The organism is Ruegeria haliotis, assembly GCF_013377785.1.
GTDB lineage: Bacteria > Pseudomonadota > Alphaproteobacteria > Rhodobacterales > Rhodobacteraceae > Ruegeria > Ruegeria haliotis.
Genome location: NZ_JABXWT010000003.1, coordinates 54,958 through 111,349, shown reverse-complemented (window position 1 = coordinate 111,349; position 56,392 = coordinate 54,958). Strand labels below are relative to the sequence as shown.

Annotated in this window: 57 protein-coding genes and 1 pseudogene (1 of these 58 cut by a window edge); 25 read left to right on the top strand and 33 right to left on the bottom strand. The window is 57.4% G+C overall.

The window, feature by feature from the left end; all coding sequences use genetic code 11:
- Window positions 1-190, top strand: the end of a protein-coding gene (gene msrA / locus HW561_RS09060; RefSeq protein ID WP_176863889.1) for a peptide-methionine (S)-S-oxide reductase MsrA. The gene continues 482 nt to the left of window position 1, outside the view; 190 of the gene's 672 nt are visible here — the last part of the coding sequence; its start codon lies beyond the left edge, outside the window; the stop codon is at window positions 188-190.
- Here the strand turns inward: msrA and HW561_RS09055 are convergent.
- Window positions 187-1,059: a ribokinase gene (locus HW561_RS09055; protein ID WP_176863887.1), complete on the bottom strand. Its 873-nt coding sequence runs from the start codon at window positions 1,057-1,059 to the stop codon at window positions 187-189. The genes msrA and HW561_RS09055 overlap by 4 nt on opposite strands.
- Before the next feature lie 3 nt (window positions 1,060-1,062).
- A complete protein-coding gene (locus HW561_RS09050; RefSeq protein ID WP_176863885.1) occupies window positions 1,063-3,318 on the bottom strand; it encodes an NADP-dependent malic enzyme in 2,256 nt (751 codons plus the stop codon).
- Between the two features lie 160 nt (window positions 3,319-3,478).
- Between HW561_RS09050 and mutS the strand changes: the two genes are divergently transcribed.
- Window positions 3,479-6,103: a DNA mismatch repair protein MutS gene (gene mutS, locus HW561_RS09045; protein WP_176864455.1), complete on the top strand. Its 2,625-nt coding sequence runs from the start codon at window positions 3,479-3,481 to the stop codon at window positions 6,101-6,103.
- A gap of 58 nt (window positions 6,104-6,161) precedes the next feature.
- On the opposite strand, the gene HW561_RS09040 is transcribed toward mutS, so the two are convergent.
- Window positions 6,162-6,725: a nucleotide exchange factor GrpE gene (locus HW561_RS09040; RefSeq protein ID WP_176863883.1), complete on the bottom strand. Its 564-nt coding sequence runs from the start codon at window positions 6,723-6,725 to the stop codon at window positions 6,162-6,164.
- A 10-nt stretch (window positions 6,726-6,735) separates the two neighbouring features.
- Window positions 6,736-7,800 carry a heat-inducible transcriptional repressor HrcA gene (gene hrcA / locus HW561_RS09035; RefSeq protein ID WP_176863881.1) on the bottom strand — a complete coding sequence of 355 codons (1,065 nt, stop codon included), beginning with the start codon at window positions 7,798-7,800 and terminating at the stop codon, window positions 6,736-6,738.
- A gap of 112 nt (window positions 7,801-7,912) precedes the next feature.
- On the opposite strand from hrcA, the gene rph reads away from it, so the two are divergent.
- Genes rph through HW561_RS09015 form a run of 4 tightly spaced genes read left to right on the top strand, consistent with a single transcriptional unit; the run spans window position 7,913 to window position 10,738 of the window.
- Window positions 7,913-8,626, top strand: coding sequence for a ribonuclease PH (gene rph, locus HW561_RS09030; protein WP_176863879.1), 714 nt, complete (start codon window positions 7,913-7,915; stop codon window positions 8,624-8,626).
- A complete protein-coding gene (gene rdgB, locus HW561_RS09025) occupies window positions 8,623-9,237 on the top strand; it encodes an RdgB/HAM1 family non-canonical purine NTP pyrophosphatase (RefSeq protein WP_176863877.1) in 615 nt (204 codons plus the stop codon). The genes rph and rdgB overlap by 4 nt, the downstream gene beginning before the upstream one ends.
- On the top strand, window positions 9,227-10,381 hold the full coding sequence (gene hemW, locus HW561_RS09020) for a radical SAM family heme chaperone HemW (protein WP_176863874.1): 1,155 nt from the start codon (window positions 9,227-9,229) through the stop codon (window positions 10,379-10,381). Before rdgB ends, hemW begins: the two co-directional genes overlap by 11 nt.
- Window positions 10,382-10,384: 3 nt before the next feature.
- Window positions 10,385-10,738 (top strand): YbaN family protein, encoded by a 354-nt coding sequence (locus tag HW561_RS09015; RefSeq protein ID WP_176863872.1) that lies wholly within the window; start codon window positions 10,385-10,387, stop codon window positions 10,736-10,738.
- On the opposite strand, the gene HW561_RS09010 is transcribed toward HW561_RS09015, so the two are convergent.
- The 7 genes from HW561_RS09010 to HW561_RS08980 form a co-directional block, all read right to left on the bottom strand.
- Window positions 10,728-11,624, bottom strand: coding sequence for a ParB/RepB/Spo0J family partition protein (locus tag HW561_RS09010; RefSeq protein ID WP_176863870.1), 897 nt, complete (start codon window positions 11,622-11,624; stop codon window positions 10,728-10,730). The genes HW561_RS09015 and HW561_RS09010 overlap by 11 nt on opposite strands.
- Window positions 11,625-11,645: 21 nt before the next feature.
- Complete coding sequence (locus tag HW561_RS09005) at window positions 11,646-12,449, bottom strand: ParA family protein (protein ID WP_176863868.1); 804 nt, start codon at window positions 12,447-12,449, stop codon at window positions 11,646-11,648.
- Window positions 12,442-13,062 (bottom strand): 16S rRNA (guanine(527)-N(7))-methyltransferase RsmG, encoded by a 621-nt coding sequence (gene rsmG, locus HW561_RS09000; RefSeq protein ID WP_176863866.1) that lies wholly within the window; start codon window positions 13,060-13,062, stop codon window positions 12,442-12,444. Before rsmG ends, HW561_RS09005 begins: the two co-directional genes overlap by 8 nt.
- The gene (gene mnmG / locus HW561_RS08995; RefSeq protein ID WP_176863864.1) at window positions 13,059-14,927 is read right to left on the bottom strand and encodes a tRNA uridine-5-carboxymethylaminomethyl(34) synthesis enzyme MnmG; all 1,869 of its coding nucleotides are present in this window, start codon (window positions 14,925-14,927) and stop codon (window positions 13,059-13,061) included. Before mnmG ends, rsmG begins: the two co-directional genes overlap by 4 nt.
- Before the next feature lie 12 nt (window positions 14,928-14,939).
- Window positions 14,940-16,226 carry a tRNA uridine-5-carboxymethylaminomethyl(34) synthesis GTPase MnmE gene (mnmE, locus tag HW561_RS08990; protein WP_176863862.1) on the bottom strand — a complete coding sequence of 429 codons (1,287 nt, stop codon included), beginning with the start codon at window positions 16,224-16,226 and terminating at the stop codon, window positions 14,940-14,942.
- Between the two features lie 31 nt (window positions 16,227-16,257).
- Window positions 16,258-17,529, bottom strand: coding sequence for a transcription termination factor Rho (rho, locus tag HW561_RS08985; protein ID WP_176863861.1), 1,272 nt, complete (start codon window positions 17,527-17,529; stop codon window positions 16,258-16,260).
- Window positions 17,530-17,653: 124 nt separating this feature from the next.
- Window positions 17,654-18,103 carry a CopD family protein gene (locus HW561_RS08980; RefSeq protein WP_176863859.1) on the bottom strand — a complete coding sequence of 150 codons (450 nt, stop codon included), beginning with the start codon at window positions 18,101-18,103 and terminating at the stop codon, window positions 17,654-17,656.
- Window positions 18,104-18,506: 403 nt separating this feature from the next.
- Here HW561_RS08980 and HW561_RS08975 point away from each other — a divergent pair, with 403 nt between their 5' ends.
- From HW561_RS08975 to dnaQ, 4 genes are read left to right on the top strand one after another with little or no spacing between them, the layout of a single operon-like run.
- Complete coding sequence (locus HW561_RS08975) at window positions 18,507-19,106, top strand: Maf family protein (RefSeq protein WP_176863857.1); 600 nt, start codon at window positions 18,507-18,509, stop codon at window positions 19,104-19,106.
- Window positions 19,103-19,936 (top strand): shikimate dehydrogenase, encoded by an 834-nt coding sequence (locus tag HW561_RS08970; protein ID WP_176863856.1) that lies wholly within the window; start codon window positions 19,103-19,105, stop codon window positions 19,934-19,936. Before HW561_RS08975 ends, HW561_RS08970 begins: the two co-directional genes overlap by 4 nt.
- Window positions 19,933-20,526, top strand: a complete 594-nt coding sequence (gene coaE / locus HW561_RS08965) for a dephospho-CoA kinase (protein WP_176863854.1) — start codon at window positions 19,933-19,935, stop codon at window positions 20,524-20,526. Before HW561_RS08970 ends, coaE begins: the two co-directional genes overlap by 4 nt.
- On the top strand, window positions 20,519-21,241 hold the full coding sequence (gene dnaQ / locus HW561_RS08960) for a DNA polymerase III subunit epsilon (protein WP_176863852.1): 723 nt from the start codon (window positions 20,519-20,521) through the stop codon (window positions 21,239-21,241). The genes coaE and dnaQ overlap by 8 nt, the downstream gene beginning before the upstream one ends.
- 25 nt (window positions 21,242-21,266) lie before the next feature.
- On the opposite strand, the gene secB is transcribed toward dnaQ, so the two are convergent.
- Together secB and HW561_RS08950 are read right to left on the bottom strand one after the other, a co-directional pair.
- On the bottom strand, window positions 21,267-21,767 hold the full coding sequence (secB, locus tag HW561_RS08955; protein WP_176863850.1) for a protein-export chaperone SecB: 501 nt from the start codon (window positions 21,765-21,767) through the stop codon (window positions 21,267-21,269).
- Between the two features lie 54 nt (window positions 21,768-21,821).
- Complete coding sequence (locus HW561_RS08950) at window positions 21,822-22,322, bottom strand: FxsA family protein (RefSeq protein ID WP_176863848.1); 501 nt, start codon at window positions 22,320-22,322, stop codon at window positions 21,822-21,824.
- Between the two features lie 108 nt (window positions 22,323-22,430).
- Here HW561_RS08950 and HW561_RS08945 point away from each other — a divergent pair, with 108 nt between their 5' ends.
- The 3 genes from HW561_RS08945 to HW561_RS08935 are packed head-to-tail and all read left to right on the top strand — an operon-like array spanning window position 22,431 to window position 24,714.
- Window positions 22,431-23,090 carry a Tim44/TimA family putative adaptor protein gene (locus HW561_RS08945; RefSeq protein WP_176863846.1) on the top strand — a complete coding sequence of 220 codons (660 nt, stop codon included), beginning with the start codon at window positions 22,431-22,433 and terminating at the stop codon, window positions 23,088-23,090.
- Window positions 23,087-24,127: a murein transglycosylase A gene (mltA, locus tag HW561_RS08940; protein WP_176863844.1), complete on the top strand. Its 1,041-nt coding sequence runs from the start codon at window positions 23,087-23,089 to the stop codon at window positions 24,125-24,127. Before HW561_RS08945 ends, mltA begins: the two co-directional genes overlap by 4 nt.
- On the top strand, window positions 24,127-24,714 hold the full coding sequence (locus tag HW561_RS08935; protein ID WP_176863842.1) for a Smr/MutS family protein: 588 nt from the start codon (window positions 24,127-24,129) through the stop codon (window positions 24,712-24,714). The genes mltA and HW561_RS08935 overlap by 1 nt, the downstream gene beginning before the upstream one ends.
- On the opposite strand, the gene HW561_RS08930 is transcribed toward HW561_RS08935, so the two are convergent.
- From HW561_RS08930 to hslU, 3 genes are all read right to left on the bottom strand, one after another.
- Window positions 24,711-25,931: an MFS transporter gene (locus HW561_RS08930; RefSeq protein WP_176863840.1), complete on the bottom strand. Its 1,221-nt coding sequence runs from the start codon at window positions 25,929-25,931 to the stop codon at window positions 24,711-24,713. The two genes, HW561_RS08935 and HW561_RS08930, sit on opposite strands and share 4 nt — an antisense overlap.
- Window positions 25,928-27,025 (bottom strand): alpha/beta hydrolase, encoded by a 1,098-nt coding sequence (locus HW561_RS08925; RefSeq protein ID WP_176863838.1) that lies wholly within the window; start codon window positions 27,023-27,025, stop codon window positions 25,928-25,930. Before HW561_RS08925 ends, HW561_RS08930 begins: the two co-directional genes overlap by 4 nt.
- A 107-nt stretch (window positions 27,026-27,132) precedes the next feature.
- Window positions 27,133-28,440 carry an ATP-dependent protease ATPase subunit HslU gene (gene hslU / locus HW561_RS08920; RefSeq protein WP_176863836.1) on the bottom strand — a complete coding sequence of 436 codons (1,308 nt, stop codon included), beginning with the start codon at window positions 28,438-28,440 and terminating at the stop codon, window positions 27,133-27,135.
- Window positions 28,441-28,638: 198 nt separating this feature from the next.
- On the opposite strand from hslU, the gene HW561_RS08915 reads away from it, so the two are divergent.
- Both HW561_RS08915 and HW561_RS08910 read left to right on the top strand, forming a co-directional pair.
- Complete coding sequence (locus HW561_RS08915) at window positions 28,639-29,037, top strand: DM13 domain-containing protein (protein ID WP_176863833.1); 399 nt, start codon at window positions 28,639-28,641, stop codon at window positions 29,035-29,037.
- 114 nt (window positions 29,038-29,151) lie between these two features.
- Window positions 29,152-30,393, top strand: coding sequence for an MFS transporter (locus tag HW561_RS08910; RefSeq protein ID WP_176863831.1), 1,242 nt, complete (start codon window positions 29,152-29,154; stop codon window positions 30,391-30,393).
- Window positions 30,394-30,953: 560 nt separating this feature from the next.
- On the opposite strand, the gene hslV is transcribed toward HW561_RS08910, so the two are convergent.
- Window positions 30,954-31,511 carry an ATP-dependent protease subunit HslV gene (hslV, locus tag HW561_RS08905; RefSeq protein WP_176863828.1) on the bottom strand — a complete coding sequence of 186 codons (558 nt, stop codon included), beginning with the start codon at window positions 31,509-31,511 and terminating at the stop codon, window positions 30,954-30,956.
- Window positions 31,512-31,708: 197 nt separating this feature from the next.
- On the opposite strand from hslV, the gene HW561_RS08900 reads away from it, so the two are divergent.
- A complete protein-coding gene (locus tag HW561_RS08900; RefSeq protein WP_176863826.1) occupies window positions 31,709-31,903 on the top strand; it encodes a DUF1127 domain-containing protein in 195 nt (64 codons plus the stop codon).
- Window positions 31,904-31,963: 60 nt separating this feature from the next.
- Here HW561_RS08900 and HW561_RS08895 read toward each other — a convergent pair whose 3' ends face one another.
- The 10 genes from HW561_RS08895 to regB all read right to left on the bottom strand — a co-directional run bounded on the left by HW561_RS08895 (window position 31,964) and on the right by regB (window position 44,632).
- Window positions 31,964-32,326 (bottom strand): Lin0512 family protein, encoded by a 363-nt coding sequence (locus tag HW561_RS08895; RefSeq protein WP_176863824.1) that lies wholly within the window; start codon window positions 32,324-32,326, stop codon window positions 31,964-31,966.
- Entirely contained in the window at window positions 32,323-32,673 is a 351-nt protein-coding gene (locus HW561_RS08890; protein ID WP_176863822.1) for a Lin0512 family protein, read from the bottom strand. The genes HW561_RS08895 and HW561_RS08890 overlap by 4 nt, the downstream gene beginning before the upstream one ends.
- A gap of 123 nt (window positions 32,674-32,796) precedes the next feature.
- Entirely contained in the window at window positions 32,797-33,117 is a 321-nt protein-coding gene (gene trxA / locus HW561_RS08885; protein ID WP_176863821.1) for a thioredoxin, read from the bottom strand.
- Between the two features lie 60 nt (window positions 33,118-33,177).
- Entirely contained in the window at window positions 33,178-36,537 is a 3,360-nt protein-coding gene (addA, locus tag HW561_RS08880; RefSeq protein ID WP_176863818.1) for a double-strand break repair helicase AddA, read from the bottom strand.
- On the bottom strand, window positions 36,534-39,458 hold the full coding sequence (gene addB / locus HW561_RS08875) for a double-strand break repair protein AddB (protein ID WP_176863816.1): 2,925 nt from the start codon (window positions 39,456-39,458) through the stop codon (window positions 36,534-36,536). The genes addA and addB overlap by 4 nt, the downstream gene beginning before the upstream one ends.
- A complete protein-coding gene (locus tag HW561_RS08870; RefSeq protein WP_176863814.1) occupies window positions 39,451-40,137 on the bottom strand; it encodes a nucleotidyltransferase family protein in 687 nt (228 codons plus the stop codon). The genes addB and HW561_RS08870 overlap by 8 nt, the downstream gene beginning before the upstream one ends.
- Window positions 40,134-41,138 carry an aminoglycoside phosphotransferase family protein gene (locus HW561_RS08865; protein WP_176863812.1) on the bottom strand — a complete coding sequence of 335 codons (1,005 nt, stop codon included), beginning with the start codon at window positions 41,136-41,138 and terminating at the stop codon, window positions 40,134-40,136. Before HW561_RS08865 ends, HW561_RS08870 begins: the two co-directional genes overlap by 4 nt.
- The gene (gene tsaE / locus HW561_RS08860; protein ID WP_176864453.1) at window positions 41,135-41,605 is read right to left on the bottom strand and encodes a tRNA (adenosine(37)-N6)-threonylcarbamoyltransferase complex ATPase subunit type 1 TsaE; all 471 of its coding nucleotides are present in this window, start codon (window positions 41,603-41,605) and stop codon (window positions 41,135-41,137) included. The genes HW561_RS08865 and tsaE overlap by 4 nt, the downstream gene beginning before the upstream one ends.
- Window positions 41,606-41,648: 43 nt before the next feature.
- Window positions 41,649-43,157, bottom strand: a complete 1,509-nt coding sequence (locus HW561_RS08855; protein WP_176863810.1) for a PAS-domain containing protein — start codon at window positions 43,155-43,157, stop codon at window positions 41,649-41,651.
- A gap of 77 nt (window positions 43,158-43,234) precedes the next feature.
- Window positions 43,235-44,632: a sensor histidine kinase RegB gene (regB, locus tag HW561_RS08850; RefSeq protein ID WP_176863808.1), complete on the bottom strand. Its 1,398-nt coding sequence runs from the start codon at window positions 44,630-44,632 to the stop codon at window positions 43,235-43,237.
- Between the two features lie 90 nt (window positions 44,633-44,722).
- Here regB and HW561_RS08845 point away from each other — a divergent pair, with 90 nt between their 5' ends.
- From HW561_RS08845 to HW561_RS08835, 3 genes are all read left to right on the top strand, one after another.
- Window positions 44,723-45,340 carry an SCO family protein gene (locus tag HW561_RS08845; RefSeq protein ID WP_176863806.1) on the top strand — a complete coding sequence of 206 codons (618 nt, stop codon included), beginning with the start codon at window positions 44,723-44,725 and terminating at the stop codon, window positions 45,338-45,340.
- Window positions 45,341-45,429: 89 nt separating this feature from the next.
- On the top strand, window positions 45,430-45,984 hold the full coding sequence (locus tag HW561_RS08840) for an ActR/PrrA/RegA family redox response regulator transcription factor (RefSeq protein WP_050604676.1): 555 nt from the start codon (window positions 45,430-45,432) through the stop codon (window positions 45,982-45,984).
- Between the two features lie 179 nt (window positions 45,985-46,163).
- Window positions 46,164-47,453, top strand: coding sequence for an MFS transporter (locus HW561_RS08835; RefSeq protein WP_176863804.1), 1,290 nt, complete (start codon window positions 46,164-46,166; stop codon window positions 47,451-47,453).
- 70 nt (window positions 47,454-47,523) lie between these two features.
- On the opposite strand, the gene HW561_RS08830 is transcribed toward HW561_RS08835, so the two are convergent.
- Window positions 47,524-48,117, bottom strand: a complete 594-nt coding sequence (locus tag HW561_RS08830; RefSeq protein WP_176863802.1) for an HD domain-containing protein — start codon at window positions 48,115-48,117, stop codon at window positions 47,524-47,526.
- Between the two features lie 205 nt (window positions 48,118-48,322).
- Between HW561_RS08830 and HW561_RS08825 the strand changes: the two genes are divergently transcribed.
- Both HW561_RS08825 and ahcY read left to right on the top strand, forming a co-directional pair.
- A complete protein-coding gene (locus tag HW561_RS08825; protein WP_176863800.1) occupies window positions 48,323-48,637 on the top strand; it encodes a hypothetical protein in 315 nt (104 codons plus the stop codon).
- A gap of 102 nt (window positions 48,638-48,739) precedes the next feature.
- On the top strand, window positions 48,740-50,128 hold the full coding sequence (gene ahcY, locus HW561_RS08820; protein WP_176863798.1) for an adenosylhomocysteinase: 1,389 nt from the start codon (window positions 48,740-48,742) through the stop codon (window positions 50,126-50,128).
- A 59-nt stretch (window positions 50,129-50,187) separates the two neighbouring features.
- Here the strand turns inward: ahcY and HW561_RS08815 are convergent, their stop codons facing one another.
- Window positions 50,188-50,835, bottom strand: coding sequence for a DUF899 family protein (locus HW561_RS08815; protein WP_176863796.1), 648 nt, complete (start codon window positions 50,833-50,835; stop codon window positions 50,188-50,190).
- 189 nt (window positions 50,836-51,024) lie between these two features.
- Between HW561_RS08815 and HW561_RS08810 the strand changes: the two genes are divergently transcribed.
- Together HW561_RS08810 and HW561_RS08805 are read left to right on the top strand one after the other, a co-directional pair.
- On the top strand, window positions 51,025-51,366 hold the full coding sequence (locus HW561_RS08810) for a DUF2853 family protein (protein ID WP_176863794.1): 342 nt from the start codon (window positions 51,025-51,027) through the stop codon (window positions 51,364-51,366).
- A 320-nt stretch (window positions 51,367-51,686) separates the two neighbouring features.
- Window positions 51,687-52,544, top strand: a complete 858-nt coding sequence (locus tag HW561_RS08805; RefSeq protein WP_176863792.1) for a hypothetical protein — start codon at window positions 51,687-51,689, stop codon at window positions 52,542-52,544.
- 10 nt (window positions 52,545-52,554) lie between these two features.
- Here the strand turns inward: HW561_RS08805 and HW561_RS08800 are convergent, their stop codons facing one another.
- Genes HW561_RS08800 through tsaD form a run of 4 tightly spaced genes read right to left on the bottom strand, consistent with a single transcriptional unit; the run spans window position 52,555 to window position 55,301 of the window.
- Complete coding sequence (locus HW561_RS08800) at window positions 52,555-52,977, bottom strand: EVE domain-containing protein (protein ID WP_176863789.1); 423 nt, start codon at window positions 52,975-52,977, stop codon at window positions 52,555-52,557.
- Window positions 52,977-53,246: a YciI family protein gene (locus HW561_RS08795; protein WP_176863787.1), complete on the bottom strand. Its 270-nt coding sequence runs from the start codon at window positions 53,244-53,246 to the stop codon at window positions 52,977-52,979. Before HW561_RS08795 ends, HW561_RS08800 begins: the two co-directional genes overlap by 1 nt.
- Before the next feature lies 1 nt (window position 53,247).
- Window positions 53,248-54,207, bottom strand: a complete 960-nt coding sequence (locus HW561_RS08790) for an NAD(P)H-dependent glycerol-3-phosphate dehydrogenase (protein WP_176863785.1) — start codon at window positions 54,205-54,207, stop codon at window positions 53,248-53,250.
- On the bottom strand, window positions 54,204-55,301 hold the full coding sequence (gene tsaD / locus HW561_RS08785; protein WP_176863783.1) for a tRNA (adenosine(37)-N6)-threonylcarbamoyltransferase complex transferase subunit TsaD: 1,098 nt from the start codon (window positions 55,299-55,301) through the stop codon (window positions 54,204-54,206). The genes HW561_RS08790 and tsaD overlap by 4 nt, the downstream gene beginning before the upstream one ends.
- A 98-nt stretch (window positions 55,302-55,399) precedes the next feature.
- Here tsaD and HW561_RS08780 point away from each other — a divergent pair, with 98 nt between their 5' ends.
- Window positions 55,400-56,113 carry a uroporphyrinogen-III synthase gene (locus HW561_RS08780; protein ID WP_176863781.1) on the top strand — a complete coding sequence of 238 codons (714 nt, stop codon included), beginning with the start codon at window positions 55,400-55,402 and terminating at the stop codon, window positions 56,111-56,113.
- A 54-nt stretch (window positions 56,114-56,167) separates the two neighbouring features.
- Window positions 56,168-56,392, top strand: a pseudogene (locus HW561_RS23895) (hypothetical protein); the annotation flags it as partial.

The window sequence follows — 56,392 nt, the reverse complement described above, 5'->3', positions numbered from 1 at the left end:
TCTGCAGCAATCAACCTTTTATCCAGCCGAGGCCTACCATCAGGATTACTACAAAGGCGACAAGCTGGTGTTCACCCGCTTTGGCCCCAAACGTCAGAAAAACGCCTATAAAGCGTATCGCAAGGCCTGCGGACGAGATGCGCGCGTCAAACAGCTTTGGGGAAAAGACGCGCCCTTTGCCGGATCCTAATCGAACTGCGCGTCGCGCACTTCTCTGAGATCGGGAATGACATCTGCTGTACCGTGCCGCGTGACCATCAGGGCCGCGGCGCGGTTCGCTTGTAAGATTGCCTGTTCCATCGGCATGCCACGGTCCATACCGGCCAGCACGTAACCGGTAAAGGTATCTCCCGCGCCCGTCGTATCGATCGCCTGTACCTTGTGCGCTGCAAAATCGACCGGCTCACAGCCCTGCTGCAGATACCGCGCGCCTTTGGAGCCGAGAGTCACGATCACGTGCCGAACCGGGATGTCGGCGGCACTCAGCCCGGTTTCTTGTTGCAGCTGCTCGGCCTCAACTTCATTCAGGATCAGGAAATCCAGATACGGCAGCACAGCCTGCACCGCCTGGGCCTGAAACGGCGCGGCGGCATAACAGACCGTCAGGCCCAGCTCGTGCCCCAAACGCGCGGCTTCGACCTGTGCGTTGGTTTCGTTCTGCATGACCAGCAGGTCGCCGGTATTGGCCGACGCCAGAGCCTGTCCCAATTGCCGCACATCCAATGCATGGTTGGCACCCGGGTAGAGGACAATCAGGTTCTCTCCTTGCGCATCCACAGCGATAATCGCGTGGCCGGTGGGCACCTCGACCTCGGCAATGTAACGTGTATCCACGCCGTATTCCGTCAGCCGATCCCGCGCCCAGCGCCCATCTGACCCCACGGCCCCGATATGGTTGACGCGCGCACCGGCGCGGGCAACGGCCACAGACATATTGGCCCCTTTGCCGCCCAGAAAACGGTCCAACCCATTGGCCGCAAGGGTTTCCCCCGGCGCGGGCAAATGCGGCAGGGCGTAGACCATATCCGCGTTGATCGAGCCGAGGTTCCAGATCGCCATGGCCTACCCGATATCGCAGGAGGCGAGGATCGCCATGTTCAGGATGTCATTCGCCGTCGAAACGGTCGAGCAGATCTGGATCGGTTTATCGATGCCAGACAGGATCGGACCGATGACTGTCGCGCCACCCATTTCCTGCATAAGTTTGGTCGAGATCGACGCCGAGTGACGGGCGGGAACGATCAGGATGTTCGCAGGACCGGTCAGGCGCGAGAATGGGTAGGCCTCTTGCTGATGGGCGTTCAGGGCCACATCCACGGTCATCTCACCTTCGTATTCGAAATCGACACCCCGGGCATCCAGAACCGTCGGCGCGACGTGCATCTTTTCCGCCCGCTCTGAGACAGGGTACCCAAAGGTCGAAAAGCTGACAAAGGCCACGCGGGGTTCAAGACCCATGTGGCGGGCAATCGCCGCGGCGCGTTCAGCGATATTGGCCAGGTCATTCTCATCCGGCCATTCATGCACCAGCGTATCGCCGATCAAAACGATCCGCCCCTTATGAAGCAAAGCGGTAACGCCCGCAGCTCCGCGCGCGGCGTCTGCGTCAAAGACATGATTGATCCGGTCCAGCACATGCGCCGATTTTCGGGTTGCGCCCGTGACTAGTCCGTCCGCATGGCCATGGGCCAGCATCAAGGACGAAAATACGTGCCGATCCCGCGCGGCCAGCCGGTGGATGTCCTTGGTGTCAAACCCTTTGCGCTGCAGCCGTTTGTACAGAAATTCCTTGTAGGTATCGAGATGCGCGGTGTTGGCGGCATTCACCACCTCCAGTTCACGCACGGCATCGCTGAGGCCGGCCTCCTCCAGCCTTTGTTTGACCTCATCAGGTCGCCCGACAACCAGCGCTTTGCCGAAGCCCGAGCGTTGATACATGACCGCGGCACGCAACACACGGGGATCATCGCCCTCGGCAAAGATCATCCGGCTTTGTGCGGCACGGGCGCGGGCGTTCAGGCCACGCAGAATGCTGGCGGTTGGGTCCATACGCGATTTCAGGCTCAGTTCATACGCGTCCATGTCGATGATCGGGCGTCGGGCAGCACCAGTATCCATCCCGGCCTTGGCAACCGCCGTCGGAATGCGATGGATCAGACGCGGGTCAAATGGGGTCGGAATAATGTAGTCGCGGCCAAAGGTCAGCGTTTTGCCGTAAGCCAGCGCAACCTCATCGGGTACATCCTCGCGCGCCAAGCGGGCCAGCGCGTGGGCGCAGGCAATCTTCATTTCGTCATTGATGGCGCGGGCGTGGATATCCAGCGCACCGCGGAACAGATAGGGGAAACCAAGCACGTTATTGACCTGGTTCGGATAGTCGCTGCGCCCGGTGGCAACGATGGCATCCACGCGAACCTCATGTGCCTCTTCCGGGGTGATTTCGGGATCGGGATTCGCCATCGCAAAGATCACCGGGTTATCCGCCATACTGGCAACCATATCCTGCGTCACGGCCCCCTTGACCGACACGCCCAGAAACACGTCCGCGCCATTCATGGCGTCTTCCAGCGTGCGCAGGTCGGTTGTGATCGCGTGGGCCGATTTCCACTGGTTCATACCCTCAGTCCGACCCTGATAGATCACACCTTTGGTATCACAGACGATGCAGTTCTCATGCCGCGCGCCCATCGCCTTGAGCAATTCGATACATGCAATCCCCGCAGCACCCGCGCCGTTCAGAACGATCTTCACATCTTCGATCTTCTTGCCCGAGATATGCAGCGCGTTCAGCAGGCCTGCCGCACAAATCACCGCTGTCCCGTGCTGGTCATCGTGGAAGACCGGGATATCCATCTCTTCCTTCAGGCGCTGTTCGATGATGAAACACTCGGGCGCCTTGATGTCTTCAAGGTTGATGCCACCAAAGGTCGGGCCCATCAGGCGCACAGCGCGACAGAACTCATCCGGATCTTCGGTGTCCAGTTCGATATCGATCGAGTTCACGTCAGCGAACCGTTTGAACAGGACCGATTTTCCCTCCATCACCGGTTTCGATCCCAGCGCGCCAAGGTTGCCAAGGCCCAAAACGGCGGTCCCGTTTGAGATCACGGCCACCAGATTGCCCTTGTTGGTATAGTCATAGGCCGTTTCGGGATTTTCCGCGATTGCTTCACATGGAACAGCCACACCGGGACTGTAGGCTAGCGACAGATCGCGCTGCGTGGTCATGGGAACGGTGGCTTGCACTTCCCATTTGCCGGGGGTGGGGTCCAGGTGAAAGGCCAGCGCCTCTTCTTTGGTGATCTTCGCTTTGGGCATTTGATACGTCGTTTCTTTGCAACTGCGGGCTTCCGCCTCATACCGCAGCTGCGGTCCCGCCTCAACGAGAATACTTTTCACCTTTCGCAGCAGAGGGGGGATTTGTAAGGTCGCGACCGGAAGACGCCAGAAGGGATCAGCCTTGTCCACAGTCACGCCGATGATGGCGCAATATCTCGAAATCAAAGAGGCTCACGCCGACGCCCTGCTGTTTTATCGCATGGGCGATTTCTACGAGATGTTCTTTAAAGACGCCGTGAACGCCTCGGAGGCGCTGGATATCGCCCTGACTAAGCGCGGCAAGCACAATGACAACGACATTCCGATGTGCGGCGTACCTGTGCATTCTGCCGAAGGTTACTTGTTATCTCTGATCCGCAAAGGGTTCCGTGTTGCCGTCTGCGAGCAGATGGAAAGCCCGGCTGAAGCCAAAAAAAGAGGCTCTAAATCGGTCGTAAAGCGCGATGTCGTGCGTTTGGTCACCCCCGGCACTCTGACCGAGGACGCGCTGCTCGAGGCGCGTCGACACAATTTTCTGGCCGCCTATGGCGAAGTACGGGATGAGGCGGCATTGGCCTGGGCCGATATCTCAACCGGTGCGTTTCACGTGATGCCGCTGACCTCGGTCCGACTGAGCCCCGAACTGGCGCGTCTGGCGCCATCCGAGCTGATCATCCCGGAGGGTCTAGAACAAAAATTGCATGATCCCGTTCAGGATCTTGGAATCTCGCTGACACCAGTCGGCCGGGCCAGTTTCGACAGCACTGCGGCAGAAAAACGCATCTGCGGCTTGTTTCACGTGGGCGCATTGGACGCGTTTGGAAATTTCGGGCGCGCCGAAGTGGCCGCCATGGGTGCGCTGATCGATTATCTTGAGATCACACAAAAGGGCAAACTGCCCCTGTTGCAAACCCCGTTGAAGGAAACCGAGGATCGTGTTGTTCAGATAGATGCTGCCACCCGCCGCAACTTGGAGCTGACCCGGTCCTTGTCGGGCGGTCGCGCCGGATCGCTTTTGTCGGTGGTGGATCGCACCGTTACGCCGGGCGGCGCACGATTGTTGGAACAGAGGTTGTCCAGCCCGTCACGCAATCTGGATGTCATCCACGCCCGCCTGGATGCGATATCGTTTGCCGCCGGCGATAGCCTGCTCGCTTCGGACATGCGGGACGCATTGCGCAAAACACCCGATCTGGACCGCTCTCTGTCACGTCTGTCACTGGATCGCGGCGGACCCCGCGATCTGACGGCCATTCGCAACGGGCTGACTCAGGCCGCCGCCATTGCAGAGCTGTGCACTGGCCAAGATCTGCCGGTTTTGCTGGCAACAGCCATGCAGAACCTGACCGGATTCGACGACCTGCTGAACCTGCTGGATGAGGCCCTTGTGGCAGAACCGCCGTTGCTGGCCCGCGACGGGGGGTTCATTGCACCGGGCTTTGACAGTGAGTTGGACGAAGCCCGGACCCTGCGCGACGAGGGACGCTCGGTCATTGCCGGGTTTCAACAGAAATACGTCGAACACACCGGCATCACCTCATTGAAGATTAAGCACAACAACGTGCTGGGCTATTTTATCGAAACCACGGCGACCCATGCCCAAAAGATGCTGAATCCACCTTTCAGCGAAACCTATATCCACCGCCAGACCACTGCCAACCAAGTGCGGTTCACGACCATCGAACTCAGCGAGATTGAAACCCGCATTCTGAACGCGGGAAACTTAGCGCTGGAAGTCGAAAAACGACTCTATCAAAGGTTATCTGGCGCAATTCTGGACCTGGCCGCACACCTGAATCAGGCCGCCCGGGGGCTGGCAGAGCTGGACCTGACCACAGCACTTGCAGATCTCGCACGCGGTGAAAACTGGTGTCGCCCGCAGGTTGACACCTCACGCGCATTCAATATTCAGGGCGGGCGCCACCCCGTCGTCGAACACGCGCTGAAACAGCAAAGCGGCGATACCTTCATCGCCAATGACTGCGATCTCAGCGCCGATGCGGGCGCAGCCATCTGGCTGCTGACCGGCCCGAACATGGCCGGTAAATCGACCTTTCTACGGCAGAACGCTTTGATTGCACTGCTGGCTCAGATGGGCAGTTATGTCCCGGCAGAGCAGGCGCATGTAGGTCTTGTCAGCCAGCTGTTCAGCCGCGTGGGCGCATCCGATGATCTGGCGCGTGGGCGCTCGACTTTTATGGTTGAAATGGTCGAAACCGCCGCCATCCTGAACCAGGCCGATGACCGGGCACTGGTCATATTGGATGAAATCGGTCGCGGTACCGCCACGTATGATGGGTTGTCCATCGCCTGGGCCACACTTGAACACCTGCATGCTGCCAACCAATGCCGGGCTCTGTTCGCCACCCATTACCATGAGCTCACAGCGCTTGCCGGGAAGCTTGCCGGGGTGGAGAATGCCACCGTTACCGTCAAGGAATGGGAGGGCGAAGTGATCTTCCTGCATGAGGTCCACAAGGGTGCCGCCGACCGCTCCTATGGTGTTCAGGTCGCCCAGCTTGCCGGCCTGCCCGCCTCGGTGGTCGAGCGCGCCCGTATTGTCTTGGATCAACTGGAGAAAACAGAACGTGAAGGCGGAAAGCAAAAAAACCTGATCGACGATCTGCCGCTCTTCTCTGCTGCTCCACCACCGCCGCCAGCACCGCCGCCCGCACCGAAATCATCCCCGCTGACAGAGATGATGGCGAGCGTTCTGCCAGACGAGCTAACCCCACGCGAAGCGCTTGACCTGATCTACAAACTGAAAGAGGCGGTCAAATCCTGACCGCCTCTTCATCTTTTCAAAAATACTCACGCCGAAGGCACGCGCCCTCAGGCGCGTTTCAGCTCGCAGGTGTCGACGACACACCCACTTGCGCCGGGCGCAGCAGACGGTCGTGCAGCATAAAGCCTTCGGCGGACACCTGAATGATGTCGCCTGCACGGGTGCCGGGCAGCGGCGCTTCGAACATGGCTTCGTGGACATTCGGGTCAAACCGGTCACCCACTTCGGGCGTGATCACCTCGATCCCATGCTTCTGGAACACGTCCTTCAGCACCCGCATGGTCAGCTCGACACCTTCCAGCAACGCGCCGGCCACTTCTCTCTGCTCTTCTGTCGCCGCCTCAAGTGCGCGCTTCATGCTGTCATAAACCGGCAACATATCCCGCGCCAGCTTCGAGCCACCGTATTGCTCGGCATCGCGCCGCGCCTTGTCACCGCGTTTGCGCGAATTCTCAGCATCTGCCAGCGCGCGCATGAATCTGTCTTTATACTCGTCCCGTTCGGCACGCAACGCATCCAGCTCCAGCTCTTCATCGCTGAAGTCCGCCAATTCGTCGGCCAGCTCTTCCGCCTCAGCGGTTGCGATATCATCCAGAAAATCTTCGTTCTTCGGCTCTGCCATTTCTTACCCTCTAGCTCCGGTCGGATATCAGCTTGCCGACCAGTTGCGCCGTATAATCCACGATCGGCACGATTCGCCCGTAATTCAGACGTGTGGGCCCAATGACCCCAACCGCACCAATTATCTTACGATCAGCGTTCATATATGGAGACACCACCAAAGAGGAACCCGAAAGTGAGAAAAGTTTGTTCTCTGACCCAATAAAAATGCGCACACCCTCGCCTTCTTCGGTCAATTCAAGGAATTCCGCGATGTCACGTTTGCGTTCAAGGTCATCAAACAAGGTGCGAATGCGGTCCAATTCCTCTGCCTCACCCGGCTCACCCAGCAGATTCGCCCGCCCACGCACGATCAAGCGGGCTGAGTCGGACCCGTCCCCATCCCAGGCAGCCATGCCACTTTCCACCATTTCACGGGCCAACGCATCGATTTCCTGCCGCCGCGCCGCGATCTGGGTTTGCATCTGACGCCGTACTTCGCTGAGCGTCCGCCCCTCGATCAGCGCATTCAGGAAATTCGCAGCCTCGCGCATCGAACTGGGCGTCTGCCCCGGCGGCGGTGTGAACAGGCGGTTTTCGACCTGCCCGTCCGAGAACACCAAAACCACCAAAGCGCGATCATGGGCCAGTGATACGAACTCGATATGCTTGATCTCGGACTCGTGCTTGGGCGTCAGAACCAGCGAGGCGCCATGTGTCACGTGTGACAAAGCCGACCCAACCCGGTCCAGCATTCCCCCAACATCACCCGCATTAGAGCCTAATGTGTCGTCCAGTTTCTGACGGTCAGCCGCGCCCAGATCGCCGACCTCCAGCAACCCATCAACAAACATCCGCAGACCCTGCTGGGTCGGAATCCGACCTGCACTGATATGAGGGCTATCCAGCAAACCCAGAAACTCCAGATCCTGCATGACATTACGCACCGTCGCGGCACTGACTTTTTCCGACAATGTGCGTGTCAGGGTACGGCTGCCAACCGGCTCACCACTGTCCAGATAGCTCTCGACAATCAGCCGGAACACCTCGCGTGACCGGTCATTCATCTCGTCCAGAATTTTGCTTGCTTCGCTCATCTGCATTCCCCTGCTGGGTCGCCATTAAATAGCAGGCATTGGAAAGGTCAATCGGGGTTGCATCGTAACGCTGCGGGGCGTTATCCCCAACCCAGCAAACAAAGGATTTCCGATGCGACCCTCTGGACGAGATTTAAGCGAAATGCGCGCCGTTTCAATCGAAACGGGGTTCACCAAACATGCCGAAGGTTCCTGCCTGATCAAAATAGGCGACACCCATGTGCTGTGCACCGCCACGATCGAGGATCGCGTGCCGCCATTTATCAAAGGCTCGGGCTTGGGTTGGGTCACCGCCGAATACGGCATGCTGCCCCGCGCAACCAACACGCGGATGCGGCGTGAGGCTGCCAGCGGCAAACAAGGCGGTCGCACGGTTGAAATCCAGCGCCTGATCGGCCGTTCGCTGCGTGCAGGCGTTGACCGGGTTGCATTGGGCGAACGCCAGATCACCGTGGATTGTGATGTGATCCAGGCCGATGGCGGCACCCGCTGCGCTTCGATCACCGGTGGTTGGGTTGCACTGCGGCTGGCAGTCAACAAGCTGATGAAAGCGGGTGATGTAATCTCAGACCCGCTGGTTGATCCTGTGGCGGCTGTGTCCTGCGGCATCTATGCGGGTCAGCCGGTTCTGGATCTCGACTACCCAGAAGACAGCGAAGCCGGAGTAGACGGCAATTTCATCATGACCGGTTCCGGAAAACTGATCGAAGTGCAGATGTCTGCGGAAGGCTCGGTCTTCAGCCGCGACCAGATGAACCAGTTGATGGATCTGGCCGAAAAAGGCGTCGGTGAACTGGTCGCAGCGCAAAAGGCCGCCACTGCATGACCCGTAAGTTCGACGGTGACAGGCTGCTAGTAGCCACCCACAACAAAGGCAAGCTTGAGGAGATGGTACATCTGCTTGAGCCCTTTGGCGTGAGCGTCGTGGGCGCAGGTGAGATGAACCTGCCCGAACCGGAAGAAACCGAAGACACGTTCGTCGGTAACGCCCGGATCAAGGCCCATGCCGCCGCCAAGGCCACTGGCCTGCCTGCCCTGTCGGACGATTCCGGTATCACCATCGATGCGCTTGACGGGGCGCCGGGTGTTTACACTGCCGATTGGGCCGAAACTGGCGAAGGTCGTGATTTCCTGATGGCGATGACCCGCGCGCACGAGGAATTGGAGTCAAAAGACGCCGCACACCCCCGCACAGCGCAGTTCCGTTGCACGCTGGTTCTGGCCTGGCCTGACGGGCATGACGAAGTGTTCGAGGGCGTCTCGCCCGGTCATCTGGTCTGGCCGATCCGTGGTAAGGACGGGTTTGGATACGACCCGATGTTTGTCCCGGACGGGCATGACATTACCTTTGCCGAGATGGATCGTTGGGAAAAGAACAAGATCAGCCATCGCGGTCGCGCGGTGGAGATGTTCGTGAAAGGCTGTTTTGACGGATGATTGGCGCAACGGGGGCTTTGGCCTGTATGTGCACTGGCCCTTTTGCGAGGCCAAGTGCCCCTATTGCGACTTCAACAGCCATGTTTCAAAAAGTATCAATCAAAAACAATGGCTTGAATCGTATCTCAGTGAACTTCGCCGCTCGGCTTCCGAAACACCTGATCGGGTATTGAACACGATCTTCTTTGGCGGTGGAACGCCCTCGCTAATGAATCCTGAAACCGTCGCTGCGGTGATCGATGAGGCCCGCGCGCTGTGGCGACCAGCCAACGACATGGAAATCACACTCGAGGCTAATCCCGGTTCGGTCGAAGCTGGTCGCTTTGCCGCCTATCGCGATGCGGGCGTGAACCGAATATCGATGGGTGTTCAAGCCCTGAATGACGATGATCTGCGGCGACTTGGGCGGATTCACACGGTTGCCGAAGCCCGCGCAGCATTCGACATCGCGCGCGCCTGTTTTGACCGTGTCAGCTTTGACCTGATCTATGCTCGACAGCATCAAACACTGGGTGCGTGGCGCGCGGAACTGTCCGAGGCTCTGTCCATGGCTGTTGATCACATGTCACTGTACCAGTTGACGATCGAAGACGGCACCGCCTTTGGCGACCGATATGCCATCGGCAAGCTGCGCGGCCTGCCCCAGGATGACAGCGCTGCAGATATGTATCTGGCCACGCAAGAAATTTGCGAAGCGCATGGGCTGCCCGCCTATGAAGTGTCAAACCACGCACGACCCGGGTCGGAATCGCAGCACAACCTGATTTATTGGCGATATGGGGATTACGTGGGTATCGGGCCCGGCGCACATGGGCGGATCACCTTGAACGGACGAAAATACGCGACCGAGACCTATCTCTCTCCCAATGGATGGCTCAAAGCAGCCGCTGAAGGATGCGGTGACAAGGATCGTGTCGAGCTATCTGCTCAGGATCAGGCAATTGAACACATGATGATGGGTATGCGGGTTAAGGAAGGACTAAATGTAGACAGATATGAGGCACTGTCTGGCTCTGCACTATCTCAGGAAAAAATCAACGATCTTACCGAACTTGGCATGATCACGCGTCAGGACAACCGTCTCGCCGCAACCAAAGACGGTCGCGCAGTGCTGAACGCCGTCATAAACGAACTGCTGGGGTAGCGCATGCATTACATCTGGAGCGGATTGGGGCTGCTTTGCGTTGCCCTCGCCATGGTCGGGGTCGTACTGCCGCTGTTGCCTACGGTTCCCTTTCTGTTGCTTGCCGCATTCTTTTTTGCCCGATCTTCATCTCGCCTGCACAACTGGCTCATCACTCACCGCACTTTTGGCCCGCTGATTCTGGATTGGCAAAGATCCGGTGCCATACGTCCAGTCGCAAAAAAGGCGGCCACCTTGTCGGTCGCCGCCGTGTTCGGCTTTTCGGTTTTTGTCTCTGTCCCGTCACATGTCCTGATGATTCAGGCGGTTGTTCTGGGTGGTGTCCTGCTGTTTATCTGGACCCGTCCTAACGGCTGAGTTTGGCGCAAAGATCATCCAGCTGGTCCAGGTTTTCGTAGGTCAGCATCACCTGCCCTGTCTCCGTCCCCGCTTTGTGGTTGATCGACACCTTCATTGCCAAAATTGCTGACAAGTCCTTTTCCAAAGCCCGCGTATCTGCATCCTTGCCCGCATCCAGATTTCTGGATCGCGGCGCAGGGCGATCCGCATCACCTTGTTGCTGCTTTTTTACCAAAGCCTCAGTCGCACGCACCGACAGGCCATCACGGACGATGACTTTCGCCAGTTCAGACGGGTTTTCTGCTGTGATCAGCGCCCGTGCATGGCCAGCAGATAGCTTGCCTTCGATCACCAGTGTCTGCACATCCATCGGCAGCGACAGAAGACGCAGTAGATTGGCAATATGGCTGCGGCTTTTACCCAAAGCTTCGGCCAGTTTTTCCTGTGTATGGCCAAAACGATCCATCAGCTGCTTGTATCCCGCAGCCTCTTCCACAGCGTTCAGATCGGCCCGCTGGATGTTTTCAATGATCGCAACTTCGAGAACTTCGGTGTCATCGAATTCGCGCACTATCACTGGAATTTCATGCAGTTGCGCCATCTGCGCAGCACGCCAGCGTCGCTCACCAGCGACGATCTCATACTCATTTTCGCCCACTGCGCGGACGATCAAGGGCTGAATAATGCCCTTTTCCTTGACCGACGCGGCCAGCTCATCCAACTGCTCGGGCATAAAGGTCCGGCGAGGTTGGTTGGGATTGGCGTGCAGCTTCTCGATTGGCACATTCAGATCCGGCCGCCGAGAATGCGTTGGCGCGCGGCCCTCGGCCTCGGGCGTGACATCGGCCATCAACGCGGACAGTCCGCGTCCCAGGCCCCTTGGTTTTGCTTTTTTGGCGCTCACGTCGCCCTCCTCACTTGCCGCTCAGGCGGCGACTTTGTCATTCTTGTGCATGATCTCACGGGCCAAATGCCGATAGGCCATCGCGCCTAGCGAGCCCGAGTCATATTGCAAAACCGGCAACGCATAGGATGGCGCTTCGCTGACCCGCACGTTTCTGGGTATTTTGGTCTTAAAAACCATCTCACCCAGATTGTCACGCGCATCCTTTTCAACCTGACGGGACAAGTTGTTGCGGTTGTCATACATGGTCAACACAACACCTTCGATTCTGAGTTCCGGATTTGCCGTTTGCCGCACCTCTCGAATTGTCAGCATCAGTTGTGACAATCCTTCCAGCGCGAAAAATTCACTTTGCAATGGCACCAGAACCGAATGCGCCGCGACCATGGCGTTTACGGTAAGCAAGTTCAGTGAAGGTGGGCAGTCGATCAGGACGAAATCGAGGTTGTATTGATCAATAGCCGTCTGTCGCAATGCGTCATGCAGCAAATAGCTGCGTTTTTCATTTGAAATCAACTCGATATCTGCCGAACTCAGATCAACCGTCGCTGGAACAACAAAAAGCCCGTCGATTTCGGATTCCTGCACGACAGCCTCAAGCGGCGCGTCATCCAGGATCAGATCATAGGTGGTCCAATCCCTGTCCTCTACCCCAAGACCTGTTGACGCATTCCCCTGTGGATCCAAATCCACGACCAGCACCTTGCAACCGGCTTCCGCCAGTCCCGCTGCCAGATTGATCGCCGTTGTGGTCTTTCCAACCCCGCCCTTTTGATTGGCTACCGCAATTATCCGGGGCCCTGAGGGACGAGACAGATCAACCACGTGATACTCCTTTGATCTTAAGGATTACGGCCTGGGGTTCCGTTAGACTTGTAATCGGCTCAGCATCAAACTTCCATTCCTGGCGCGCATCCGCCAGTTCTTTTTTCCAGCTTGCGCCTTTCAGCAACAAAGCCGTGCCATCCTTGGCCAAATGCCTGTCACAGAAGGACAATAACAGGCTTAAATCTGCCAAAGCCCGAGCTGAAAGAACGTCCGCGCCCATTGGATCAACGGCTTCGATTCGCTTTGGTAAAACACTGCATGTGACCCCACACTCGCGTGCAACGTTGCGCAAGAACGCTGATTTGCGCTGATCGCTCTCGATAAAGGTGAATTTGGAATCCGGAGATGTCTCAACAGCCATGATTGCACAGACCATACCCGGAAACCCTCCTCCGCTTCCCAGATCGACCCAGCTTCTGAACGTGTCAGCGCATCGGTAAACCTGTACGGAATCCAGAATATGGCGGGTCCATATTTCTTTCAGGCTGTTTCGGGACACCAGATTAATCTTAGGATTCCAGCGTTCGACCATTTCCACATATGTAGTCAGGCGTGTGAATGTTTCACGTGAAACATCCAGCCCAGCGAAAATATCACTATCAGCATTCATGCCTGACGAGCTCTTTGATCACGGCGCAGTTTCGCCAAAACCAATGTCAAAGCGGCCGGTGTAACACCTTCTACCCGGCTTGCCTGCGCGATATTGGCAGGTTTTGCTTGTGATAATTTCTGCTTCATCTCTGAGGACAAGCCGTCCAAGGCGAAGTAATCGAATTCACGTGGGATTTCATAGGATTCGTCCCGCTTCATCGCTTCTACATCGCGTTGCTGGCGGGCGATGTAATTCGCATAAAGCGCGTCCCGCTCGACCTGCAAACGGATATCACCCTCAACATCTTCAAGATCGGGAATCAAGGGTACCAGATCATCGAAGGAGACGTCAGGAAACGCCAAAATCGCCATACCATCCCGCCTGTTACCATCTTGATTGATATTGATGCCCACCGCCCGCACCTCTTTCGGTGTATAGGTCTTCATTGTCAGCGTTGATTTTGCAGCGTTGAGCAGGTCCATCTTGCTTTCGAAATGCTCGTGGCGCTTTTCGCCAACACAGCCCAGCTGCAACCCAATTGGCGTCAGGCGCTGATCCGCATTGTCAGCCCGCAAAGACAATCGAAATTCGGCGCGCGACGTAAACATACGGTAGGGTTCTGCCACTCCACGTGTCGTCAGGTCATCAACCATGACCCCAATATAGCTGTCCGCGCGGGTAAAATGTGCCGGTTTCCGGTCTTGAACCTGCAGTGCTGCATTCAACCCTGCGACCATCCCCTGAGCTGCGGCCTCTTCGTATCCTGTAGTTCCGTTAATCTGCCCTGCAAGATATAGTCCTGGCACCTCAGGAAGCGACAAAGATGCCGTCAACACGCGCGGATCCACATAGTCATATTCAATGGCATAACCGGGTTGAAGTATTTCAGCCTTCTCTAGCCCCTTAATGGATCTTACGTAGTCCAGTTGAACATCTTCCGGCAGGGATGTTGAGATCCCGTTTGGATAGATCGTGTGGTCGTTGACGCCTTCGGGCTCCAGAAAAATCTGATGAGACTCCTTATCCGCGAAACGTACAATTTTGTCTTCAATTGAAGGGCAGTATCTTGGACCAACACCATCAATATGACCGCCATACATAGCCGATTTGGAGAGATTTTTTTCGATAATCTCATGAGTGCGCGCATTTGTATGAGTTATTCCGCACGAAATCTGCGGCGCAACGATGGATGTCGACAGGAATGAGAAGAGAGTCGGATCCTCATCCCCATCCTGACGTTCCAGATCTGACCAGTCAATTGTGCGGCCATCCAAACGCGGCGGCGTTCCGGTTTTCAACCGCGCCATAGGCAGATTGTAGCTGTCTAACCGTTCAGCCAGTTTTACAGACGGCCGGTCGCCCATACGCCCACCTGGGCGCGATACATCCCCAATGTGAATCACGCCTCTCAGAAAAGTACCTGAGGTGAGAATAACTGCTCCGGCAGGGATCTCAGACCCATCGCCAAGTTTGACTCCCGCAACGCGATCCCCTGCCATCAGAAAGTCAACAACTTCGCCAATGACAACTGACAAGCCGTGCTGTGCTTGAATTTCTTTTTGCATCGCCGCCTGATATAGCGCCCGATCTGCTTGTGTCCTTGGCCCTTGTACCGCCGGCCCTTTGCGGCGATTCAATAGGCGGAACTGGATGCCCGCCTGATCTGCAACGCGGCCCATCACACCATCGAGGGCATCGATCTCTCGCACCAGATGACCTTTGCCCAACCCACCAATTGCCGGGTTGCACGACATCACTCCGATATCAGAGGCTGACAGTGTCACCAGCGCAGTGGTGGCGCCCATCCGCGCAGCGGCATGGGCAGCCTCGGTTCCGGCATGGCCTGCCCCGATCACGACAACATCAAATTTCGAATGTTTCACGTGAAACACTCCTTACTTACCGAGACAGAAGCTGGAGAAAATCTCGTCCAACAGGTTTTCTACATCTATTCTACCAACCAGAGATTCAAGCGCTCGGATTGCCGTTCTTAGTTCTTCTGCAGCTATATCATACAATTCCGGACCTGATTCCAGAACCGTTATTGCCTGACCAAGTGCTTCTGCGGCTTTGTTAATCGCAACGCGGTGGCGTTCTCGGGTCGCAATACCATAACTTGTGGACCGATTACCAAGGGCACACGATATCTGGGATATCAATGTATCTATTCCCTGGCCAGTCTTACCGGAAATTCCACCTTCTGACTCAGCTCGAAGGTCAGCTTTCGGAAAAACCTGAATATCCCCGTCTTGCATCGTAACACCTAATTCACCGGGTGTATCCGCTAGAAACACACGCAGGTCCGCTGCTTCTGCCCGTTTGCGGGCCAGTTCAATTCCTAGGTTCTCGACGAAATCCTCAGTCTCTCTCAAGCCAGCCGTGTCCAACAAGGTTACTGGCAGGCCAGACAGATCCATCCGAACTTCGATCACATCCCGCGTGGTTCCGGCATATTCCGAGGTAATCGCTGCGTCACGCCCGGCCAACGCATTCAGCAACGTCGACTTTCCGGCATTGGGCAGGCCAATAATGGCTACCTCGAACCCGGTTCGAATCCGTTCCGCAATTTTGACGGCGTCTGCTTCGCGTCGGAGATCACCCATGACTGCGGTCACCAGCTGCTGAACCTCAGGGGTCACATCTGTCGGAACGTCTTCATCCGCAAAATCGATCACAGCTTCCAGCAAGGATGCTGCCCGGATAAGATCACGCCGCCAACGTTCGGCCAGCGCGCCCAACTCCCCTGCCAGAATGGTCTGCGCCTGTTTACGCTGCGCTTCGGTTTCCGCGTCAATCAGATCCGCCAGGCCTTCAACCTGAGTCAAATCCATCTTGCCGTTTTCCAAAGCCCGGCGCGTGAACTCGCCGGGTTCCGCAATACGCAAACCGTCGGTGTCCGACAGGCACATCAACACCGCATTCACCGAGGCGGTACTGCCGTGAATCTGTAATTCTGCCACGTCTTCGCCGGTAAAGCTCGCTGGCGCCTGGAACGTCAGGACCAACCCATCATCCAACCGAGAGCCATCCCGGTCACGCAGGGTTCGCAGGATCATTCCACGGGGTGGCAATTCTCCTCCTGTCAGGCCTTCGGCGGCAGAATGCGCCAACGGGCCGGACAGGCGGATGACCGCCACTCCTGCTTTGCCTTGCGCACTGGCCAAGGCGAATATCGTATCCATTCGAAGGCCTCGCGTCGGTGTAAGACCAGTGTCAGGTATTCATCGAGTCGAAGAACTCACCGTTCGTCTTGGTCTGCTTCAACTTGGATAGCAGGAACTCGATCGCGTCGGTTGTGCCCATTGGGTTGAGGATGCGGCGCAGAACGAAGGTTTTGGCCAGATCGCCCTTGTCGACCAGCAGCTCCTCTTTCCGTGTACCGGACTTGAGGATGTCGATGGCCGGGAACACGCGCTTGTCAGCGATCTTGCGATCCAGAACAATTTCCGAGTTACCTGTGCCTTTGAATTCTTCGAAGATCACCTCGTCCATCCGGCTGCCAGTATCGATTAGCGCGGTGGCGATGATGGTCAGCGAGCCGCCCTCTTCGATATTTCGCGCAGCACCAAAGAAACGCTTGGGCCGTTGCAGCGCGTTGGCATCCACACCACCGGTCAGAACTTTACCTGATGAAGGAACGACAGTGTTAAAGGCTCTACCAAGTCTTGTGATTGAATCGAGAAGAATAACAACATCTCTTTTATGCTCGACCAAACGCTTGGCTTTTTCGATAACCATTTCGGATACAGCCACGTGGCGCGTCGCCGGTTCGTCGAAGGTCGAGGACACAACCTCACCCTTAACCGAGCGCTGCATGTCGGTCACCTCTTCCGGGCGTTCATCGATCAGCAGGACGATCAGATAGCACTCGGGGTGGTTCTTTTCGATCGAGTTCGCAATGTTTTGCAGGATCACCGTTTTACCGGTCCGCGGCGGCGCCACGATCAGGGATCGCTGGCCTTTACCAATTGGCGAAACCAGATCGATCACGCGTGCCGATTTATCTTTGATGGTGGGGTCTTCGACCTCCATCTTCAGACGTTCATCGGGGTATAGCGGTGTCAGGTTGTCAAAGGCGATCTTGTGCTTGGCTTTTTCCGGGTCTTCAAAGTTGATCTTGGTCACTTTGGTCAGGGCAAAGTACCGCTCGCTTTCATCGGGGGCCTTGATCTCACCATCAACGGTATCCCCTGTGCGCAGTGAGTGCTGACGGATCATCTCGGGGGACACATAAATATCGTCCGGACCCGGCAGATAGTTCGCCTCGGGCGAGCGCAGAAAGCCAAAACCGTCTTGCAGTACTTCCAGCACCCCATCGCCACTGACAGTCCAGCCTTCATCTGCACGTTCGCGCAGAATCTGGAACATCATTTCGCCTTTACGCATGGTCGAGGCGTTTTCGATCTCCAGCTCTTCGGCCATGGCCAGAAGGTCTTTGGGGCTTTGGGCCTTGAGGTCGGCCAGATTCAGGGTTTCAGCTGTCATGATTATACGAACCTTGGCCGTATGAGGTACGGCACGGACTGGAATTTCAATTTGGAAGATACGGTACCCGGACGGGCGCGTTTCGCCCTTCATAAGCCTCCACGCGATCGGAGTCAAACAGGCCTCAGAATTTCAAAATAACCGCCAGAACGATTACCACCATCAAAATGGTCGGAACCTCATTCATCATGCGGTACTGGCGCCCTGTGAGCGTGTTGCGCCCTTCTGCGAAATCCTTCCGCCGGGCCATCAGCCAGTGATGGAACCAGGTCATGCCAATCACAGCAGCACCTTTGACCCAGGGCCAGCTCCAGTCCCAACCGACGATGCCGGGCGTAAAGACCATGATCAGCCCGCAGACCCAGGCCACGATCATCGCAGGGCGCATGATCACGCGCAGCAGCTTGTCTTCCATTTCAAAGAAGATCTCTTGTGCTCCGTCGACCGCTTGCGCTTTTTCGACATGATAGACGAACAGACGGGGCAAATAGAACAACCCAGCCATCCATGAGATTACAGCCATGATGTGCAAAGACTTCACCCACGGGTACAGCGTGAAAAGAAGATCGGTCATTTTGGCTCCGGGCATTGCTCGGAACTCTCCCTAATAAAAAAATAAGAAAAGAGAAAGGAAGATGGTTTTGTAGGGTGAGTAAAATCCGTGGATTACTTTTTTACCCAAGCGTTTTCCCCAGGTGGACAAAATTCATGGTTTAGAAGCGGATTCTGTTGGTAAGATAAATATATTATATTTATCAAATACTTAAGGAAGATACGCTTGATACCTTCTGGGGATAACCCGTTGGGTATCTAAGGAAATGTGGGTTATCCATCGATCACCAGTTATCCTTGTCCCAAATGGACAGAGTTTGAACGACTCAGGGAAGTTTTGCGCGAAAATCGAAGGCTTGCGTGTCAATCGGAAAACCATACAAAGCGTCCAAGAACACTCAACGATTTGTCACGGGGTTGTCCACATGTCTGTCCCCATCGTCCTTGCTTCGGGATCCGCCATTCGGGCGCAGTTGCTGAAAAACGCAGGCGTGCCGTTTTCCGTTCAGGTTGCGCGTGTGGATGAGGATACCATGAAACGCGCGCTTTTGGCTGAAGAGGCGTCTCCGCGCGACATCGCGGATGCGCTGGCGGAAATGAAGGCTCGCAAGGTCAGTGATAAAGTCCCGGGCGCCATGGTTCTGGGATGTGATCAGGTGCTGGATTTCGAAGGCCGTCTGCTATCGAAGCCAGAAACGTCCGAGGATGCGCTGGCGCAGCTCAAGGCGTTGCGCGGCAAGCGGCACATGCTGTTGTCGGCAGCCGTGATCTATCAAGACGGCGAACCGATCTGGCGACATGTCGGGCAGGTACGCCTGCGGATGCGGTCCAGTTCGGACGCATATCTGCGCGACTATATAGCGCGGAACTGGGATAGCATTCGTTACGCGGTGGGGGCTTACAAGTTGGAAGAAGAAGGTGTGCGCCTTTTTGCTGCCATTGACGGAGACTATTTTAACGTTTTGGGTATGCCGTTGTTAGAACTGCTCAACTTTCTGGCTGTCAAAGGGGTGATCGATCAATGACGGACTATCGGGTTCCTCTGGCCGGGGTGATCGGGCATCCCATCGGGCATTCCCGTTCGCCCAAGCTGCATGGTCATTGGCTGAAAACCTATGCGTTGCCGGGGCATTACATTCCAATGGACGTCGCACCATTGGATCTGGAAACGGTTCTGCGCGCGCTGCCCAAAGCTGGATTTGTCGGGGCGAACGTGACCGTTCCGCATAAAGAAGCGGCGTTGCGTCTGGCTGATCACGTGTCGGACCGGGCGACGGTCATTGGGGCAGCAAACACGCTGGTGTTTCGCGAGGATGGCTCGATCCATGCGGATAACACCGACGGATATGGTTTCATGGAAAACCTGCGTAGTGGTGCGCCGGATTGGAATGCCAAGGATGGTCCTGCCGTTGTGTTCGGTGCTGGCGGTGCCGCACGAGCTGTTTTGCAAGCGCTGGCCGAGGCAGGCGTGCCTGAAATTCTGCTGACCAACCGTACGCGCGCCCGAGCCGATCATCTGAAAGAGGAATTCGGTCAGCGCATCACCGTGGTGGATTGGGTACAGGCTGGAAATGTGATCGAAAGTGCGGAACTGGTGGTCAACACGACCTCTTTGGGTATGCAGGGGCAACCGGAATTGCGCGTTCCGCTGGATGGGTTGCAGCCGGGTGCTGTTGTTACTGATCTGGTATATGCACCGTTGAAAACCCATTTGTTGCAAACGGCTGAAAACGCAGGATGCACCACGGTCGATGGTTTGGGTATGCTATTGCATCAGGCAGTACCGGGTTTTGAGCGCTGGTTTGGCGTACGTCCGGAGGTGGATGCAGAAACCCGCGCGGCGGCCTTGGCATGAGTTTCGCCCTTGGCCTGACAGGCTCGATTGGCATGGGTAAAAGTACGACGACGCAAATGTTCGCAGACGAAGGCTGCGCGCTTTGGGATGCCGACGCTGCGGTGCACCGGCTTTATTCTGAAGGTGGTGCGGCAGTCAAACCAATGGGTGCAGCATTTCCATCTGCCATCGTAGGGGGTGCGGTTAGTCGCGACGCGCTGAAACAGATCATTTCAAATGATCCGGCAGTGCTGAGAACCATAGAGAGCATTGTGCATCCGCTGGTCGCGACAGACAGGAGCAGATTTCGCGAAAACGCGACCGCTGACATTCTGGTGTTCGACATTCCCCTGCTCTTTGAGACCGGAGGGGATATGGTGATGGACGCCGTGGTCTGTGTTTCAGCCTCGGCCGAGGAACAAAAGCGCCGCGTCATGGAGCGTGGAACGATGAGCGAAGCACAGTTTGACCAGATACGTGCCAAGCAGATGCCCAATGACGAAAAATGTGCGCGGTCTGATTTTGTGATCGTCACCGATACACTGGACCATGCCCGCGCGCAGGTGCAGGATGTGGTCAGGCAGATCAGGGCGGGGATGGCAGATGCGTGAGATTGTACTTGATACCGAAACCACAGGCTTTGACCCCGAAAGCGGCGACCGGATTGTCGAGATCGGTGCGATCGAGCTGTGGAACCATGTGGCCACGGGTGAAACCTATCATGTCTACATCAATCCTCAGCGGTCCATGCCCGAAGAGGCGTTTGGTGTTCACGGCATTGGACCTGATCTGCTTGAACCACCACGCCCACCCGAAAAGGGACAGGTCATATTGAAGGACAAGCCGGTCTTCGCCAAGATCGCGCAGGGGTTTCGCGACTTTGTCGGCGATGCGAAACTGGTGATCCACAACGCGTCATTCGACATGAAATTCCTCAATGCCGAGCTGGGCTGGCTTGGGATGCCTCCGATCCCAATGGATCAGGCACTGGATACACTGGCCATCGCGCGCAAAAGGTTCCCGGGTTCGCCCGCGTCACTGGATGCGCTGTGCCGCCGCTTCAATATCGACAACTCGAACCGGGTTCTGCACGGCGCTTTGCTTGACTCTGAAATACTGGCCGAGGTGTATCTGGAGCTGACAGGTGGTCGGCAACCTGATTTCGCCCTGTCCGCAACGAGTTCAACAGGGGCGGGTGGCGCAGACGAGTGGCGGCCGACGCCACGGGCAAATCCATTGCCATCCCGGATTACCGAGGATGAACGCGCAGCCCATCAGAAATTTGTTGAAAAACTGGGCGAAAGCGCCCTGTGGACCCGCGCCTGATCAGCTCAGGCACGGGTCGAATGCATCAGGCGTCTGTTTTTTGCGCCTGTTCGGCCTGACGGCGCATCAATTCGTTGCGATACAGCGACACGAAATCAATGTTGTCCAGGTTCACCGGCGGATAGCCACCGTCACGCGTAATATCGCTGACGATGCGACGCAGGAACGGGAACAGCATCCGGGGGCATTCGATCATCAGGAACGGATGCAACTGATCCTCGGGCACGCCCTCGACGTGGAACAGGCCGCAATAGTCGAGCTCGCACAGGAACAGGATGTCTTCCAGACCTTTGGCCTTGGATTTCAGGTTCAGTTTGATCGAAACTTCGTACTGATGATCTGCCGGGCGCTTTTTCGCGTCCAGGTTCACCTGAACTGCGATTTCGGGCTGCACGTCGCCGGACACACCCTTTTGGGCCATTACATTTTCAAACGACATGTCCCGGATGAATTGCCCCAGAACACGCATCTGAACCTGCGGGGCGTCTTGGGCCGCAGTGTTTTCTGCAGCGTTTTCTTCGGCCATGGATCTACTCCAAAATTGAAATTCGCCACTGCTTAGCAAGTTGGGCGCGGCACCTCAATGCTGGTGGGGCCCTTCCACCCATTTGGAGGGCATTTCCGGGTCCTTTCGGGGACGAACTTCGGTGAATTCTCCGTCAACCACATCGCCCTGATCAAACGGTGTGCCCCTGTTCTGGAATCCGGGGCCGGGGCCCATCTGGAACTGGGCGACGGTTACTTTGGATTTCAGATAGCGGAAGACTGTAATCCGGATGGCCGGAACCAATAATGCAAAACCAATGGCATCGGTGAAAAAACCGGGTGTCAGCAGCAATGCGCCCGATAATAATATCATTGCACCATGGGCCAGAGGTTCGGTCGGATCACCCAGTTCGGCAAAGGAACGCTGCAACTGTCCCAAGGCCATGCGACCTTGTGTCCGCACCAGAACAGTGCCCAAAACCGCAGTCAGGACTACAATTGCAAGAGTCGGCCACAGACCGATCAGACCACCAACCTGAATGAACAGGGCGATCTCGATGATCGGAACCAACAAAAAAGCCAAGAACAGGTACATTTGCGTTATCCTTTACCATAGGCGGGGCTGTGGACTTGCCACCAACTGTCACCTACATAGTGGCATGAGGCCGCGTACACAAAGTCCCGGTTCTGAAAAGAGGATGAAATGAACAATCCCATGATCCAACTTTTGGTGCTTCTTGGCATTGCTGTTTTCCTGATCATACGCCTGAAAAGTGTATTGGGCACGCGCGAAGGTTTTGAAAAGCCGCCACTGCAACAACAGCCCGACGCCAACAACGCGCGCCGCGATTTCGAGGTGATCGAAGGCGGCCCGGATCATGACATCACGGACCACGTGCCCGAAGACAGCGAACAGGCCCAAACTCTGGCGGCGATGAAACGGGTCGAGCCCGGTTTCTCGGTCGGTGAATTCGTTCAAGGTGCCCGCGGCGCTTATGAGTTGATCGTGATGGGCTTTGAAAAGGGTAATCTGGATGAGATCCAGCCCTTCCTGTCGGAAGAGGTGTTTGACACCTTTGTGTCGGTCGTCTCTGCCCGCGAAGATCAGGGCCTGACGATCGAGGCTGAATTCGTCGGGGTGCGTGAAACCACGCTAGCCGATGTCCGGTTCGACAAGGACTCCAATCACGCTGAGATCACCATGAAATTCGTGGGCGAGCTGACCTCGGTCGTGCGGGACAAGGGCGGCGATATCATCGAAGGCAACCCCAACACCATCAAACGCCAAAAGGACAGCTGGACCTTTGCCCGAGTCATGGGCAAAGACGACCCGAATTGGCTGCTTGTCGCCACGGACGCATGATTGCCACGCTCCGGTCGCTATTATTGGTCGGTGTCATGACCACTGCCAGCGCCGCCGGAGCCGAGGCGACGCGATCCATACTGTCGTTCGACGATCTGCAGGGCTGGGCCGATGATGATCACGGCGCGGCCCTGTCCGTTTTTCTGAACACCTGTGGTGATTTGGTTGATCCGGACTGGCGTGCTTTGTGCGCTGCGGCAAAGACCTATGAACCTGATGCGGCGCGTGCGTTCTTTGAGTTGTTCTTTCGGCCCGTGCTGGTCGAGGACGGTAAAGATGCTTTGTTCACCGGTTATTTTGAGCCGGAACTTGACGGCTCCCGTACCCGTTCGGATCAGTTCAGATATCCGATCTACAAGATGCCGCCCGAGGCGCGCGAGGCTGGGCAATGGCTTAGCCGTCGCGATATTCTGAGCGGTGACGTGATGCAGGGCCGTGGTCTTGAAATCGCGTGGGTCGATGACCCGGTCGAGCTGTTCTTTCTGCAAATCCAGGGCTCGGGCCGGGTTCGCTTGCCGAATGGCAAAGCGTTGCGCGTCGGATACGGGGGCGCAAATGGGCATCCATATCGCTCGATTGGGGTCGAGCTGGTTCGGAGTGGTGTTTTGGGGGCGCATGAGGTCAGCGCCCAGATGATCCGCGCCTGGGTCCGCAAAAACCCCGAAGCTGGCGCCGAGCTGTTGTTTCACAATCCATCATATGTGTTTTTTCGCGAAGTGTCGCGCGTGGCGCCCGAGTTGGGGCCGCTGGGGGCCATGAACCGCTCGGTGACAACGATGCGCAGCATTGCGGCCGACCCGGCCTATACGCCGCTCGGTGCGCCGGTCTGGGTGGAAAAGGACGGCAAGACCCCATTGCGGCGGCTGATGATCGCACAGGATACCGGATCGGCTATCAAGGGCGCGCAACGGGCCGATATTTTCTTCGGCACTGGCGATAAGGCTGGGCAAGCTGCAGGTCGGCTGAAGGATCCGGGTCGAATGATCGTGTTGCTGCCGATCCAGCGTGCCTACGCGCTGTTGCCGGATGAGTTCTGATGACCCGACGCAAACTGACGACGGACGAAATCGATCTGTGGCGCAAAGTGGCCAAACAGGCCGAACGGATGCACCCGGACATCCCGCAGACAGTGCACCCTACATCCCTGCCCAAACCCACGCCCAAAAAGCACCCCAAGCCCCGGTTCGAGGCTTTTGAGCTGGGACAGGCCCACCGGGCCCAACCGTCCAGTAACAATTTGAAACCCTCAGTGACTGAAACGTTGCGGGCGACTCCGGTTCAGATGGACACCAAGGCATTTGGGCGCATGAAGCGCGGTAAGCTCAGGCCCGAGGGCAAGCTTGATCTGCACGGGATGCGGGTCGATACGGCGCATCCCGCGCTTGTCCGGTTTGTCCTGACCGCTCAGGCGCAAGGCAAGCGGTTGGTTCTGGTGATCACCGGCAAAGGCAAGGATCGTGATGAATACGGCCCGATCCCTACCCCGCGTGGGGTTCTGCGCAATCAAGTGCCGCAGTGGCTGTCGTTACCGCCATTGGCGCAAGCTGTTATGCAGGTGACACCCGCCCATATCAGCCACGGTGGAGATGGTGCGTATTACGTCTATTTGCGGCGCACTCGTTAGAGGGTGCGAACGGCCCGGGAAGTGCCGATCCGGGCCAATATGCAAACTAAAATGAAGAATCCTCCGACCCATAGGAACTGGGTACTCAGTGAGATACCCTGATCGATCAAGACGCCGGTCAGGCCGGGGCCAATTGCGGAGCCCAACACTATGACAGCCGTGGCCATCGCCTTGATCGCACCAATATGCCTCGTGCCGTAAAACTCGGCCCAGAATGCGCTGGGCAATGTGCTGTTTGCTCCAACGGTCAGACCTAAGAAAATCAACCCTGTCATGGCGCCACCGATTGATGTGGACGTTGCCAGGACGGCAAAGCCAATCGCCATGGGAAGTTGGTAGTAGGGCATTATGCGTGCTGTGCCCCATCTATCCAAGGCCCAACCCGCCGCGAACATCGAAAGCAGCGAAACCCCGGTATAAATCGGAAATAGGGTCACCAGCTGGATATGCTGCCAGCCCTTGACCTCGGCGAAGTGGACCTGATGAAAGAAGAAGGCTGTGATGAATGCGGATGGTCCAAGCACCGCGGGCGCCATGAACCAGAAAAGCGGATCACATAGCGCCTCGCGTCGGGTCCAGTGGTGGCCGCGCATACCCGTAGAGGAATACGCGCTGCTCAGGCTTTGCGGTGTCCGTTCCTGACGCAGCAATCGCGTCAGAATGGGTATCCCGAGTATCGTGATGCCTGCCGCGACGCCCCACAACCAGCGCCAATCCAAAAACACCATTGCGGACACAAAGATCAGGGGCAGCAATGCTTCGCCGATGGCAAACCCTACCGAGGCGATCGAAAGGGCCTTACCGCGCGTGGCGGTAAACCAGCGGGCCATGGCGACCATGGCAAGATGTGTACTCATGCCCTGACCGAACAGACGCAACAACAAGATTGCCACTGGCAGCAGGATTACCCAGGTATTCAGCGCCATGGCCAGTGCTGCCAGTGCCAGACCTGCCAGCACGACCAGTCCCAGAACACGTACGCGAAAGATGTCGGTCAATCCGCCTGCCCAGATCATCACGATGGCAGATACGGTTGTGCCCAACGTATACAGCCCGCCCCAAGCCCCATGGCTCAGCCCAAATTCCGAGCGGATTTCACCCGCGAAGATCGAGATGAAAAAAGTCTGACCAAAGCTGGACAAAAAGGTCAGCAACACACCAGCGCCCAGCCAGGTCGCGTTCTGATACAGGTACTGACGCAGATTGAACTGCGTCACGGAGCGCTGACCTGTGCCTGTCCTGTCTCGGTCAACACGATTTCCGTGGCGCCATCAGGGCTTCGTTCGCTTGGCGGAACCAGTCCGTCGATCCCGGGCCGATCTCGCCCGAACGTGCGGTTGACGCGTCGAACAGAGCTGAGGATGGACAACAGCGCAGGTGAGGTTGCTGCCACGAAATGCGACGAACCTGCGTCACTGTTGAAGGCCGTCGTATCTATGACGCTGATCGGGTAATCCGCCAGCTGTTCGACCGAGTCGATATTGCCCAGACGTTTACTGTCGGCGGTGCCGCGCAACCGGGCAGAGATATTCAGGACCTTGTCCTTCTGCGACACCATCACGACAAACGGGTCCGGTGGATTTTTGATGCTGTTCATCTGCGTGCGAAACAAATCCACATCCAGATCGGGTGAAATCAGAATGACGCCTTCGATGTTTTTACGTGACCAGCCCGGTTGACGTAGCTCAGCCTGGCGCATCATCTCCATCGTCAGGGCGCCCCCCATGGAATGCGCCACAATGTTTACGTGCTTTACGCCCATGGATTTCAGCTCGCGAACGGTCCGTTCCAACCCGTCACGGGCAAACAGCATGCTGTCCAGATCGTAAGCGTAACCCGCCCCGCGCGCCTGACTGGGCCAGGAATATATCAGGATCGATCCGGGAATCCCGATGTCATGGGCCAGTTGTGCTGCCCGGAACGCCGTTTCTGTCTGCGTCGCGTTGTATCCGTGGACAAATACGGTGACATCTTCGACGCCCCGCAGCCGACCTCCCAAATCCTGCGGCCCCGAGAACTCGGTAACATCGGCCAGAACGAACTGTTTGGCGGGGTTCGGGTTCGCATACGAGAATTTCAGGGTTCCCGGCGTGCGGCCTGGCGGAATTGATACCGTCATCTCGAGAAACCGCAGCGTTTCGGCACGGCGATACCCATAGGACCCGTCAGCCTCTCGGGCGCGGGATGTCGCGGCAAAGACGGTTTCCGGTGTGCCGACGCGCAGCGCGTCTGGCACCGTCTCGGAAACCGAGCGGTCCACGCAAGCACTTAAAGAAACGGCCGTCAGCAAGATGAATAGATAGCGCAGCACACTCAGACCTCTGGATGTCTGGGGCTACGCTATCGATTTCTGTCCCGACGTCCAGAGACAAGAGGGTGTCGCTTGTTGAAACAGGCGGCAGAATCCAGCCGGTCAGGTTACAAAACGTAACGGCTCAGATCCGATGATTTGGTCAGTTCGCCCAGATTGTCGCTGACGAATTGCGCATCAACGGTAATCTCAGTTCCGGCCTTGTCCGGAGCGGCAAAGGACAGATCCTCGAATACCCGCTCCATCACCGTATAAAGCCGGCGCGCGCCGATATTCTCGATGCTTTGGTTCACGTCCGCAGCGATACGCGCCAGCGCAGCGATGCCGTCATCCGTAAAGCCGACGGTCACTTCTTCGGTGCCCATCAAGGCGGTGTACTGGCGGGTCAGGGCGTTGTCGGTTTCGGTCAGGATGCGCACGAAATCCTGTTCGGTCAGCGCCCGCAATTCAACCCGGATCGGCAGCCGACCCTGAAGTTCCGGCAGCAGGTCCGAAGGTTTTGCAATATGAAACGCGCCTGACGCGATGAACAGGATATGGTCAGTCTTTACCGGGCCATGCTTGGTGGACACCGTTGTGCCTTCGATCAGGGGCAGCAGATCGCGTTGCACGCCTTCGCGGCTGACATCGGCGCCACGGGCGTCGGACCGGGCGCAGACCTTGTCGATCTCGTCCAGAAACACGATGCCGTTCTGTTCCACCGATTCCAGCGCGGTGCGGTTGACGGTTTCGTCATCCAGCAGTTTGTCGGCCTCTTCCCCGATCAGGGTGTCATAGCTTTCCAAGACGGTCATGCGCCGTTTGACCGTGCGCCCACTGAAGGCTTTGCCAAAAATGTCGCCCAGATTCATCATCCCCATCTGGCTGCCGGGTTGGCCGGGAACATCGAACATCGGCATCGGGTTCGAACTGTCGGCGAGGTCAAGCTCGATCACCGTATCGTCCAATTCTCCGGCTTTGAGTTTCTTGCGAAACATTTCACGCGTCGCGTCGCGGGCATCCTCGCCTGCAATCGCTTCAATCACACGATCCTCGGCGGCTTGATACGCCTTGGCTTTTACATCTTCGCGCATGAATTCGCGGGTTTGCAGGATGGCTGCGTCGGCCAGATCGCGCACGATCTGTTCCACGTCGCGACCGACATAACCGACCTCGGTGAATTTGGTTGCTTCGACCTTGATGAACGGTGCACGGGCCAGTTTTGCCAGACGGCGGCTGATCTCGGTCTTGCCGACGCCGGTGGGCCCGATCATCAGAATGTTCTTCGGATAAACCTCGTCGCGGATGTCATCCGAGAGTTGCTTGCGCCGCCAGCGGTTGCGCAGCGCCACGGCCACCGCACGCTTTGCGTCCTTCTGGCCGATGATGAAGCGGTCCAGTTCCGAGACAATCTCGCGCGGGGTCAGGTCGGTCATGTGTGTTCTATCCGTTTGTTTCGCATCGGAACCTAATCATAAGGCGCAAAAACACAAGCCGATCACAAAAAGATCACGGCAATACACGGAACGCACACGAAAATTCGTGATGATGTGAATCGCTATCTGTTCCGGGCCTGCGTCATAAACGGCGCGACGGGCAACTCTGCCTGCACACATTAAACGGAGAAACACATCATGATGACTCGTCGCTCGCTCTTTCTGACTGCGGCTGCCACGGGTGCGGCACTGACGCTGGCAAGCGCCAGTGTGGCCGTGGCTGGTGGCCACAAGGGACATTTCGAGGGCCGCTCGAATCATGTCACCAGCGGAAGTGTCAAACTGGTCAAGGATGGTGACCGCTACATTATCGAACTGGGCGACGACTTCTCGCTGGATGGTGGCCCGGACCCGCGTGTGGCGCTGGGCAAGGACGGCACTTATGATCCTGACACCAAATTGGGCGCGCTGCTGCACCTGACCGGCAAGCAATCCTATGCTGTGCCGCCCACTCTGGACGTTTCAAAATACAATGAAGTCTATATCTGGTGTGACGTCGCGGGCGTGCCGCTGGGCGTTGCCGCGCTGAACAAATAAGCCGCGCCGGATCGTGAAAGCGGGGGCCGGGCTATCCGGCCCCTGATGCGCCGTTAGGTGACGCAGCACCTGTCTGCTACACTCCTTGGAAAACTTGAACCGGGGACGTGTTTTATGACGAAGATTGCAAAGATCACCCTGTTATTCGTGGTATTCGTGGATCTGATCGGACAGGGGCTGGTCTTTCCCATCATCAACTCGCTCATCATGGAGACGAAATCCGGGTTTCTGCCCGAGAGTACCTCGATGGGCAGCAGGCATTTGTACTACGGTCTGGTGATCGGCTGCTTTTTTCTGTCCTGGTTTCTGGGTGTGGTTTACGTCGCCAAAGTTTCAGATTCGATCGGGCGCAAGAATGCGCTGCTGGTTTGCCTTGCAGGAGCCCTGATGGGTTATGCGCTGACCATTGTGGCGCTGTACCTAAACAGCCTTTTGCTGTTGATCCTTGGCCGGTCCATCACCGGATTTACCGCCGGAAATCAGCCCATCGCCCAGGCGGCCATGATTGATGGCAGTACCGATGCGGCGGATAGGGACCGTAACATGGGCTATATCATCACCGGTGTCAGCTTTGGCCTTGTTGGCGGTCCGATCATTGGAGCAGTTCTGTCGGATGCCGCCCTTTTGGGAAGTGCGGCAACGCTGAAAACGCCGTTCTATGGCGCGTTTGTTCTGGTGTTGATCGCCATCTTCCTGGTGCTGTTCTTTTTCAAGGACACCAGGACCGAGCGCGCGCCGTTTGTCTTTCGCCCCCGTGATATCTCGGATAGCCTGATTGCCGTGCGCGAGCATCCGATGGTTCTGAAGATTCTGCCGGTCTATGCGCTGTTCATGATCGCCAATGTCACGTTCTATGTGTTTGTCGATAATTTTCTGACCAGTGCGTTTGGCTATGGTGTGATTGGCGGTAGTATGGCGATGGTGACCATCGGGTTCGCGCTGGCCTTTTCCAGCACGTTTCTGGTGAAGCCCGCGCAACAGCGGTTCAGCAAGCATTCGATCATCTACGCATCATTGGTCACGATGGTCATCTGCGGGTTTGCATTCGCGTTCAGCCCCAGTGGGGTTCTGAGTTACATCCCGATTTTCCTGTTCTACTTCCTGTTTGGCGTCGCCTACCCGACCCTTCTGGGATTGTTTTCATCCAGTGTCAGCGAAACGGATCAGGGCTGGGTCATGGGCGTCACCACGGCAGTCTTCTGCCTTGCCGGTGGGGTCATGTCCCTGATCGGCGGCGGATTGATGAGCATCGACATCCGGGTGCCCTATTACATCGTGATTGTCGCGGCGATACTGGGGCTGATCGGCATGCATCGGCGCTGGAAATCCAAGGAAATCTCAGCTCTATTGGCTTAGACGGATATTGACCACGATTGAGAGCTGGAAAGATGAAGGTTATCCAATTCCTCAGGATGACGGGTGCGGCACTATTGATTGGGTTGTTGGCCACGGGCCCATTGCCCGCGCAGCAAGAGACGCCGCAGCCGCCGTTTCTGGCTGATTCCTCTGATCTAGGCGGTCACGTCGTCAACAAGCGGGCAGCACACGAAAGTTCGAGTACAGTTTTGGGGCCGAGGAGACCGCCTGGTTCCCAATCCGGCCAATTTATGGGTCGCGCTTTTGATCCGCTTGAGTCTGTCGGCCCAAATCTTGGCGCGCGGTCTGGGCAATTCATGGGTCGCGCTTTTGATCCACTTGAGTCTGCCGGCCCAAATCTTGGCGCGCGATCTGGGCAATTCATGGGTCGCGCTTTTAATCCACTTGGGTCTGTCGGCCCAAACCTTGGCGCACGGTCTGGACAATTCATGGGTCGGCCAGGGTCTTCTCGGCAGATAAACCTGCCGGGTCCCAATCTTGGTGCCCGGTCGGGAAGGATTCTGGGATCAAAATGGCCGCCGAATAGGTAAGCAGCCGGATTAGCCGCCGATCTTCTCAACCGTCAGCTTACCGTTGGTGTAAACGCAGATATCGGCAGCGATGGCCATGGATTCGCGGGCCACGTCCTCGGCCGATTTATTGCTGTCCATCATCGCGCGTGCGGCCGCCAAAGCGAAATTGCCGCCCGACCCGATGGCCGCTACGTTATGCTCGGGCTCCAGCACATCCCCTGCCCCGGTGATCACGAACAGGTCTTTGCCGTCGGTGACGATCAGCATCGCCTCAAGCTTTTGCAGGTACTTGTCGGTGCGCCAGTCCTTGGCCAGCTCGACCGAGGCGCGCGCCAGTTGGCCCGGTGTCGCTTCAAGCTTGGCTTCAAGCCGTTCCAACAGGGTAAAGGCATCGGCGGTTGATCCGGCAAAGCCAGCAACAATCTCGAACCCGCCGGGCGACAGGCGGCGCACCTTGCGCGCGGTGCCTTTTATCACGGTCTGGCCCAGGCTGACCTGCCCATCACCGGCGATGACGATCTCGCCGCCCTTTTTGACGCCAATGATCGTTGTTCCATGCCATCCGGGAAAGTCGTTATCTGCCATCAAAGCCTCCGTTCTCACCGGCGTTATATATGGGCCGGGCATTTGACCGGCGCAACCCGTTCCGGAATTGCCCAAAAGATATGCACAAAATGCAATTCGGGGTTACCGGCATAGCAATTGTGAGTCCGCGATCGCGGGACTACATGGGGCGTACAACCGACAACGGGTCGGCTGTTTCAAACATAAGGACTGCGCAAATGGCAACCACCGCAAACATTCATGCGCCGCTCGGAGCAGCTACCATCCTGCATGTAGTGGACGCAATCATCACCGCCTTCGACAACGTTGTCGAATGGAACGGATCTCGCAAAACCCGCAATATTCTGTCGGGTCTGACAGACGCTCAGCTGGAAGACATCGGGCTGAACCGCAGAGACATCGCAAACATGTGATCCCGTACCCGGATCTTCGAAATCGAACAGCCGCCCGGAGTTCCGAGCGGCTTTTCTTTGTCAGCTCTGTGTGTACTTGCCGGTCTGATCTGGCAGAAATGCCTCGATTGCGGCGGTCGCGACGATATGGCGTGTACCCGCGTCGTCATCGACAACATCCAGCCCGCCTTTGACCGCGCAAACCTCGGCCCTGCCCCTTGGCAGATCGGCAGCGACCAGATCGCAGTCCACGTTTTCCGGGTGCTGGACGCCGATGGTCACCTGCACACGCATTTCGGTGTGATCGATACCCAGCTTGGAAAACAAAGTGATCGAAGAATGGTGCAGCGCGTCTTGCACGGCGCGACGTGCCGCCTTGGTATAGTCTTGGCCGTACAGATCGTTCCCGGTGCCCATTTCCAGAATGATGCGTTTTTCACTCATTGCGCGGGCTCCATATCGAACGAGACGACGAGGGCTGCATTGGCAATCACCGTGTGCCCCCCGCCGTGCGGCTTTTCAATGTCCAAGCCACCTTGGATGACGGTAATGCTGGGCTGGCCATAGGGAAAAATGGTCTTGAGTGTCTCGACATCAACCTGATCCGGTTGCTGCACGCCAATTTCAGCATCGATAATCATCGCCTCTTTCGGAAACCCGAACAGCTCGGCCATGTTGACCGAATTATGCCACAGCGCATCCTTGATCGCGCGCAGGGATGCCTCGGTATAGTCCATACGCCGCAGCGACGTGCCCATTCCGAATTCCACAAGAACTCTTGTCTTCGCCATAGCTGCTCCTATTTGCGGGGGCTACGTTGAGGCCGACATAAAGCCAGACCGCAGGATATGCCCAAGATCAAACAAAAAAGGCGCCCATGTCAGGACGCCTTTGGATTTACCGTTCAAACCGGATCAGATCGATTCGTCGATCCAGCTTTGCAGGGCCGCCTTGGGGGCCGCGCCCGCGCGGTTCGAAACCACCTGACCATCCTTGAAGATGAACAGCGCCGGGATACCGCGAACGCCCATGGCTGCGGCTGCGTTCGGGTTGCTGTCTACATCGACTTTGGCGATTTTGATCTTGCCGCCGTATTCAGAGGCCAGTTCTTCCAATGCGGGACCGATCTGCTTGCAGGGTCCGCACCACTCGGCCCAGAAATCCACCACAACGGGGATGTCCGAGTTCTTGACTTCGGCGTCAAAGGTTTCGTCGGTGACGGCTACGGTCGACATATTATGTCTCCTGAATGGGATGCGCTTGGAGAGTGAACGTAGGTGTCGCTGTGGGCGAGGTCAAGATATCTGGGTGCGTGCCAGTGCATCCGTCACAAGATCGTGTGGCAGCCACATCAACTCGGCCTTTCGCGTCCACAGGATTGCAGTCCGGATGTTTTTGTCCGGATAAATCTGTGCCAGAGCCTGTGCATATGCCCCCATCTGTCGCAACAAACCCTCGGGGTATGATTCCACCCGGTCCGGGACTGTCGCATTTGATTTGAAATCAACCACATGCACCTCGGACTCCGTCACGATCAACCTGTCGATAATCCCGTGCATGCGCCGCCCGTTTAGCTTTGCTGAAACGGGGACTTCGGCTAAGGAATCCGGGGCAAAGACCGGCCTCAAATGATCGGCTGTCAGAACGCGGGTTGCCTCGGTCAACAGCTCCAGTCGTTCGGCCTCTTGCATATCGGGAAGAACCCGGGCGCAAAGCTGCGACCAAGTGTCCGGCGTTGATCCGGGCAGATGCTCCAGTAACAGGTGCAGTCGCGTTCCGCGCAGTTTGGCCGCCTCTTCGTCTTGTCCGGTGTCCCCCGGCAAGGCCTTGGCCCCGCCCAAATCCGAGGGGCTGAGTGTTTCGACCGGATCTATCGGATTTTCCGCCGGTTCGAGAAAAACTTTGGGCAAATCGGCAATTGGGCTTGGCGTTTCAGAATAATCCACGACCGGCAGTGCGTCCCATTCCCCGTGTGCCAGCCTGCGAATGTCAGAGCCGGGCAATTGGATTGCGCCAGCCCGCTCCATCGTGGCCTCGACCATCTGATACCAACTGGTTCCGTCTTTCCCCACATCACCGGCTGCGGCGACGATTAGCCACTTTTCTGCCCGTGTTAGAGCCACATACAGTAATCTCAGCCGCTCATTCTCTTCCCGGCTGCGCGCCTCATCCCGCGCCCGCGATACCAACCCGGGAGAAACATCGGCAGAGACCTTCCACAACGGCGTGCCGTCGGCGACCATGATCTCGGCATCCCGTGGTGGTGGTCGTTTTCCGGTATCGGGCAGGATCACGATAGGTGATTCAAGCCCCTTGGACCCATGCACAGTCATCACCCGGATCATGTTCCCAACGCCGCTCATCTGGCGCTTGATTTCCAGATCGTCGGTCTGCATCCAGACCAGAAACCCGGTCAGGCTGGGAATATCTGTGCGTTCATAGGCCAATGCCTGAGACAGCAAGGCGTTGATTCCGTCCTCAGCCTCGGCCCCGAGACGGCCCAGCAGTTTACGCCGTCCATCATGGCGCGTCAGGATGCGCTCGATCAGGTCATAGGGGCGCAGAAAATCAATCTGACCGCGCAAATCGTTGAGCACAGCCAGTGTTTCCGGGAACCCATCTGCGCGCTTGCGCAAGGCCGCCCACAGGAAGGTTTCCGCCCGGCGGTGCGCCAGATCGAATAGCTGTTGTTCCGACCATCCGAACAGGGGTGATTTCAGGACAGTGGCCAGCGACAGGCTGTCTTCGGGCGTCGCGAGAAAACTCAGCAGCGCAGCGAGGTCTTTGACAGCCAGTTCGGCCCCCACCTTAAGACGGTCCGCACCCGCGATGGGCAAACCCTCTGCTTTGCAGGCCCGGATGATTTCCGCGAACAGATCCGAGCGGCGTTGGACGAGGATCAGGAAGTCGCCGGGCCGCACCTTGCGTCGCACGAAGGTGCCGGATGCCTCGCCATCTTCCGGAACCGTCTCGCCGCGCTTGATCATGTCTTTGATCGACTGCGCCACCTGTTCGGCCAGAATCACGGTGTGGTGGCGGGCACCGGGTCTGTCTACGGGGTCGGTCCAGTCGCCATCTTCGGCGTCTTCGACCTTTTCCACGACGGGCCACAGGTCCACCCTGCCCGGCAAATCGGCCTTGAAGGCGCGGTGCTGTGCTTCTTTGTGAAACCCGGCATCCGCACGGTTTTCAAACAGAATATCAACCAGAGACAGGATCGCGCTTGAGGATCGGAACGAGTATTCAAGCGTCGAATCCCACAGTTTAGAGCCTGATTCCGCCAGTTTTTGTCCGAACTCAGCCTGCATCCGATCAAAGGCCTGCGGGTCGGCGCCCTGAAAGGAATAGATCGACTGTTTTTTGTCGCCGACTACAAAGATCGTACGCTCGACGCCAGACCGAGCCCCCTCGCCGCTGGTGAATTCCTGCGCCAGCTTTTCAACAACGTCCCATTGATCCGGGCTGGTGTCCTGCGCCTCATCGACCAGAATATGATCGATGCCGCCATCCAGGCGGTACAGTACCCATTCGGCAACCGCAGGATCGTTTAGAACTTGTCGCGCCCGCAGGATCAGATCGTCGAAATCCAACCAGCCGCGCAGCTGTTTGCGCCGCTCATATTCCGGCAGGAAGGCGGCTGCGAAACGGTGCAGGACAAGGGTTTTTTGTGCAGCGACCAGCGCTAGCCGCCTTTCACGCGCCGCCTCAACCCGCAGCATAAAGGCTTCAAGCTGCGGCATCTGATCTGCCAGCGCCGCTTCGCGCAGGACTTTGGTGGGAAAGCTGTTGATCTTTGCGGTGAACGGCTCTTTCGCCGATTTCCCGGTTAGCAGGACATTCTCGAGCAAAGGCAGATGGTCCAGCCCAGCCGCGGTAAACCGGGTAAGCTTTGCAGCGGCCTTGGCGTTGTTGCCGCCGCTTTCGGTCAAGGCCGGCAGCATGGATTGAACAAGTTCGACTTCGCCACCCAGAAAGACCTGGCTTCGCAAGGCGTCCTGATCAAACCCATCAGGCAGGCCGAACCGGTGCAAAAGATCAGCCCACTGCAGGGGCTGCAAAAACAAGCTCCGCTTTTGCGTTACTGCCGCCGTCAATTTGTCAAAACCCGTATCGGTGACAAATCTGGTGACATCCTCGATCAATCCAGCCTGAGCACCGTCGGCAAAATCCTCGATGATTTCCTCGCGCAACAGGGCCGCCGCGCGATCTTCCATTTCGGCAAATTGTGGGCTGACACCCGCCTCTAGCGGGAAGCGGCGCAACAGCGAGGCGCAGAACGAGTGGATCGTCTGGATTTTCAACCCGCCCGGCGTTTCGATGGCGCGGGCAAACAATGTACGCGCCTGCGCAAGCCGCGATGTGTCAATCTCGCCCAACACGCCCAGTTCGGTGAGTTGGGTTAAAAGATTGCCATCACCCAGCATTGCCCACTCACCAAGGCGCTTGAACAACCTGTTCTGCATCTCGCTTGCGGCGGCCTTGGTGTAAGTCAGGCACAGGATGTGCTGTGGTTGCACGCCGCCCAACAACAAGCGCGCCACGCGGTCGGTCAATACCCGTGTTTTACCTGACCCGGCATTGGCCGCCAGCCAGGTTGAGGCGTCGGGGCGTGCGGCCTGCACCTGCCGTTCGGTGGCGTCATTGCGCGGGCTCATGTGAGATCCTCGGGAAGGGTTTCTGCGGTGCGATCCCATTCCCCAAATCGCGCCAGATGATCGTAATCGCTGAAATCGGTATCCTTGTGCAACATGCGGCGGGATGAAAAGCCTTGATCAGGCTCTAAATAAGAGGAAATCAGCTCTTTTAGCTCGGCGAGAACTTTGTCCGTAGGCTCTTTGACCAGCGGCGCAGCAACCTCTTTGTAGGTCCCGCCCATGCCGATAAAGACAGCCTCGGCCACCGTCATGGGATCGAGCCCGTCAATACCACCCTGCTCGGCGATTGCGGCTTCGATCAGCAGCTGTTTGTCGAATTTGGCCTGCTGGCTTTCCGTAGGCGGCGCACCAGTCTTGTAGTCGATGATGCGGAGCGATCCCCAGCTGTTCCGATCGATCCGGTCGGCGCGTCCTGCGATTGTAAAATCCAACGGGGTCAGTACCAGTTTCATTGCGGCCTCAAAGGCCACGGGACCACCGTCGCCACGCCGTGTGATTTCGGCGTTCAGAAAATCATCCGCGATCCGTTCCAAGCGCGCCAGCCATAGTTTGCGCGCAGTGGGCCAAGCGACATGATCCTCCAGCAAGCTGTGGGCGCGTTTCAGGAAATTCTCGCGGGTCAGCAAGGCGCTGTCCAGCACGCTATCCTTGATGAAATGTTCGAGAATCTCGTGAATGACGATCCCGCGTAGCAAAGCATCCGGTGCCTGCACCATCGGGTCGAGGGGCTTCAGTCGCAGCACATGTTTGGCGTAGATGGCATAGGGGTCCCGGATCAGCCGCTTGATTTCAGTAACTGTCAAACGACGTGGACGGGCCGCAACTGGTGGTCGCGGTGAGGGTCGATGTGCGGGCTCTAACCGGGGGGCATGCTCAAGGGTTTCCGACCAGCTCAGCCATTGCTGGCCACGGGCGCGCATATCGGACAGTGCATCGCGGCCACCCTGCCCCGGCAACCCATGCAGCAGGTTCGTCAGGCGGTTCAACCAGCGTGAAGGCACGGTTTCGGCATCGTCCGAGCGGGTCGCACGGGTCAGCCACACTTCGGGCGCACCGATGGCTTGCTGAAAGTCATGTGCGGACAGTCCGATCCGGCGTTCGGGCAGCAAAAGACCAGCATTGTCCCGCATTCGGCGGTTCAGCCACGGATCTGGCGTGGGCGCTTCGGGCCAGCTGCCTTCGTTCAGCCCGCCGAGGATCAGCAGATCAGCCCCTTGAACGCGGGCCTCTAGCGTGCCCCAGATCATGATATGAGGATGCGGTGCGTCCCGATCCCGAACCTCTTCACCTGCCAACAGCGCACCCAGAAGGTCCGCAAAATCATGCGCAGTCATTGGCCCACCATGCAGTGCTTCGTCCTGTAAAGACGCCAGAACGGCCTGCGCCTTTTGACCTGCGTTCTTGTCCCAGAGCGTTCCGGCCTCATCAGAGCCACCGGCAGAAAGCGCCTCGGACAGATGGCGCAAACGCTCCACCCATTCGGTCAGCGGTCGTTCACCGGTGATCTGTTGGTCGCAAAAATGGGTGATCACCCAGTTGACCCAAGCCTCGGGCACATCTTTGCGGATGGCAAAAGCGGTCAGAGTGTCTTGGTCAGGGAACGGAGGCCCATGGCGGCGCAGATCCAGTTCCAGATCGCGGGTATGAAGCAAATGCTCACCGCGTTCGCCACCATCATGACACAGCGGATGCTTGAGCAGCGTCAATAGCGCCTCACCATCCAGACGGCGCGCGAATAGCGCAGCGACATGACGCAGAAAGCGACCCGGAAGAGACAGCTGCAGCGGCAGGCCGGCACTATCGTCTGGCATTATGTTCCAGCGATCCAGCGCGGCACTGACCTGCCGTGTCAACATCCGGTCAGGCGTGATCAGGGCAGCGGTCTGGCCTGTTTCAGCAGCTTGCCGCAAACGCAGCGCAATGGCCAACGCTTCGGCACGGGGCGATTGCGCCTCGACCAGCGTCAGATCTTTGGTGGCGTCCCCCAGATCGGTAAGGAGCGGGCCTTCGGTCATCCATGCGTCGGTTATTGGGGCTGGACGCAAGGCCAATGAAACCAAACGGTTACGCGCAGGGGAAGGGGCCTGATCATCGGTCCATGGCACGATTTGATCTGGCGAGAGGTCCAGTTCTCGCATCAACTTGCGGAACCGGTATTGCGGATGATCCTCAGACGTCAGGGCATCATCCAGCCCGTTCCAGACATCATCGGGCTGATCAAAATCGTAACCCGGCAACACCAGTGCCCCTTGCGGCAGCTGCGCGACCGCCCGCATCAACATTAGTGTGGTGCCGCGCGAGCCGGTCGATCCGGCGAGAATAACGGGATGTTGCGGCGGAGCGACTTGCCAGCGGGTAATCAGGTTTTCTACTACGCGCCTTTGCCGAGCCTGCGCATCCATGGCCTCGGCGCCCGAGTCGGTAAAGTGATCCGCGATCCCTATGAAGGCCTGCGCGCGCGCCCAATGGCCGGACATGTCGCTGACATCCAACTGTCGGATCGCATCGGGTGAGACACCTTCACCCTGCATCTCGTCAATCAGGGCGGCGAGACTGTCAGACAGGTCGAACAACGATGACCGCGCGGCCAGGTCTGGCTGTTGTTCCAGCAGCTTGGAAATCAGCTGTGTCAGCTCCAACCGACGACGCAAGGATGGAATGGCCGGAGGTATCTGCGCCAGATCGACGCTTTCCGCCAGATCGGTTACCAGAGACAGTCGCGGCAGCAGACAGGGTGGGCCCTGATCGAACAGGTGCCGTACACGTCTGGCCATCCGTCGGGTGTTGACCACCAACTGTACGCGCGCCAACGCTTCGGGTGGGCCCGAGCTGCGCCGTCGCAGACCGTCCACCAATGCCTTTGGAAAATCTGTGCCGGGTGGAACAGCAAAGACGCGGGGCAGGGTTCCAGGGTCAAACATCCGCCAGCAGAGCCTCGGCCAGTGCGATCCCTTCGGGTCGCCCGACATCGCACCAGCGCCCGGGATATTCCAGAGCGAACAGGCGACGCTGATCGTGCATCCGGTTCCACAGTAGGTTCAGCGAAAATGCCTTTTGCGGGAACTCCTGCAGCCCATCGGTTTTAAGAATCTGAACCCCCCCGTACACAAGCCCGGGTCCTCGCGTGATCCGCCCGTCGTCATCAGCAGTGAAATCACCCGGGCCAGCATGGCCGATTGTCTGGCCAATTGGGACACACATCAATAGCGCATCCATTCGCTGTGGATCCCAACTGTTTTGCAACAGCGTCAGCGGGTTGGGGCCCGCCCAGATCGCATCGGCATTCATTGTGAAAACCGGATCTGTGTCCAATAAGGGTAGGGCGGCGCGCAGCCCTCCGCCGGTTTCAAGGATCTCCGGCTTTTCCATAGAGAGCAGGACGCCCTTAGGTACCAGATGCGATTCAAGCTGATCGGCATGATAGTGCAGATTTGCGACAACACGCCGGGGGCTTAGATCGTTCACATGTTGCAGCGCGTGGTCAATCAAGGGTTTGCCAGCGACTTTGATCAGAGGTTTGGGCTGGTTTTTGGTTAGAGGTCCCATTCGGGTGCCAAACCCTGCCGCAAACAACATGATGGCTTGGGGTGGCTGGGTCATGAGGCCCCCAATTTCGCAAGGTTTTCAGGCGTTGGCTTCGGTAGCGCTTCGCGCAGCACATCAGCCACAGAAACCAAAGCGGGATGTTCCAGATCGCGCATCAGATGCGCCCAGGTGACAGGGATCAGGTCGACGTAATGTGGCTTGCCATACTCGGTTGCCAGCCGCGCAAAAACGCCAAGGATGCGCAGGTTTCGTTGTGCGCCCAGAACGCTATAGGCGGTTCGGAAATCGTGATCATCCATGCCCGAGGCGGCGATATAGCGGTTGATCATCCGCATCTCGATCCCCGCCGGGACCGAGCGGCGTACATCCTGTAGCAGCGAAACCAGATCATAGGCCGGATGGCCCAACATCGCGCTTTGGAAATCGAGCAATCCGACGCGCTGAACGCCTTGTCGGTCGGGTAGCCAGATAAGGTTTTCGGCGTGGTAATCCCTTTGAATCACCACCTTTGTGCCAGATGTCTCGCGGTGCAGAATGTCAGAGAAGCGGCTCTCAAAACGACCCAATGCATCCGTGTCGTGATGCCCAAGAATGCCATGCGCGTATTTGGTAAGAGACAGCGCGGCCAGTTCGGTCATCAACGCTGGATCGTACGACGATAACGACAAAGACGGGGCGTCGTGCAGATGGATCAGCACATCGGTTGCGGCCTCGTACAGCTGACGTTCTTGCGATGGATCGCGCTTTAGAACGCGGGAAAAAAGATCGTCGCCCAGATCTTCGAGCAGCAAAAACCCGTATTGCGCATCTTCGGCGTAAATCTCGGGCGCGCTCAGGCCGACCTCGCGCAGATATTCCGAAATGCGCACAAACGGCTCTACATCTTCGCCTTTCTCGGGCGGCGCGTCCATCAAAACGGCAGTACGGCCGCTGATTGGGTCGGTCAGGCGCTCATAGCGGCGGTTCGAGGCATCCCCGGCCAAAGGCGCACGGGTGGCGCCGGCCCAGGGCGTTTGTGCAATAAGGGCCTCGGCCAGCACTGTCCGGTTGGTCATGCAGCGTTCTCCAGTTTCGGTGCCCATTTGGGGTCTGACCAGGATAGAGTCAGACGGCGGGCGTCCATCTCATCCGGGTCGGTTTGAAAGTTCAAAGTCAATGCTGTGGCCGGGGTCAGTGGACCAAGCTTGTCGGGCCATTCCACAAGGCACATGGCGGTGTCAAACGCATCGATCAGGCCCAGCTCTTCGATCTCTTCCACGGCGCTGAGGCGGTACAGGTCGCAATGCCAGATTTCGCCCGCATGCGTGTCATAGGCCTGCACCAGTGTAAAGGTGGGCGAGGGGACATCTTCGGGTGCCGCCATCAGCGACTGGATCAGGCTGCGTGCGAAATGCGTTTTTCCGCTGCCGATTGCGCCTTCAAGTAACAGTACGTCGCCGGGGCCGATGCTGGCGCCAAGGCGGATCGCAAAACCTGCGGTTTCTTCAGGTGAATTCAGGGTGATCGACAGGGGCTGCATCATCATGGCGCCACAATAAACGCAGCCCGATCCGCTGCAACCCGGTTCAGGCGCTGATTTGTTGCATCCCTTTGATGGCGGCAGATCTATTATGTGGGGAAAACCGGACAATAGTCGCGCCGTTCTGCATCGGTGTGACCGTACATTCCAGCGCGATGCCGTTCCGGGTCCGAATTTCAGCCGACCATTCGGCGCGGTTGTCGCGCATTTCGACGAAATCCCGGATCTCTCCGAGGATCGGCGTGGCTACACAATGTTCCTGCCATTTCCGCGTCACATCCATGACCGAGTCAGTGTCAAACCCGACCTCATCCGTGTCGCCCCAGAGCTTTTGATAGGCATAGTTTGTCAGCGCCAGCGTCCCATCATCCGCAAATACGGCTATGGCGTCTGCCAGCTTGTCCAGAATGGATTGCATCAGATCCATCTCGGATCGAAACCGACGGGTCAGGGTGATCTCGGCAGTGATATCTTCGAACAGAAAGGCCACGGCGCCGTCCGGATGCGGCCGGCCACTGACAGAATAGACCGACCCGGACGGAAGCGACCAGGTTTCCTGATAATTGCCGTCTTCGGCCGCTTCCAGCAGATCATTCATCTGGCGTCGCCAACTGCGGTAATTCTTCGGCTCTGGCATCATGTGTTGATCGCGCAGACGGTCAAAAAAGCTCGACAGGCTGGGGCGGCAACTGAGAAAATCGGGGGGTAGGGCGGTCAGATCGATCAAAGCCGGGTTGAACAGGGCCAGCTGTCGGTTCCGGTCGAAAATGGCCAGTCCGATGGACAGCTGTGCAAAGGTCTTGGTCATGGTCTGCACGAATTTGCGCTGGGCGGTTTCCGCCTCGACAATGGCGTTGATGTCCACGGCATAGCACAGGCGGCCTTCGTCGCGATCAACTTGGGTCAGATCGAACCACAATTTGTTGGTGCTGCCCTCCACATCGACCGAGATGCGGGACTTTCCACTTAGCCGGGCATCATCCAACGGGGTCGGAAACAGGGCAGCGGTCAGATCGGCGTCCTGACCGCGTGCCTTGCGGACGAGGGCGACATAAGCTGCGTTGCACCAGCGGACCCGGTCGTTGCGATCCAACAACCACACCGGATAAGGTGCCTGATCCATCGCCAGCCGGATGGGATCGTTGGGGTCGCGCAGCACTGTGTTCGAGGTCCTGGACAACGCGCGCAGCCGTACGCGGACGATGCCATCGATCCATTCGCACAACACTTCGCGTTCGACCGTGCAATCGATGGCGGACACCAGCAGACTGCCCTGATCGCGCACAATTTCGGGTGTTTCGGGAAAGGTCGGAAAGTCCCGCTGCAAGAGACGCCGCAAATCGTCCCAGTCGCTGACAGCTTCAAAACCGGCTAGCGCAATGTCCGAGTGGCTGATCAGCCGGTGGCCGTCAAACAGGAACACGGCATCAAACAGAGAAGAGGGTGAGAACAGCCCATAGCTGTCATCACGCCGCGCGCGACGTGGCAAAAGCCATTGAACCGCGAAACAACAAGAGACCAGGCTGATCGCGGCCAGGATGATCCAGTCGGCCATTCATTACCCCATACCTGAAAGGAACCGGGTCAGATTATGATCACGATTGGTTAACGGTGTCTTAACTGACGCCTGATCTACGCCTGGATATGCTTGTTCTCGCCGGATGGGACGGGCGTGTCGCCTTTTTGTGCGTCAATCAGATTGCGCGGCCACGACACTTTGACGATCGCGCCCTTTCGATCCGGATGGTCGGACAAGTGCTGATACGGGTCCGAGCCGTTCGCAAATGCAAGTTGCGCGCCGCTACGTTCCAGCAAAGTCTTGGCGATGAACAGGCCCAGACCCATCCCCTCGTATTCGGGGCGCGCCCGCTGGTCGGATTCGGCCCGTCTTCGACGCATAAACGGGTCGCCGATGCGGCCAATCATCTGCGAAGGGTAGCCGCGCCCGTCATCCATGATGCTGATCGTGATCCGGTCGGTGGTCCATTCGGCCTCGACCCAGACATTGGCGCGGGCGAAATCCACCGCATTCTGGATCAGGTTGCGTAACCCATGGATGATCTCGGGCTTACGCAGGATCGAAGGTTGCTGGACATCCCCATCTTGCACTGGTCCTTCGTCGAAATGAACTATTTTGCCCCGGTCGATATGCGGCTCGGCCGCTTCGTGCACAACGGTTGAAAGCGGCGCCTGTCGCAAATGCAAATCGTCCTTACCGGCCCGGCCCATGTCGCGCAAAATGTCGCGGCAGCGGTTGGCCTGTTCCCGGATCAGCGCGGCGTCCTCTTTCAGATCGGGGCGGTCATCCAGCTCTTCGATCAGCTCCGAACTGGTTAGCTTGATCGTGGCCAGTGGCGTGCCCAGCTCATGCGCGGCGGCGGCGACGACACCGCCCAGATCGGTCAGCTTCTGCTCACGCGCCAGGGCCATATGCGTGGCCGAGAGCGCCTCGGACATCGACTGCACTTCGGAACTGACCCGATGGGAATAGGCGCCGATAAACACGATGGCGATGATGATCGCCGCCCAGTTTCCGAACAGCAAAATTTCGGGAATGCGCAACTCGAGCCCCAGATTTGTACTCAGGGGCAGATGAAACTCGGCCAGCAGGGTGGTCAGGAAAATCGCCACGCCGCCAACGATCAAGGTCGAGCGTGTGCTCATGACATTGGCAGAGATCGTCACCGGCCCCACCAGCAGCAGGGCGAACGGATTGTTCAGGCCACCGGTAAGGTACAGCAGAAAGGCAAGCTGCAGCAGATCGAACAGCACCATCAGAAAGTTCTCGAACTCGGATAGGCGCTTGTTCTGAGGAAACAGCATGATTGCGGTCAGGTTGCCCATCACGGATACGCCGATGGCCAGATAGCACAGACCTACTTCGAGCTGTACGTGATAGGTGCGCTGAGCGACGGTGATCGCAGTGATCTGGCCGAATATGGCCACCCATCGCAACAGGATCAGGGTCCGCAGGCGAATCCAGCTGCTGCGTTCCTGGCCGCGCCAAAAGGTCTGATTGGAATCTGCCATTGGTCCACTATGTCCTGTTGCATCGGCTGATCATCTTGATAGGTGTCCCGGTCGAAACGATCAACAACCCCTTGCGTCCGGATAATCGTCATGACCCGCCTATATGCTATACTCGCAACCGTTGTTCTTGCTGTCGGCCTTGGTGCCATGTGGCTGATGACCCGGGGGGGCTCGGACGACAAATTCGCGCAGTGCCGCTCCAGCCAGATTGCTGGTGGTACGGCTACGATCGGCGGGCCGTTTGAGCTGGTTAACGCCAAGGGCGAAACCGTCACCGACACGGACGTGATCACCGAGCCTACTCTGGTTTATTTTGGCTATACCTTCTGCCCTGATGTCTGTCCGCTGGATACCTCGCGAAATGCCGAAGCTATCGATTTGTTGGCCGAACGCGGCCAGTCGGTGACGCCTGTGTTCATCTCGATCGATCCGGATCGCGATACGCCTGATGCTGTGGGTGACTTCGCCTATAACCTGCATGAAAAGATGATCGGCCTGACCGGTTCGGCTGAGCAGGTGAAGGCGGCCAGCAAGGCATACAAGACATATTACAAGGCGCAGGACAAAAGCGACGAGTACTATCTGGTTGATCATTCCACCTTTACCTATCTGGTTACGCCCGAAGATGGATTCCTGGAATTCTTCAAACGTGACGACACCGCCGAGCAGATGGCAGACAAAGTTGGCTGCTTTCTGGATCAGACCTGAGCCCGACACCACATCGGTTTGACGTTTGAAATGGCGCTGCTATTACTCATGTTTAAGCCAAAGGCGTGAAATAGCGGAAAGACCAACATATGGCAGACAGTTCTCAGCTTGATATCGGCCCCGATAAATCCCTGCTTTTGGTGGACGATGACGAGCCGTTTCTGAGACGCCTGGCCAAAGCCATGGAGAAACGTGGATTCGAGGTTGAAACCGCCGGATCCGTCGCCGCAGGCCGCGCCATCTCCACGGCCCGCCCGCCTGCCTATGCGGTGGTCGATCTGCGGCTAGAGGATGGCAACGGTCTGGATGTGGTCGAGGTGCTGCGGGAAAAGCGCCCCGACAGCCGGGTTGTGGTTCTGACCGGATACGGAGCCATCGCCACCGCCGTGGCCGCCGTCAAGATCGGCGCGACGGACTACCTGTCGAAACCCGCCGACGCCACTGACATCACCAACGCACTGCTGGCCAAGGGCGACGAATTGCCCCCTCCACCGGAAAATCCGATGAGCGCGGATCGTGTGCGCTGGGAACATATCCAGCGCGTCTATGAGCTGTGTGATCGGAACGTATCCGAGACGGCGCGTCGGTTGAACATGCACCGGCGGACGCTGCAGCGGATTTTGGCGAAACGCAGTCCACGGTAGTGGTTCTGAGCTAAACCACTTTAGTACAGGTACTTGGGTGAGCGGAAACGGCAAGGTCGGCTTTGCGGACCAAACCAGACCTTCGCCCCACTTGCACGAACGGCCGCTTGGGTGCGCGGCATAGGTTTTGGCTCACATAATGTATTGTGCATGTCGACAGCAACTACGATGCTGCAAAGATGGTCACCGAAGTCGAGTTCTCTTTCGCAGCACTGAATGAGTCAGCGCGACGGCACATTCGTGTGTTTCAGATACACCAGTTCCTTGACCGTTTTGCGATGGGACTGACAGTCGCCGTTGTTGCTCTGGCATTGACTGACCGTGGCATGGACCTCTTTCAAATCTCGCTTCTCTTCGGGGTCTACTCGCTCACGACTATGGCGATGGAGCTGCCGTTTGGTGGCCTCGCCGACAGTATTGGCCGCAAGCCGGTCTTTTTGACGGCGGTCGTCGCCAGTTTGATTTCGCTCGTGCTTTTTCTCTCGACGAGTGATTTCTATGTCCTGGCGCTTTCATTTGCATTCATCGGTTTTGGACGCGCGCTTCGATCGGGCACGCTTGATGCGTGGTTTGTCGAAACTTTCAAGGCTACCGCGCCTAATGTGGATGTCCAGCCCGCACTGGCCAAAGCGCAATGGGCTAACGCTGTAGGGTTGGCCATTGGCGCCGTCTTGGGAGGTCTTCTGCCCGATATTTTGGGCGAGGACGCGAAAAGCCTTGGGTTCAGCATCTATGATGTGTCCTACGTGGCAAGCTTCGGTGTGATGTTGGGCGTGTTTGTTTTCACGATGTTGGCCATTGTCGAAAAACCGCGTCCGATGAACGTCACGGCTCTCATGCACGGCTTCGCTAATGTCCCAACGGTGATAAAGGACGCGAGCCTTTTGGCTCTTAAACATCCCGCTCTGTCGATACTTCTGGCAGCGTTGGCGTTCTTTCTGATGGCAACCAACCCTGTCGAGGTGATCTGGCCGACCCATGCAAAACCCATGTTGGACGAGGGTTATGCAAACACCGTCATCGGTGTCGTGACTGCGACCTATTTCTTCTCCATCGCTTTCGGCGCATCTCTGTCTCCGCACATCAGCCGGATCTTCAAGCGGCGGCACCCCATGACGCTGGCGGCGACCTTTGCTTGCTTGGCGGGCGTTCAGATCACATTGGCGTTGCAAGGCAGTATCATCGGCTTTGTGGCAGTATTCGTCCTGTATTCTGTGATCCTTGGTGTCAGCGAAACGCCGGCCAGCAGCATTCTGCATCGCTGTGTAGAAGACCGTCAGCGGTCGACCATGCTATCTCTGAAATCGCTGATACAACAGTTGGGGGCCGCATTGGGTCTGGTTTTGGCCGGAACTGTCGCTGAAATTTACTCTACACCTATCGCATGGATTGTCGGTGCGGTGTTTCTGTTCATTGCAGTGATACTGATCTTGGTGTTGGTCAGACGACTGGCCGTAGAAGCCGAATAGCTGACATTCGTGCGCCGTGCAGTATTGATCATTTTGGGCTCGGAGCCGACATTAGTCGCATTGGGTCCGCTCAAATCAACCCGATCAATTCTCCATGCCGATGTGTATACGCCTGCCGCACCTCAACCGGCGGTTTTAGCCTGATCTCCAACCCCTCCATCACCGCCTTATCCGGGCGGCCAAAGAACTTCGTCGCCTCCGCCTCGGAAAAGCCCGCGATCTGGGTGGCCTCCATCCAGGCGCTGATCTTGTCGGCCTTTTTGATCTGACGTTTTATCGTTTTCGGCACCACGGCAGGTAGCCCGAACCGGATGTGGATCGCTGCTGCCAATCGGTCGTCCAGCGCGCCGTAACCCGGGCCCACAGCGGATTTCACCGGCGAGATCATGTCTCCGATCACGTATTCCGGCGCATCGTGTAACAAGGCTGCAAGCCGCCATTTCACCGGAGCTTTGGGCGCGATACGGCCAAAAATCTCTTCAACCAGCAGGGAGTGCTCGGCCACGGAATAGGCGAAATCGCCCATAGTCTGCCCGTTCCAACGCGCAACAAAGGCCAACCCGTGGGCGATATCTTCGATCTCAATATCCACTGGTGTTGGGTCCAGCAGGTCCAGCCTGCGGCCCGACAGCATTCTCTGCCATGCTCTGGGTTGTGTTGCCATACTGCCATGCCTTGTGAAGTTGGACACGTTGAATTCGCGCTTTTGTGCTATGATGTACCTGTCTGGATCACTTGCTGCCAACATTTTCTTGAGCATTCGTGCTTTGAACCCGAGCAACAAGATCCCGACATTAGGACTGAGGGGGGTGCATACTCCTCACAGTTGCGCCCTCTCGAAACGAAACCCGTATCGAAAGGAGCATGTTATGTTCAAGCGTTTGTTTGCAATAGCCCTGACCTTTGGAATGGCCGCCACCGCGCCCCCTGCCTTTGCCCAGAATTGTGCAGAGCGCGATCAGGTTATCGACAAGCTGCAGGAGGCATACTCGGAAGAGCTGACCTTTGGTGGTTTGCAGAAAACACGCGGCGCACAGTCGGTCATGGAGGTCTGGACCTCAGAAAAAACGGGAAGTTACACCGTTTTGGTGACCCACGCGAACGGCATTAGTTGTATTGTCGCCGTTGGCACAGATTTTTTCGAAGCGATCCCCAAAATCAAAGTTGAGGGCACGCCCAGCTGATTTTCGCGGCGTAATATCTCGTATTCGACCATCTACATTGCCACCTGCCCCAAGGAATGCTAGGGGCAGCCCGGACTTTTATTTACCGGAATGGAGCACCTGATGGCCGGGGATTATATCGTTAAGGACATTTCGCTGGCCGAGTTCGGCCGCAAAGAACTTGATATCGCAGAAACGGAAATGCCGGGCCTGATGTCCCTGCGCGCCGAATACGGCGAAAGCAAGCCGCTGAAAGGTGCGCGCATTGTTGGCTCGTTGCATATGACGATCCAGACCGCCGTACTGATCGAAACGCTTGTGGCGCTGGGCGCGGATGTGCGCTGGGCATCGTGCAACATCTTCTCGACTCAGGATCATGCAGCGGCAGCGATTGCTGCATCTGGTGTGCCTGTTTTCGCCATCAAAGGTCAGACGCTGGAAGAGCATTGGGATTACCTCGACAAATCTTTCCTGTTCGAAGATGGCCCCAACATGATCCTGGACGATGGCGGCGACGCGACATTGTACATCCTGCTGGGTGCGCGTGCCGAAGCGGGTGAGGACATCATCCCTGTTCCAGGTTCGGAAGAAGAAGAAGCGATCAAGGCACAGATTGCCAAGCGGATGGCGGCGTCGCCCGGTTGGTTCACCAAGATGCGCGACCAGATTCAGGGCGTGTCCGAGGAAACCACAACCGGTGTGAACCGTCTGTACCAACTGGTCAAGGAAGGCCAACTGCCCTTCCCGGCGATCAATGTGAACGACAGCGTCACCAAGTCGAAGTTCGATAACAAATACGGCTGCAAGGAATCGCTGGTTGACGGCATCCGTCGCGCTACTGATACGATGATGGCTGGTAAGGTCGCTGTCGTTTGCGGTTATGGCGATGTGGGCAAAGGCTCGGCCGCGTCGCTGAGCGGTGCTGGTGCCCGTGTGAAAGTGACCGAGGTTGACCCGATCTGCGCATTGCAGGCCGCGATGGACGGGTTCGAGGTTACCTTGCTGGAGGACGAAGTTGCCAGCGCGGACATCTTCATCACCACCACCGGCAACAAGGACGTGATCCGCATCGAGCATATGCGCGCGATGAAGGACATGGCCATAGTCGGCAATATCGGTCACTTCGACAATGAAATTCAGGTCGCCAGCCTGAAGAACCACAAGTGGACCAACATCAAGGAACAGGTGGACATGATCGAGATGCCCTCGGGCAATCGTCTCATCCTGCTGTCCGAAGGCCGTCTGTTGAACCTTGGCAACGCCACCGGTCACCCGTCCTTTGTGATGTCGGCCTCCTTCACCAACCAGGTTCTGGCGCAGATCGAGCTGTTCACCAAGGGTGATGAGTACGACAATCAGGTCTATATCCTGCCCAAGCATCTGGACGAAAAAGTCGCCCGTCTGCATCTGGACCGTATCGGTGTGAAGCTGACGCGGATGGACAGCGAGCAAGCATCTTATATTGGCGTGAAGCCCGAAGGCCCGTATAAGCCCGAGCATTACCGCTACTAATTTCTGCACAGTGCAGAATGCAAGCGGCGGCCGTTCTGGCCGCCGTTTTTCTTTTGATGTCAGCGCAATGAGGGTAGGAATTCGCCGCGCCCTTGTGGCGTGAAATCCAGAATGTTCCAAAGCGGCCAGGCCGCATCAATGTGCCTTGGGTGCCAGTCGCTGGGCTCAAAGAACAACTCAGAACTCCAGAAATGATGCACGCCATCCCGATCGCGGTGAAACACGTTCAGGATTGGCAACTGGCTGCCGTCATCCATTTCCGCCAGATAATCACGCTGATAAGTTGTGCCCATTGCGGAATATAGCGGTAATTCCTGCCATTCCATCCGGGTTTTAAGCGCGGCAAGTGTCGCGGGCGTGTTCTGGGCCACCACCGCAATTGAAGTTGTCTGAGACAAATGTGCGATCTGGCTATTCAGCCCGTCCAAAAAGGCCGAGCACATGGGACAGGGTGATTTTGCGTCAGATGCGTACATCAAGGAATAGATGACCAACGTATCGTGCGACCCGAACAGAGAGGACAGCGGGGCGGACGACCCATCCAGCGCGCGAAATTCATAATCCTCTGAAAGGATGCCGCCCTTGGGCAATCCGCGCCGCAGGGTGGCGACCTTTTCAACCTGTGCTCTTAGCTCTGTTTCGGCGGTCAGCAGGCGGTTCCGCGCCGCTCTGTATTCGGGGCTTTCATTTGGTAGGGAAACGGGCATGACGATCTCCTCATCCTAATATTTAACACATATGTTAAATAATGAAGAACCCAAAATCAACCCTGAATGATGGCCGGGATTTGCTTAGGGGGAATGCTCCGGATTTTTCCCTTTGTGCAATTACATCTGCCCGTTACCGTATCTCCGGCGCTGGAATGGCCAGAACTCAACCCGAACCAGGAGACGACAATGGGAAAACGCGACGAACTGATTGCCAAATATGCCGAAGATCTGAAAAGCAAATGCGGTATGGAACCAGACATGGACCTGCTGACCAAAGTCACCATTGGCTGTGGCCCGGCAGTTTATGACGCGGACGCATCCACAGTTGCCGCCAGCCAGGAATCCGAGCTTGAGACGGTCAAGAACAACTTCCTGATCAAAAAGCTGGGCCTGTCCGATGGCCCCGAGCTGATGGCGGCGATCAACAAAGCCATGGAAACCTATGGCATGTCCGAGCGCAACAAATACCGCGCGGTCGTCTATTACATGCTGACCAAGCAATTTGGCAAAGAGTCGGTTTACGGCTGATCCCGTTTTAATCTTTCTTTACGCCCGTCGGTAACCGGCGGGCGTTTTGTATTTGATTTACAATTTACAGACTTGCCGTTTGAAGCGTCCAGCAGAATTCGGCTAATGTCATCTTGTGACCAGGACGGTCAGAACCAAGAGATTCTATACGCGTGTGGTGAGTAGGGAGCATGCGGGGTAGGGAAGGTTCTGCATCGTCAGGGCCTTCCCTTTTTTGCATCTGGAACTAGGCGACAACCTCATAACACTGCGCAAATTTGGGGTTTTGTCTAAAAAATGTTACTGTCCGCTGACTTTTACCACGGCAGGGGGACCGTGTTATGTTCAAAAAGTCAGACTTTCTAATCGTATTTGGCGTCATTCTGGTTGGATCATGTGCCAACCTGGTTTGGGTTGAGCCCAAGGTCTATATGCCTGGCTCGACCGAGATTGAGGTGGACGGATTTGGAATCAACGGACCTGTCGACATCCTGCCTCGGGGGACATCGGCGGTCACGATCTCGCATGAGATCACCAATGCGGGCAGCAGCGCGGTGCCTGCCGGGTATCAGATCACCGAGACAGTCGTTCAGTGGGTCTTTCAGCGCAATGTCACCAGCGTTGGCTGGCTTGAAGGTGACCCGGCCACGCACACCATTGCTCAACTGACGCAAAGTGGCCCGGCTTTGGGTCCGGGTGAATCCGCGGTTATTTCCTTTGGACCATTTCCAGTTGGCAGCTGTGGACTGTTCGGCGAGACGCTCGAACTCGACACGACCAACATCGTCGTGGAATCATCCAATCAGGATAACGAGGACGAGCATCTGTTCTTTGTGCCCAGCAATCAGATCATCAACATTACGGCGACCACGATCAACGGGGCGTTGTTCCACAAGAATGGTCGCACGCTGACCCACCAGTTCAGGATCAACTCGGGCGGCGCGGGAAATCAGTGGCTTTACACCGGGTTCTCATGGATTGCGACTGAAGGGTCCTCGGCTGACGCAGTGCCGACACCGACCGGTCGGGTTCCTCAGGGGCCAGCGCCGCAACTGATCAACATGTTTGTCACCCCAAAGGATCACAAGCATTCTCCATTGGGCTTTGGACCCTCGGTAAAGGGCAAGGTTACCGCTATTTCAACGGATGGCTGTGTGATCAAGCAAAAGGCAGTCGAAGTGCTAATCGAACATGAATGAACTTGCGACTTCAATCGGCCTGAGTCCGACCCAGATCACAGATCAAGCGCCATTCCGCGTCACCGACCGGTTGCACCGATAGGCGTGAGTTCCTGACCAACACCATCTCGGCCAGCCGTTCATCGGCTTTGATTTGATCCAGAGTCACTGCGGTGGTGAAAGGGCGTATAGCCTTGATATCAACGCATTCCCAGCGGTCGTCATCTGTTGTGCTGTCGGGATGCGCCTCGGCGCAGACCTCGACTATGCCGACAATCGCCTTGTCCTTTTGCGAATGGTAGAAAAAGCCACGATCGCCGATGTGCATCTGGCGCATGAAATTGCGCGCCTGATAATTGCGCACGCCATCCCATTCCTCGCCAGCCTCGCCCTTGGCAACCTGTTGATCCCAGCTCCAGGTCGAAGGTTCGGATTTGAACAGCCAATACGCCATCAGCCGATAACCTTTTTCCAAGGGATTAGCTCGACCGACTGAAACAATCCCGCTTGGGCGTATGGGTCATTGTCTGCCCAAGTCTGTGCGGCGGCCAGATTGTCTACATCGAGGATGATCAGGGACCCGATCATTGCGTCTCTGTCCAGCAAGGGACCGGCCTGCGAGACGACGCCGGTTTCCTCGATATAGGCCAGATGGGCCGTGCGGTTGTCCAGCCGGGTTTGCAGCGCGCCGTCCTTGTCACGGGCGATAAGGGCGATGAGCATGTTATTCCTCCTTAAGTGGGCGATTGAGCAGTGATTGAAGCGCTTCGGTCACACTGTAAGCGCCGCTGCTGAGTTCTGCCACCGTTGTGCTGATTGGCATCTCCAGCCCCTCGGCGGTTGCGATGTCGGCCATAGCCTGCGCTGTGGCGACGCCTTCGACCGTTGTGTTGGCGTCGAACGTCTCGTGTTTGCCCAGTGACAGGCCAAAGCGATAGTTTCGCGACAGCTCAGACGAGCAGGTCAACACCAGATCGCCCAGGCCGGAAAGGCCCATCAGGGTTTCAGGCCGTGCCCCGCGCAGTGTTGCAAACCGCTGCATTTCGGCGAAGCCGCGGGTGATCAGGGCTGCCCGGGCACTGTCACCCAGACCCGCACCAATACTGGCGCCACATCCAATCGCCATCACGTTCTTCAGGGCACCGCCCAATTCAGCTCCAATCGTATCCGTTGTGCGGTAAAGGCGCAGATTGGCCGTGGTCAACTCTGCTTGCAGGGATTGGCTCATCGCGGCATCCGCGCAGGCCAGTGTCAGCGCGGTAGGCAGACCGCGCGCAATATCGTCGGCAAAGCTGGGGCCCGTTAACAACGCCGCCCGCGCCTCCGGGACCGTCTGGTCAATGACCGACACCGGACCCAGACCCGTGGACAGTTCGATCCCCTTACAACAGGCAACCAGTGTTTTGCCCGTCAGCAAAAACGCATGCCGGGACAGCGCGCTGCGAAGTTGCTGCATAGGAACGGCCAAAAGCAGGGTTTCAGCCTGGGTCGCCGTATCGATGTCAGATGTGACAATGATATCTGAGGGTAGCGCTACGCCCGGAAGCCGCGTGTTTTGACGCGTATCCTGCATTTTAAGTGCTTGATCCGCGTCGCGAGACCACAGGGTTACTGGCCTTTTCCCGGCCAGGGATATCGCCAAAGCGGTACCAAACGCGCCCGAGCCCAACACCGAAACACTCATGCCTTGGCGCCTTTCTTGCCACTGCCCAGCATCGCCGGGCTGGTCTGATCCAACGGCCAACGGGGGCGGGCGGTCAGGTCCAACCCATCCCGCGCACCATTACGATACCGCTCCATCCCGGCAAAGGCGATCATGGCCGCATTGTCGGTGCATAAGCTTAAGGGTGGTGCCGTAAATTTTGCACCCAATTCCGTACAAACAGTCTCTAACGCGGTTCGAATAGCAGTATTGGCGGCAACACCACCTGCCACCGCAATCACTGGCTCAGCTGGCGCCTCGGTAAGGTAAACTGCGACAGCCCGCCGGGTTTTCTCGGCAAGCGTGTCAACGATGGCTCGTTGAAATCCGGCGCACAGGTCGGCCCGGTCTTGTCGGGTCAACCCGCCTTTTTCCGAGGCGATCTGATCTCGCATCCGCATCAGCGCAGTTTTGAGGCCCGAGAATGACAAATCGCAACCGGGACGGTCTAGCAAGGGTCGAGGGAATCGAAACCGTTTGGGATCGCCTGAACGGGCTTCGGATTCCACCGATGGTCCCCCAGGTTGCGGCAGGCCAAGCAGGCGGGCAGTTTTGTCGAAGGCCTCGCCGGGGGCATCGTCGATGGTGCCGCCCAGACGGATAAAATCCTCGGGCCCCCGTGCGATCAGATATTGGCAATGCCCGCCTGAAACCAGCAGCATGAGGTAGGGAAACGCAATCCCATCCGTCAGTCGTGGTGTCAGGGCGTGCCCGGCCAGATGATTGACGCCGACCAGGGGCAGGCCTGTCGCGGCACATAAACCTTTGGCACACATGACCCCTGACATAACCCCGCCAATCAACCCTGGCCCGGCGGTCACCGCGACTGCGTCCATATCCCGCAGGGTCAGCCCGGCGGCATCCAGCGCCTGAACCACACAGATATCCAGTTTTTCCGCATGCGCGCGGGCTGCGATTTCGGGCACGACACCGCCAAACGCACTGTGCAACTCGGTCTGACCATGCACGATTGAAGACAGAATTTCGGCTTGCCCACCTTCAGTTTGACGCACAACGGCGGCAGCCGTGTCGTCACAGCTGCTTTCCAACCCGAGGACGGTAAGTGTTTGCACCATTGGCCTGATCCGTTGCATCATGACTGCCAAGCGGGGTATCACCCTGCGCGGATGCAAACAATCCTCAAGGCCGAAGGCGCCGCCCGTTGTATTTGTTGATGACCCGCCCTCGCGCCGCCTCGGAGAGGTTCGTAGCGCAGCTGCCGACCCGCACCAGATCGCGGGTCACGGTCATCCATTCCCCATTGCTGGAAATCAGACATCTGCCGGTGCAGGTGGTGACAACGGCCGTGCAGGGCTTGATCTTTACGTCGGCAAACGCCGTGAATGCTGCGGTCTCGATCGGTGTCACCCGCGATTTGCCCGCCTATTGTGTTGGTCCCGCGACGACTGGCGCCGCGAACGGGGCAGGTTGGCAGGCGCAGATGGTTGGCGGGACGGCAGAAGAGCTTGTGGCCAGCTTGCTGAAAATCAGACCTGAAAGCCCTTTGCTGCATCTGCGCGGTGAACATAGCCGGGGGGACGTCGCCGAACGATTGACCGAGCTGGGCGTAACCACGCTGGAGCAGCCGGTCTATCAACAACATTTGCTGCCGCTGACGGACGAGGCATCCGAGGTGGCTGCGGGAAATGTGCCGGTTGTTGCGCCAATATTCTCGCCCCGCACCGCGCGACAATTTGCCGATGTCTGGCCCGGTTCAGCGCCATTATGGCTGGCTGCGATCAGTCAAGCGACGGCTGAACCCCTTAGATCCTTGGGGTATGATTGCCTGAGGGTGGTTACAAAGCCGACACCCACGAAAATGCGCAAGGCCGTTAAAAAGCTTGTGAAACACGCGATGCGGGTTGAGGGTGAGCCGGGTGCGGACTAACTTGGAAGCGTCTGTAGTTCAGGTGTTTTTGGAATCGATAAGGGGAATGCGGCGGTGGCTGGTAAGAAGAAAACCGATCAGGAACCGATAGAGGACCCCAAATCGGATGAGGTGGTCGCAGGCGTTGATGTCGAATCCGAGGTTGAATCCGGAGATAAGCCCCTTGACCCGCCCGAGCCTGCGGACGAGGTAATTTCCGAAGCCGAAGCCGAAGCCGAAGCCGAAGCCGAAGCCGAAGCCGAAGCCGAAGCCGAAGCCGAAGCCGAAGCCGAAGCCGAA

Coding starts and splice junctions, on each gene's coding strand:
- HW561_RS08825 (WP_176863800.1), top strand. CDS start 48,323: ATGTTCAAGCGTTTGTTTGCAATAGCCCTGACCTTTGGAATGGCCGCC.
- mutS (WP_176864455.1), top strand. CDS start 3,479: ATGATGGCGCAATATCTCGAAATCAAAGAGGCTCACGCCGACGCCCTG.
- dnaQ (WP_176863852.1), top strand. CDS start 20,519: ATGCGTGAGATTGTACTTGATACCGAAACCACAGGCTTTGACCCCGAA.
- tsaE (WP_176864453.1), bottom strand. CDS start 41,605: ATGATGCAGCCCCTGTCGATCACCCTGAATTCACCTGAAGAAACCGCA.
- mltA (WP_176863844.1), top strand. CDS start 23,087: ATGATTGCCACGCTCCGGTCGCTATTATTGGTCGGTGTCATGACCACT.
- HW561_RS08780 (WP_176863781.1), top strand. CDS start 55,400: ATGACCCGCCCTCGCGCCGCCTCGGAGAGGTTCGTAGCGCAGCTGCCG.
- HW561_RS08805 (WP_176863792.1), top strand. CDS start 51,687: ATGTTCAAAAAGTCAGACTTTCTAATCGTATTTGGCGTCATTCTGGTT.
- secB (WP_176863850.1), bottom strand. CDS start 21,767: ATGGCCGAAGAAAACGCTGCAGAAAACACTGCGGCCCAAGACGCCCCG.
- HW561_RS08855 (WP_176863810.1), bottom strand. CDS start 43,157: ATGGCCGACTGGATCATCCTGGCCGCGATCAGCCTGGTCTCTTGTTGT.
- HW561_RS08845 (WP_176863806.1), top strand. CDS start 44,723: ATGACCCGCCTATATGCTATACTCGCAACCGTTGTTCTTGCTGTCGGC.
- HW561_RS09055 (WP_176863887.1), bottom strand. CDS start 1,059: ATGGCGATCTGGAACCTCGGCTCGATCAACGCGGATATGGTCTACGCC.
- HW561_RS08890 (WP_176863822.1), bottom strand. CDS start 32,673: ATGGCGAAGACAAGAGTTCTTGTGGAATTCGGAATGGGCACGTCGCTG.
- HW561_RS08910 (WP_176863831.1), top strand. CDS start 29,152: ATGACGAAGATTGCAAAGATCACCCTGTTATTCGTGGTATTCGTGGAT.
- HW561_RS08870 (WP_176863814.1), bottom strand. CDS start 40,137: ATGACCCAGCCACCCCAAGCCATCATGTTGTTTGCGGCAGGGTTTGGC.
- HW561_RS08980 (WP_176863859.1), bottom strand. CDS start 18,103: ATGACCGATCTTCTTTTCACGCTGTACCCGTGGGTGAAGTCTTTGCAC.
- HW561_RS08935 (WP_176863842.1), top strand. CDS start 24,127: ATGACCCGACGCAAACTGACGACGGACGAAATCGATCTGTGGCGCAAA.
- ahcY (WP_176863798.1), top strand. CDS start 48,740: ATGGCCGGGGATTATATCGTTAAGGACATTTCGCTGGCCGAGTTCGGC.
- HW561_RS08795 (WP_176863787.1), bottom strand. CDS start 53,246: ATGCTCATCGCCCTTATCGCCCGTGACAAGGACGGCGCGCTGCAAACC.
- HW561_RS08975 (WP_176863857.1), top strand. CDS start 18,507: ATGTCTGTCCCCATCGTCCTTGCTTCGGGATCCGCCATTCGGGCGCAG.
- hslU (WP_176863836.1), bottom strand. CDS start 28,440: ATGACCGACCTGACCCCGCGCGAGATTGTCTCGGAACTGGACCGCTTC.
- addB (WP_176863816.1), bottom strand. CDS start 39,458: ATGTTTGACCCTGGAACCCTGCCCCGCGTCTTTGCTGTTCCACCCGGC.
- HW561_RS09040 (WP_176863883.1), bottom strand. CDS start 6,725: ATGGCAGAGCCGAAGAACGAAGATTTTCTGGATGATATCGCAACCGCT.
- HW561_RS08865 (WP_176863812.1), bottom strand. CDS start 41,138: ATGACCAACCGGACAGTGCTGGCCGAGGCCCTTATTGCACAAACGCCC.
- addA (WP_176863818.1), bottom strand. CDS start 36,537: ATGAGCCCGCGCAATGACGCCACCGAACGGCAGGTGCAGGCCGCACGC.
- HW561_RS08790 (WP_176863785.1), bottom strand. CDS start 54,207: ATGAGTGTTTCGGTGTTGGGCTCGGGCGCGTTTGGTACCGCTTTGGCG.
- mnmE (WP_176863862.1), bottom strand. CDS start 16,226: ATGGATACGATATTCGCCTTGGCCAGTGCGCAAGGCAAAGCAGGAGTG.
- HW561_RS08950 (WP_176863848.1), bottom strand. CDS start 22,322: ATGTACCTGTTCTTGGCTTTTTTGTTGGTTCCGATCATCGAGATCGCC.
- rph (WP_176863879.1), top strand. CDS start 7,913: ATGCGACCCTCTGGACGAGATTTAAGCGAAATGCGCGCCGTTTCAATC.
- HW561_RS09015 (WP_176863872.1), top strand. CDS start 10,385: ATGCATTACATCTGGAGCGGATTGGGGCTGCTTTGCGTTGCCCTCGCC.
- coaE (WP_176863854.1), top strand. CDS start 19,933: ATGAGTTTCGCCCTTGGCCTGACAGGCTCGATTGGCATGGGTAAAAGT.
- HW561_RS08945 (WP_176863846.1), top strand. CDS start 22,431: ATGAACAATCCCATGATCCAACTTTTGGTGCTTCTTGGCATTGCTGTT.
- HW561_RS08895 (WP_176863824.1), bottom strand. CDS start 32,326: ATGAGTGAAAAACGCATCATTCTGGAAATGGGCACCGGGAACGATCTG.
- rsmG (WP_176863866.1), bottom strand. CDS start 13,062: ATGAATGCTGATAGTGATATTTTCGCTGGGCTGGATGTTTCACGTGAA.
- regB (WP_176863808.1), bottom strand. CDS start 44,632: ATGGCAGATTCCAATCAGACCTTTTGGCGCGGCCAGGAACGCAGCAGC.
- HW561_RS08815 (WP_176863796.1), bottom strand. CDS start 50,835: ATGCCCGTTTCCCTACCAAATGAAAGCCCCGAATACAGAGCGGCGCGG.
- HW561_RS08835 (WP_176863804.1), top strand. CDS start 46,164: ATGGTCACCGAAGTCGAGTTCTCTTTCGCAGCACTGAATGAGTCAGCG.
- tsaD (WP_176863783.1), bottom strand. CDS start 55,301: ATGGTGCAAACACTTACCGTCCTCGGGTTGGAAAGCAGCTGTGACGAC.
- HW561_RS08915 (WP_176863833.1), top strand. CDS start 28,639: ATGATGACTCGTCGCTCGCTCTTTCTGACTGCGGCTGCCACGGGTGCG.
- trxA (WP_176863821.1), bottom strand. CDS start 33,117: ATGTCGACCGTAGCCGTCACCGACGAAACCTTTGACGCCGAAGTCAAG.
- HW561_RS08970 (WP_176863856.1), top strand. CDS start 19,103: ATGACGGACTATCGGGTTCCTCTGGCCGGGGTGATCGGGCATCCCATC.
- HW561_RS08900 (WP_176863826.1), top strand. CDS start 31,709: ATGGCAACCACCGCAAACATTCATGCGCCGCTCGGAGCAGCTACCATC.
- HW561_RS08810 (WP_176863794.1), top strand. CDS start 51,025: ATGGGAAAACGCGACGAACTGATTGCCAAATATGCCGAAGATCTGAAA.
- rho (WP_176863861.1), bottom strand. CDS start 17,529: ATGACAGCTGAAACCCTGAATCTGGCCGACCTCAAGGCCCAAAGCCCC.
- hslV (WP_176863828.1), bottom strand. CDS start 31,511: ATGGCAGATAACGACTTTCCCGGATGGCATGGAACAACGATCATTGGC.
- HW561_RS09050 (WP_176863885.1), bottom strand. CDS start 3,318: ATGCCCAAAGCGAAGATCACCAAAGAAGAGGCGCTGGCCTTTCACCTG.
- rdgB (WP_176863877.1), top strand. CDS start 8,623: ATGACCCGTAAGTTCGACGGTGACAGGCTGCTAGTAGCCACCCACAAC.
- HW561_RS08800 (WP_176863789.1), bottom strand. CDS start 52,977: ATGGCGTATTGGCTGTTCAAATCCGAACCTTCGACCTGGAGCTGGGAT.
- HW561_RS08840 (WP_050604676.1), top strand. CDS start 45,430: ATGGCAGACAGTTCTCAGCTTGATATCGGCCCCGATAAATCCCTGCTT.
- HW561_RS08830 (WP_176863802.1), bottom strand. CDS start 48,117: ATGGCAACACAACCCAGAGCATGGCAGAGAATGCTGTCGGGCCGCAGG.
- hrcA (WP_176863881.1), bottom strand. CDS start 7,800: ATGAGCGAAGCAAGCAAAATTCTGGACGAGATGAATGACCGGTCACGC.